The 57,671-nt window shown below is 57.0% G+C and carries 54 protein-coding genes and 1 other annotated feature (2 of these 55 running past the window's edge); of the genes, 43 read left to right on the forward strand and 11 right to left on the reverse strand.

The features are described from left to right. The 3 genes from mqnC to thrS all read left to right on the forward strand — a co-directional run. A protein-coding gene (gene mqnC, locus RGB73_RS09210; RefSeq protein ID WP_310771175.1) for a cyclic dehypoxanthinyl futalosine synthase crosses the window boundary here: on the forward strand, positions 1 to 813 show its 3' portion. Its footprint begins 294 nt before the window's first position; only the last 813 of its 1,107 coding nucleotides appear in the window; its start codon lies beyond the left edge, outside the window; its stop codon occupies positions 811 to 813. Positions 814 to 977: 164 nt separating this feature from the next. Then, positions 978 to 1,898, forward strand: coding sequence for a putative sporulation protein YtxC (gene ytxC, locus RGB73_RS09215; protein WP_310771176.1), 921 nt, complete (start codon positions 978 to 980; stop codon positions 1,896 to 1,898). Positions 1,899 to 1,923: 25 nt separating this feature from the next. Continuing rightward, positions 1,924 to 2,165: a binding site (T-box leader), on the forward strand. A gap of 66 nt (positions 2,166 to 2,231) precedes the next feature. After that, on the forward strand, positions 2,232 to 4,145 hold the full coding sequence (thrS, locus tag RGB73_RS09220; RefSeq protein WP_310771178.1) for a threonine--tRNA ligase: 1,914 nt from the start codon (positions 2,232 to 2,234) through the stop codon (positions 4,143 to 4,145). 92 nt (positions 4,146 to 4,237) lie between these two features. On the opposite strand, the gene RGB73_RS09225 is transcribed toward thrS, so the two are convergent. Then, the gene (locus RGB73_RS09225; RefSeq protein WP_310771179.1) at positions 4,238 to 5,149 is read right to left on the reverse strand and encodes a DMT family transporter; all 912 of its coding nucleotides are present in this window, start codon (positions 5,147 to 5,149) and stop codon (positions 4,238 to 4,240) included. A gap of 130 nt (positions 5,150 to 5,279) precedes the next feature. On the opposite strand from RGB73_RS09225, the gene RGB73_RS09230 reads away from it, so the two are divergent. Then, positions 5,280 to 6,167, forward strand: a complete 888-nt coding sequence (locus tag RGB73_RS09230; RefSeq protein ID WP_310771181.1) for a LysR family transcriptional regulator — start codon at positions 5,280 to 5,282, stop codon at positions 6,165 to 6,167. 68 nt (positions 6,168 to 6,235) lie between these two features. On the opposite strand, the gene RGB73_RS09235 is transcribed toward RGB73_RS09230, so the two are convergent. Genes RGB73_RS09235 through RGB73_RS09255 form a run of 5 tightly spaced genes read right to left on the reverse strand, consistent with a single transcriptional unit; the run spans position 6,236 to position 10,565 of the window. Next, positions 6,236 to 7,270 carry a ThiF family adenylyltransferase gene (locus RGB73_RS09235; protein ID WP_310771183.1) on the reverse strand — a complete coding sequence of 345 codons (1,035 nt, stop codon included), beginning with the start codon at positions 7,268 to 7,270 and terminating at the stop codon, positions 6,236 to 6,238. A 21-nt stretch (positions 7,271 to 7,291) separates the two neighbouring features. Then, the gene (locus RGB73_RS09240) at positions 7,292 to 8,032 is read right to left on the reverse strand and encodes an ATP-binding cassette domain-containing protein (RefSeq protein ID WP_310771185.1); all 741 of its coding nucleotides are present in this window, start codon (positions 8,030 to 8,032) and stop codon (positions 7,292 to 7,294) included. A gap of 3 nt (positions 8,033 to 8,035) precedes the next feature. Then, the gene (locus RGB73_RS09245; RefSeq protein ID WP_310771186.1) at positions 8,036 to 8,698 is read right to left on the reverse strand and encodes an ABC transporter permease; all 663 of its coding nucleotides are present in this window, start codon (positions 8,696 to 8,698) and stop codon (positions 8,036 to 8,038) included. A gap of 12 nt (positions 8,699 to 8,710) precedes the next feature. Further along, positions 8,711 to 9,610 (reverse strand): ABC transporter substrate-binding protein, encoded by a 900-nt coding sequence (locus RGB73_RS09250; protein ID WP_310771188.1) that lies wholly within the window; start codon positions 9,608 to 9,610, stop codon positions 8,711 to 8,713. Positions 9,611 to 9,638: 28 nt separating this feature from the next. After that, entirely contained in the window at positions 9,639 to 10,565 is a 927-nt protein-coding gene (locus RGB73_RS09255; protein WP_310771189.1) for a substrate-binding domain-containing protein, read from the reverse strand. Positions 10,566 to 10,803: 238 nt separating this feature from the next. Between RGB73_RS09255 and RGB73_RS09260 the strand changes: the two genes are divergently transcribed. Next, positions 10,804 to 12,612, forward strand: a complete 1,809-nt coding sequence (locus tag RGB73_RS09260) for an aldehyde ferredoxin oxidoreductase family protein (RefSeq protein ID WP_310771191.1) — start codon at positions 10,804 to 10,806, stop codon at positions 12,610 to 12,612. Positions 12,613 to 12,728: 116 nt separating this feature from the next. Here the strand turns inward: RGB73_RS09260 and RGB73_RS09265 are convergent, their stop codons facing one another. Then, positions 12,729 to 13,001: a MoaD-like domain-containing protein gene (locus RGB73_RS09265; RefSeq protein ID WP_310771192.1), complete on the reverse strand. Its 273-nt coding sequence runs from the start codon at positions 12,999 to 13,001 to the stop codon at positions 12,729 to 12,731. 3 nt (positions 13,002 to 13,004) lie between these two features. Next, complete coding sequence (locus RGB73_RS09270) at positions 13,005 to 13,280, reverse strand: ubiquitin-like small modifier protein 1 (RefSeq protein ID WP_310771194.1); 276 nt, start codon at positions 13,278 to 13,280, stop codon at positions 13,005 to 13,007. Between the two features lie 78 nt (positions 13,281 to 13,358). On the opposite strand from RGB73_RS09270, the gene RGB73_RS09275 reads away from it, so the two are divergent. From RGB73_RS09275 to RGB73_RS09305, 7 genes are all read left to right on the forward strand, one after another. Beyond that, positions 13,359 to 14,591, forward strand: a complete 1,233-nt coding sequence (locus tag RGB73_RS09275; protein ID WP_310771196.1) for a molybdopterin molybdotransferase MoeA — start codon at positions 13,359 to 13,361, stop codon at positions 14,589 to 14,591. Positions 14,592 to 14,645: 54 nt separating this feature from the next. Further along, on the forward strand, positions 14,646 to 16,562 hold the full coding sequence (locus tag RGB73_RS09280; protein ID WP_310771198.1) for a molybdopterin biosynthesis protein: 1,917 nt from the start codon (positions 14,646 to 14,648) through the stop codon (positions 16,560 to 16,562). A 47-nt stretch (positions 16,563 to 16,609) separates the two neighbouring features. Next, entirely contained in the window at positions 16,610 to 17,629 is a 1,020-nt protein-coding gene (moaA, locus tag RGB73_RS09285; RefSeq protein WP_310771200.1) for a GTP 3',8-cyclase MoaA, read from the forward strand. A gap of 266 nt (positions 17,630 to 17,895) precedes the next feature. Then, positions 17,896 to 18,399: a translation initiation factor IF-3 gene (gene infC / locus RGB73_RS09290; RefSeq protein WP_310771202.1), complete on the forward strand. Its 504-nt coding sequence runs from the start codon at positions 17,896 to 17,898 to the stop codon at positions 18,397 to 18,399. A 30-nt stretch (positions 18,400 to 18,429) separates the two neighbouring features. Then, positions 18,430 to 18,627, forward strand: coding sequence for a 50S ribosomal protein L35 (gene rpmI, locus RGB73_RS09295; RefSeq protein ID WP_310771203.1), 198 nt, complete (start codon positions 18,430 to 18,432; stop codon positions 18,625 to 18,627). A 91-nt stretch (positions 18,628 to 18,718) separates the two neighbouring features. Continuing rightward, positions 18,719 to 19,078: a 50S ribosomal protein L20 gene (rplT, locus tag RGB73_RS09300; RefSeq protein WP_310771205.1), complete on the forward strand. Its 360-nt coding sequence runs from the start codon at positions 18,719 to 18,721 to the stop codon at positions 19,076 to 19,078. A 175-nt stretch (positions 19,079 to 19,253) separates the two neighbouring features. Then, entirely contained in the window at positions 19,254 to 20,660 is a 1,407-nt protein-coding gene (locus tag RGB73_RS09305) for an MFS transporter (protein WP_310771207.1), read from the forward strand. Positions 20,661 to 20,718: 58 nt separating this feature from the next. On the opposite strand, the gene RGB73_RS09310 is transcribed toward RGB73_RS09305, so the two are convergent. Further along, the gene (locus RGB73_RS09310; protein ID WP_310771209.1) at positions 20,719 to 21,405 is read right to left on the reverse strand and encodes a helix-turn-helix transcriptional regulator; all 687 of its coding nucleotides are present in this window, start codon (positions 21,403 to 21,405) and stop codon (positions 20,719 to 20,721) included. A gap of 271 nt (positions 21,406 to 21,676) precedes the next feature. On the opposite strand from RGB73_RS09310, the gene RGB73_RS09315 reads away from it, so the two are divergent. The 25 genes from RGB73_RS09315 (at position 21,677) to leuB (ending at position 48,868) form a co-directional block, all read left to right on the forward strand. Beyond that, the gene (locus RGB73_RS09315) at positions 21,677 to 22,612 is read left to right on the forward strand and encodes an alpha/beta hydrolase (RefSeq protein WP_310771211.1); all 936 of its coding nucleotides are present in this window, start codon (positions 21,677 to 21,679) and stop codon (positions 22,610 to 22,612) included. Between the two features lie 45 nt (positions 22,613 to 22,657). After that, complete coding sequence (locus RGB73_RS09320) at positions 22,658 to 23,911, forward strand: LLM class flavin-dependent oxidoreductase (protein WP_310771213.1); 1,254 nt, start codon at positions 22,658 to 22,660, stop codon at positions 23,909 to 23,911. 43 nt (positions 23,912 to 23,954) lie between these two features. Then, positions 23,955 to 24,767, forward strand: a complete 813-nt coding sequence (locus tag RGB73_RS09325; protein ID WP_310771215.1) for an alpha/beta fold hydrolase — start codon at positions 23,955 to 23,957, stop codon at positions 24,765 to 24,767. 38 nt (positions 24,768 to 24,805) lie between these two features. Then, positions 24,806 to 25,693: a R2-like ligand-binding oxidase gene (locus RGB73_RS09330; RefSeq protein ID WP_310771217.1), complete on the forward strand. Its 888-nt coding sequence runs from the start codon at positions 24,806 to 24,808 to the stop codon at positions 25,691 to 25,693. 119 nt (positions 25,694 to 25,812) lie between these two features. Beyond that, a complete protein-coding gene (locus RGB73_RS09335; RefSeq protein ID WP_310771219.1) occupies positions 25,813 to 27,579 on the forward strand; it encodes a sigma-54 interaction domain-containing protein in 1,767 nt (588 codons plus the stop codon). A gap of 298 nt (positions 27,580 to 27,877) precedes the next feature. Continuing rightward, complete coding sequence (locus tag RGB73_RS09340; protein ID WP_310771221.1) at positions 27,878 to 28,729, forward strand: MBL fold metallo-hydrolase; 852 nt, start codon at positions 27,878 to 27,880, stop codon at positions 28,727 to 28,729. Between the two features lie 21 nt (positions 28,730 to 28,750). After that, on the forward strand, positions 28,751 to 29,509 hold the full coding sequence (locus tag RGB73_RS09345; RefSeq protein ID WP_310771223.1) for a beta-ketoacyl-ACP reductase: 759 nt from the start codon (positions 28,751 to 28,753) through the stop codon (positions 29,507 to 29,509). Between the two features lie 53 nt (positions 29,510 to 29,562). Beyond that, complete coding sequence (locus RGB73_RS09350) at positions 29,563 to 30,732, forward strand: acyl-CoA dehydrogenase family protein (protein WP_310771225.1); 1,170 nt, start codon at positions 29,563 to 29,565, stop codon at positions 30,730 to 30,732. A 40-nt stretch (positions 30,733 to 30,772) separates the two neighbouring features. Beyond that, positions 30,773 to 31,201: a MaoC family dehydratase N-terminal domain-containing protein gene (locus tag RGB73_RS09355; RefSeq protein ID WP_310771227.1), complete on the forward strand. Its 429-nt coding sequence runs from the start codon at positions 30,773 to 30,775 to the stop codon at positions 31,199 to 31,201. 15 nt (positions 31,202 to 31,216) lie between these two features. Beyond that, positions 31,217 to 31,633 carry a MaoC/PaaZ C-terminal domain-containing protein gene (locus RGB73_RS09360; protein WP_310771229.1) on the forward strand — a complete coding sequence of 139 codons (417 nt, stop codon included), beginning with the start codon at positions 31,217 to 31,219 and terminating at the stop codon, positions 31,631 to 31,633. A gap of 42 nt (positions 31,634 to 31,675) precedes the next feature. After that, a complete protein-coding gene (locus tag RGB73_RS09365) occupies positions 31,676 to 32,869 on the forward strand; it encodes an MFS transporter (protein ID WP_310771231.1) in 1,194 nt (397 codons plus the stop codon). Positions 32,870 to 32,897: 28 nt separating this feature from the next. Next, positions 32,898 to 34,223 (forward strand): MFS transporter, encoded by a 1,326-nt coding sequence (locus tag RGB73_RS09370; protein WP_310771233.1) that lies wholly within the window; start codon positions 32,898 to 32,900, stop codon positions 34,221 to 34,223. A 48-nt stretch (positions 34,224 to 34,271) separates the two neighbouring features. Further along, a complete protein-coding gene (locus RGB73_RS09375) occupies positions 34,272 to 35,036 on the forward strand; it encodes an electron transfer flavoprotein subunit beta/FixA family protein (protein WP_310771235.1) in 765 nt (254 codons plus the stop codon). Between the two features lie 18 nt (positions 35,037 to 35,054). Continuing rightward, a complete protein-coding gene (locus RGB73_RS09380) occupies positions 35,055 to 36,026 on the forward strand; it encodes an electron transfer flavoprotein subunit alpha/FixB family protein (protein ID WP_310771237.1) in 972 nt (323 codons plus the stop codon). Positions 36,027 to 36,037: 11 nt separating this feature from the next. Next, entirely contained in the window at positions 36,038 to 37,066 is a 1,029-nt protein-coding gene (locus RGB73_RS09385; protein ID WP_310771239.1) for an MBL fold metallo-hydrolase, read from the forward strand. Further along, positions 37,063 to 38,670, forward strand: a complete 1,608-nt coding sequence (locus tag RGB73_RS09390; protein WP_310771241.1) for a long-chain-fatty-acid--CoA ligase — start codon at positions 37,063 to 37,065, stop codon at positions 38,668 to 38,670. The genes RGB73_RS09385 and RGB73_RS09390 overlap by 4 nt, the downstream gene beginning before the upstream one ends. After that, positions 38,667 to 39,830, forward strand: a complete 1,164-nt coding sequence (locus RGB73_RS09395; protein WP_310771243.1) for a thiolase family protein — start codon at positions 38,667 to 38,669, stop codon at positions 39,828 to 39,830. The genes RGB73_RS09390 and RGB73_RS09395 overlap by 4 nt, the downstream gene beginning before the upstream one ends. A gap of 201 nt (positions 39,831 to 40,031) precedes the next feature. Further along, positions 40,032 to 40,244 carry a hypothetical protein gene (locus RGB73_RS09400; protein ID WP_310771245.1) on the forward strand — a complete coding sequence of 71 codons (213 nt, stop codon included), beginning with the start codon at positions 40,032 to 40,034 and terminating at the stop codon, positions 40,242 to 40,244. 126 nt (positions 40,245 to 40,370) lie between these two features. Further along, positions 40,371 to 41,072 (forward strand): phosphoadenylyl-sulfate reductase, encoded by a 702-nt coding sequence (locus tag RGB73_RS09405; protein ID WP_310771247.1) that lies wholly within the window; start codon positions 40,371 to 40,373, stop codon positions 41,070 to 41,072. Between the two features lie 20 nt (positions 41,073 to 41,092). Next, positions 41,093 to 42,193, forward strand: coding sequence for a sulfate adenylyltransferase (sat, locus tag RGB73_RS09410; protein ID WP_310771249.1), 1,101 nt, complete (start codon positions 41,093 to 41,095; stop codon positions 42,191 to 42,193). Between the two features lie 582 nt (positions 42,194 to 42,775). After that, complete coding sequence (ilvB, locus tag RGB73_RS09415) at positions 42,776 to 44,512, forward strand: biosynthetic-type acetolactate synthase large subunit (RefSeq protein WP_310771250.1); 1,737 nt, start codon at positions 42,776 to 42,778, stop codon at positions 44,510 to 44,512. A gap of 1 nt (position 44,513) precedes the next feature. Further along, on the forward strand, positions 44,514 to 45,020 hold the full coding sequence (gene ilvN / locus RGB73_RS09420; protein WP_310771252.1) for an acetolactate synthase small subunit: 507 nt from the start codon (positions 44,514 to 44,516) through the stop codon (positions 45,018 to 45,020). 55 nt (positions 45,021 to 45,075) lie between these two features. After that, complete coding sequence (gene ilvC, locus RGB73_RS09425; protein WP_310771254.1) at positions 45,076 to 46,098, forward strand: ketol-acid reductoisomerase; 1,023 nt, start codon at positions 45,076 to 45,078, stop codon at positions 46,096 to 46,098. A 56-nt stretch (positions 46,099 to 46,154) separates the two neighbouring features. Next, positions 46,155 to 47,690, forward strand: a complete 1,536-nt coding sequence (locus RGB73_RS09430; protein WP_310771256.1) for a 2-isopropylmalate synthase — start codon at positions 46,155 to 46,157, stop codon at positions 47,688 to 47,690. An 83-nt stretch (positions 47,691 to 47,773) separates the two neighbouring features. Next, positions 47,774 to 48,868, forward strand: a complete 1,095-nt coding sequence (gene leuB, locus RGB73_RS09435; RefSeq protein ID WP_310771258.1) for a 3-isopropylmalate dehydrogenase — start codon at positions 47,774 to 47,776, stop codon at positions 48,866 to 48,868. Positions 48,869 to 48,932: 64 nt separating this feature from the next. Here leuB and RGB73_RS09440 read toward each other — a convergent pair whose 3' ends face one another. Together RGB73_RS09440 and RGB73_RS09445 are read right to left on the reverse strand one after the other, a co-directional pair. Further along, positions 48,933 to 50,279, reverse strand: coding sequence for a TrkH family potassium uptake protein (locus RGB73_RS09440; RefSeq protein WP_310771260.1), 1,347 nt, complete (start codon positions 50,277 to 50,279; stop codon positions 48,933 to 48,935). A gap of 86 nt (positions 50,280 to 50,365) precedes the next feature. Continuing rightward, positions 50,366 to 51,808: an aminotransferase-like domain-containing protein gene (locus RGB73_RS09445; protein WP_310771262.1), complete on the reverse strand. Its 1,443-nt coding sequence runs from the start codon at positions 51,806 to 51,808 to the stop codon at positions 50,366 to 50,368. Positions 51,809 to 51,970: 162 nt separating this feature from the next. On the opposite strand from RGB73_RS09445, the gene RGB73_RS09450 reads away from it, so the two are divergent. The 6 genes from RGB73_RS09450 to RGB73_RS09475 form a co-directional block, all read left to right on the forward strand. Beyond that, positions 51,971 to 52,477, forward strand: coding sequence for a MogA/MoaB family molybdenum cofactor biosynthesis protein (locus RGB73_RS09450; protein WP_310771264.1), 507 nt, complete (start codon positions 51,971 to 51,973; stop codon positions 52,475 to 52,477). A gap of 199 nt (positions 52,478 to 52,676) precedes the next feature. After that, the gene (locus RGB73_RS09455) at positions 52,677 to 54,455 is read left to right on the forward strand and encodes a B12-binding domain-containing radical SAM protein (RefSeq protein WP_310771265.1); all 1,779 of its coding nucleotides are present in this window, start codon (positions 52,677 to 52,679) and stop codon (positions 54,453 to 54,455) included. Positions 54,456 to 54,694: 239 nt separating this feature from the next. Then, positions 54,695 to 55,312, forward strand: coding sequence for a DedA family protein (locus RGB73_RS09460; protein ID WP_310771267.1), 618 nt, complete (start codon positions 54,695 to 54,697; stop codon positions 55,310 to 55,312). Between the two features lie 4 nt (positions 55,313 to 55,316). Then, the gene (locus tag RGB73_RS09465; protein ID WP_310771269.1) at positions 55,317 to 55,679 is read left to right on the forward strand and encodes a DUF1294 domain-containing protein; all 363 of its coding nucleotides are present in this window, start codon (positions 55,317 to 55,319) and stop codon (positions 55,677 to 55,679) included. 160 nt (positions 55,680 to 55,839) lie between these two features. After that, the gene (locus RGB73_RS09470) at positions 55,840 to 57,375 is read left to right on the forward strand and encodes a spore germination protein (protein WP_310774201.1); all 1,536 of its coding nucleotides are present in this window, start codon (positions 55,840 to 55,842) and stop codon (positions 57,373 to 57,375) included. After that, positions 57,372 to 57,671, forward strand: partial view of a GerAB/ArcD/ProY family transporter gene (locus RGB73_RS09475; RefSeq protein WP_310771270.1) — the 5' portion only. Its footprint extends 861 nt past the window's final position; only the first 300 of its 1,161 coding nucleotides appear in the window; the start codon lies at positions 57,372 to 57,374; the stop codon falls past the right edge of the window. Before RGB73_RS09470 ends, RGB73_RS09475 begins: the two co-directional genes overlap by 4 nt.

Consider the following 57,671-nt stretch of genomic DNA (forward strand, 5'->3'; position numbering starts at 1 on the left):
GTGGGCGGGACGGAAATCTTGATGCAGGGCGGCACCAATCCCGATTTGCCGCTCGAGTATTACACGGATCTGCTGCGTGCCATCAAAGAGCGCTTTCCGAACATCACCATGCACTCCCTGTCCGTGGCAGAGGTCATGAAAATTGCCGAGATTTCGAAGATGTCGGTAGAAGATGTACTGCGTGAACTGAAGGCAGCCGGACTGGACTCGCTGCCGGGAGCCGGAGGAGAAATTTTGGACGACCGCACCCGTCGCAAGATTTCCCGGTTGAAGGGCTCGTGGAAAGATTGGATCGATACCCAAAAAGCAGCCCACCGCGCCGGATTGCCAGGTACCGCGACGATGGTTATCGGTTTTGGCGAGGAAATGGAGGAGCGCGTTCTTTCCCTGCTGCGCATCCGCGAAGCACAGGATGAGACGCACGGCTTCAAGGCATTCATCGTCTGGACGTTCCAGCCTGACAACACCAACATGAAGGCGGTCAACAACACGCCTGAGGAGTATCTGAAGACGCTGGCGATCAGCCGTCTGATGCTCGACAACGTGGAAAACTTCCAATCCTCCTGGGTGACGATGGGCCCAGAATACGGCCAGCTGTCCCTGTCTTACGGGGCGAACGACTTCGGTCAGACGATGATGGAAGAAAACGTCGTATCGGCCGCTGCATGTACGTACAAGGTCAATACGAACCAAATCCTTGAGCTGATCCGCGGGGCCGGCAAAATCCCTGCGCAGCGCAACACCCAGTACGACATCCTGCGCGTCTTCAAGGACGGCGAGATGGCGGAGAAAGATTTCGTCATGCAGAACTAACCAGCTAAAGAGCAGGATGCCAGCACGCTTCTCGATCGTGATTTCCTCGGAGATCCCGATAGACGAGCGTGCTTTCTTATCTTCCTTTGTTTCCAACCGTTTAAAAGTATATCGCTCCCCCGTGGACATATACTGTAACTACAATTGCGGTTGGGGGGATGGTTATGCAGACGTTCCGCGTATTGCTGGAGAATGTCCCTGCGCATTGTGGCACGTATCGCGCCATCTTGCAAGAGATGACGGAACGGGTCAACACTGCACCGGTGCGCATTACATACAAGGAGCAGGAACAGGACGAATACCGCCTGTTCCACTTTCAGAGCTGGTGCGAAGAGGAATACGATGCGCAGACCATTGATTGGGCCAGAGCCTTTGTCGCATTGACCTTGGCCGAATGGATCATGCAGGTCAAGGAACCGGAGATCGTAGAGGAGATGGCGGCTGATTTGCTTGAGGCCGAGCAGCTGGAAGAAGAATGGGCCGACATCCTCCCGTATGTGACGAGAAGCTGCCAGGAGCATGAACCCGATGGCAGGGAGCTGTTTGCGGCGACGACCCGCAAGGCAAACGTATACCGCAAAGCTTTCACGTTTTTGGAGCAGGAGCGGACGATCAACGTTCTCGGATTTGTCCGTTTTCGTTTGCAGGATCACTGGAATGAGCTGTTCGAGCTCGTCGAGTCGGGAATTGACGATTATCTGGAAGACAAGCAATACCAGGAATTTGTCGAGCTGCTGCGATACTTCATCGCGGTTCAGGAAACCAAGCAGGAAGTAGTGCACGTCGTTCCTAGTGTGGACAAACCTTTCCATCTCTATGACAAAAAAGGGGAGCGGCTTTGGCTCGACCAGCTGGATGTCGTACTCAGCATGGACGAACAAAAATGCCGGGACGAGGATTATTTGATCAGCGCGCTGGTGACGCTCGCACCGGAGACGATCGTGCTGCATCTTGCGTCAGACAGGCCTGGGCTGATTCAGACGATCCGCAGCATTTTCGAAAGCAGGCTGAGCACCTGCCAGTCTTGTCCTCTCTGTTTGACAAGCAGACGTCTACTTGACGTGCACAATCCCACTAAACTATAATAGCATCAACAACTTCACATCACGGATAAATACGATGAGAAGGACATGGACGATATGAAGGTCGCTTCAGAGAGGCGGGACTTGGCTGGAAGCCCGCTGCGAACCCATATGGATCTACCCCCTTTGAGTAGCAGCCGGGAACGAAGGCGACGCCTTCCAGTATCGGTGCGCCGGTGTAAAACCGTTATTGTTCCATGAGGAGTCTGTTTCGGCTATGCCGACAGGCTTGAAGTAGGGTGGTACCGCGAGATGACACTCGTCCCTTTTTGGGATGGGTGTTTTTTTATTTTCTTTTACCAATCTCAATTTCAAAACAGGAAGGAAGAACCAATCGTGGCACAAATCAATGTGACTTTCCCGGATGGAGCAGTACGGCAGTACGAGGCCGGGATTACTATCGAAGACATTGCCGGTTCCATTAGCGCCAGCTTGAAGAAGAAAGCCGTTGCCGGCAAGAAAGACGGCAAGGTAGTGGATCTGTACACCCCTCTGCACGAGGATGCGGCGATCGAGATCGTGACCCTGGATTCCCAGGACGGTGTGGAAGTGTATCGCCACAGCACCGCGCACTTGCTCGCTCAAGCGGTGAAACGCCTCTACGGCAAGGAAGTCAAATTCGGGATCGGTCCTGTGATCGAAGACGGCTTCTACTACGACATGGATATCCCGGTGTCCCTGACTCCGGAAGACCTCGGCAAAATCGAGGCGGAAATGGAAAAAATCGTGAAGGAAGACTTGCCGATTCGCCGCAAAGTGGTCAGCCGCGAGGAAGCGACGAAAATTTTCCAAGAAATCGATGATCATCTGAAGCTGGAGCTGATCCGCGACCTTCCGGAGGACGCAACCATCACGCTGTACGAGCAAGGCGAATTTTTCGACCTTTGCCGCGGACCGCATCTGCCGTCGACTGGCTACATCAAAGCGTTCAAGCTGATGAACGTAGCGGGCGCCTACTGGCGCGGCAAATCGGATAACCAGGTGCTGCAGCGCGTCTACGGCACAGCCTGGCCGAAAAAAGCCGAGCTGGAAGAATACTTGCACTTCCTCGAAGAAGCGAAAAAACGCGACCACCGCAAGCTGGGCAAAGAGCTGGGGCTGTTCATGTTCTCTGAAGAAGCTCCGGGAATGCCGTTCTATTTGCCAAAAGGCTTTACGGTCCGCAACGAGCTGGAGCAATTCTCCCGCCGCCTGCAGCAGCTGGCGCAATACACCGAGGTGCGTACGCCGTTCCTCATGAACGAACGCCTCTGGCATCAATCCGGCCACTGGGATCACTACCATGAGAACATGTACTTCTCCGAGGTGGACAATGCGACTTACGCATTGAAGCCGATGAACTGTCCGGGCCACATGCTTATTTACAAAAACGAGATGCATTCCTACCGCGACCTGCCGATCCGCTACTCCGAATTCGGGCAGGTGCACCGTCACGAATATTCCGGTGCGCTGAACGGGATGCTGCGTGTGCGCACCTTCTGCCAGGACGATGCCCACGTCTTCGTCCGTCCTGACCAGATCGAGAGCGAAATCAAGGGCATGATTCAACTGATCGATACGATCTATAAAGTGTTCGGCTTCGAGTACAGCGTGGCTCTGTCCACTCGTCCGGAAGATTCGATGGGCTCCGATGAGCTGTGGGAAATCGCGGAGAGCTCCCTGAAAAAAGTGCTGGAGGAATCCGGCATGCCTTACGATATCAAGGAAGGGGACGGCGCATTCTACGGTCCGAAGATCGACTTCCAGATCACAGACGCGCTGAAGCGCCGCCACCAATGCGGTACCATCCAGCTGGACTTCCAAATGCCGGAGAAATTCGACCTGACCTACGTGGGCCAGGACAACGAGAAGCATCGCCCTGTCGTACTGCACCGTGCCATGTACGGTTCCATGGAGCGATTCATCGGCATCCTGATCGAGCACTATGCTGGGGCTTTCCCGGTGTGGCTGACTCCGATCCAGGCTCGCATCATGAATATCAGCGAGGTACACGTTCCGTACGCGGAAGAAGTCAAGGCGAAGCTGCAGCAAGCAGGCATCCGCGTCGAGCTGGATGCGCGCAACGAGAAAATCGGCTATAAAATCCGCGAAGCACAAGTGGATAAAATCCCATACATGCTGGTCATCGGGGAGAAAGAAATGGCTGATGGCACCCTGTCTGTGCGCAGACGCGGTGTAGGCGACGAAGGTGCGATGAGCGTAGATGCGTTCATCGAAAAAATTCGCGCGGAAATCAACGAAATGAAATAACGCCGTCCGGCGCAAACAAAAAAGGGCAGCCCCTTCCCACGGAGGGCTGCCCTTTTTATTGCCTTAGCATCTTGTTCATTGCACCGCCTCGTTTACTTCGCCGATTCCAGAGTACGGAAACCTCCCTCTTTGGCGGCCGTCAAGGCGTTTTTTACCGGCCGGTTCACCAGATATATTCCCAGACAGATGCACAGCATGCCTGCCAGTGTGTACCAGTGCAAGGTCTCGCCGAGCAAGCCCCAGCCTGACAAGGCGCCGAACATCGGAATGAGGAACAGAAAGGCGTTGGCTTTCGCCGGATCGGCGTTTCGCAGCACGTAATACCAGGTGATGAACTGGAAGATCGAGCTCATGAGAATCATCCAGCCGATGATGAACACTTCCCGGAAGAGCTGGGAGGGATCCCAGACGAAGAACGGCTGTTCAAAAAACGGGCTGGCGATCAGGAGAAGGATCCCGCCGAAGAGCATCTGATAAGCGGCGAGGACGTACGAATCGTACGCTTTGCCCCAGCGTGCTGTCAAAAGAGTAGCCAAGCCCCAGGCCATACCTGCTCCGAGGGCGTACCAGAATCCCACTTGCCAATCAAGCTGAAACCCTTGGGACATCGCTACGCCTGCAAAACCGATGGCGACACCGACCCATTGCAAGGCGTGATAACGGGTTCGGAGCACAAGGGCGCTGAAGACGATAAACCAGATCGGATTCGTCGAGGAAAGGATCGAGGAGCTCCCGGATGTGATTGTCTTCATGCTGATGTAGATGCCCGTCATCACCAAGGCGGATTGGAACAGGCCGATCGTCGCTACCTTCAGCCAGGAAACGGCGCTGCGCGGGTGAGGGCGTTTCAGGATGAAGGGAAGCATGAGGAGACCGGCCCCGATGAAGCGAATTGCCAACAAAATAAAGGGAGAGCCGAACGACAGAGCCATTTTGCCGATCGGAAAATTCAGGCCTGCCACCAGCATCGTCGATACCGTCATCATCAAAAGTCGAGGATTCATTTCGTCATCTCCTTGGTTGCGTCTTGGGATAGTCACAGTGTAGTTCAGACCTTCCATCACGCAAAATAATCAGTTAAGATGGTAGGTATCAACCAGGATGATGGCAAGAGCGGGAAAGGAGATGAGTGCGATGGAGAGCGGGGATTTGAAAATTTTCCAGGCGGTGGCGCAGGAGGGGAGCATCACGAAAGCGGCGGCAAGGCTCGGATATGTGCAGTCGAACGTGACCGCGCGGATTCAGCAATTGGAGACGGAATTGAATGCGCCGCTGTTTTATCGTTCCAACAAAGGGGTCATTCTCACGTCAGCCGGTCAAAATCTGCTGAAGTACGCGGACCAGATCCTCCATCTGCTGGAGGAAGCCCGTTTGTCCACCCAGGACGACGGGGAGGAAGTCGGGGGACAGCTGCGTATCGGTTCTCTGGAGACGACCGCCGCCGTCCATTTGCCGGGGATCATGCTGGATTACCACAAGCGGTATCCGGGAGTAAAGCTCTCGCTGGTCACTGGGCATACGTCGGAGCTGATCCAAGACATTCTCGACTACAAGCTGGATGGAGCATTTGTAAGCGGGCAGTGGGACCATCCCGATCTGGAGACGCTCTGTGCCTTCAAGGAAGAGCTTGTCCTGATTTCGGAGCCGACGGATGCGGATTTGCAAGAGGTGCTGAGAAAGCCCTTGCTTTTCTTTGGCAAGGGCTGCTTTCACCGGGACCGGCTGGAACAATGGCTGCGCGAAGAGAATGTCGGCCCGCTGAACATCATGGTATTCGGGACGCTGGAGGCGATCATGGGGGGCGTATCGGCAGGGCTGGGGGTCTCCTTGCTCACGCGGTCTGCCGTGCGCAGCTGGGAGCAAGCCGGGAAGGTGCAAAGCTATCGCATCCCCGAGCGGTACCGAAATTCCATCGTCAGCTTCGTCTTCCGCCGCGATTTGCTCAGGACGAGCGCCTTTCACCGGTTTTTGTGCCATGTGCAGAGAATCGCAGAGACTGTGGCAGGTGGAGAGTCTGCCTGAAGGTATGTCGACGAATGCCTGGGCGGCCGTGAAGTTCGTGAAGCACGCTGACCTGGCGAACGGGCTGTTCAGTGACCGACGTACTTCGCATACAAGCTGCGCGCAACCGTCAGGTCATCTGTGCCTTGTATCAGCATGCGCCCGTCCTGGAAAAATACGAGCGTATGTCCCTCTATATGAAAGCGGAGCAAAAAGCGGTTGTGCTCCACAGGGCCGAGCGGTTCAAACCTTCTGGCCAGGGAAGGTAAGTCGATGGGGCTGTGTCGAGCGGGCCGAATCTGAACCGTGTCCCGGCCGCAGAGTACGGCGAATTCCTCCGAGTGGACCATCGGCGTATCCAGATAGTCCAATTGCTTTCGCACGCAGGCCAGACAGTCCGGATTGCGTCCATCCGAGATGGAAAGCTGGTCGTGGTCGTTTTGCCAAATGTCGATCTGCTCCAGGTAAGGATTCAGCTCGCTGGCGGCCCCGACCAGCAGCTTGAGCGCTTCCGCAGCCTGATACGAAGCGACGATCGAAACGAGCGGACCGAGGACGCCTACCGTATCGCACGTCTCTCCCCTTCCGGCAGGGGCGTGGGGAAACAGGCAGCGGAAGCAGGGAGTGACGCCTGGGAGGATGACGGCGAACATGCCGCGAGAACGGACAGCCCCCCCGTATATCCACGGAATGTCATGGCGAATGGCGACGTCATTGATCAAGTAGCGTACCTGAAAGTTGTCAGTGCCGTCCAGAATGAGGTCGACATCAGCGAGAAGAGACTCGGCGTTGCCTGCGTGCAGGTCGGCGATGATGCCTTCGACGTTCACGCCGGAGTTGATCCGCCGCAGCTTGCGGGCCGCGGCGACTGCCTTTGGCAAATGCTCTTGTGCGTCATTTTCGTCATACAGCATCTGCCTTTGCAGGTTGCTTTCCTCTACAAAATCGCGGTCGATCATCCGGACGTGTCCGACGCCGGCCCGAACCAGATGATCGGCTATCACCGTTCCCAAGGCCCCCATCCCGACGATGGCGGCCTTTTTTTTCGCCAGTTGTTCCTGGCCGCTCACACCGATGGGTGCAAACAGCATTTGCCGGGAGTAGCGGGTGTTGTTTAGATCCATAGGCCAGCTCCTTTCCATCCTTCAGCATATCATCCGACCGGATACGAAATCCCGGAGCTCGCTCGTGGCTGGGCGTTGAAAAAATGCATCTGTTCCCGCCCATTCCGCGATTCGCCCCTTGTATAAAAAGAGGCACTCTTGGGCCAGTCTCTTTGCCTGGGGAAGGTTGTGCGTGATCATCAGGATGGTCGTCCCCTTTTGGCGGTGGACGGTCTGGATCACCCGCTCGAAAATGGAAATATTGTACGGATCGAGGCTGGCGGTCGGTTCATCCAGCAGCAGCAGCTCCGGTTCGCAGACCAGTGTCCGAGCCAGGGCGATCCGCTGCGCTTCGCCTCCGGACAGCGTTTGGGCACGCTGTGCGCTGAGGTGGGAGAGCTCTACCAGTTCCAAGGTTTCCATCACGAGCCGGCGTATGCTCTCTTTGTCCACTTTTCGATACTTCAGACCCAGTGCGACATTTTCGAATACGGTCGTCTGGAACATGGAAGGCTTTTGGGCGACAAAGCCCATTTTTCGTTGGATCGGCACGCCTTTTCGATAGGAGAGGGACGAAAGGTCCGCCTCGCTTCCAAACAGGTGCATGCTCCCCCGTGACGGTTTCACGAGCAGGTTTACCACCCGCAGCAGCGTGCTTTTCCCCGCTCCGCTTGGCCCCACAATACCGTAGAAACGTCCTTGTTCGAACCGGGCCCGTTCCACCAGCAGCACTTGCCGTCCTTCGTACGCGACCTCGAGATCGCACAGTTCCAATCGGTTCATGTTTCACCTCCGCCCGGTTTTCATTTGATTCAGCACGCCCGCGATCAAAAAGCTGTTGAACAAAAAGCTGATGGCCAGCAGGATGAGCCCCAGCTGCAAGCCGGCGGTAAAGTTCCCGGTCCTCGTCTCCAGGATGATCGCCGTCGTCATGACACGGGTATGGTGCTCGATGTTCCCCCCGACGAGCATGACTGCTCCCACTTCGGAGATGGCTCTGCCAAATGCGGCTGCGACACCCGACCATATCCCTCCCCGAGCCTCCTTGACAATTGTAATCATCAGCTGATAGGGACTGGCGCCGAGGCTTTTGGCCGTTTCCCAGTAAGTGCGCTCTTTTCCGTGTACGGCAGACATCGTCAAACCGGCAAGGATCGGGGTGACAAGCGCCACCTGGGCGATGATCATGGCCTCGGCACTGAATAGGAGGTCGAGCGAGCCGAGCGGACCGTAGCGGGAGAGGAGCAGGTACACCACCACGCCCACCAGGACTGGCGGAAGTCCCATACAGGTGTAGATGAGCGCTACGATCAGCCGTTTTCCGGGGAAGGTGTACAGCCCGAGGCAAGCACCCAAGGGGATGCCGATCACCATGCCGATCAGAACCGAAGAAGTCGTGACCTGGAGGGAGAGCCAAATGACCTCCCAGACGTCCTGGGTAAGCATCATGGAAAACGGCTCCTAGCGCTTCTTCGCGTCGGGAACGAACAAGCCTTTCCCGTACTCTTTTTCGCCGAACTGCCCGATCAGCTTTTGGCCTTCTGCCCCAGTGAAAAACTCGATCAGCTTCATTCCTTCCTCTTGCTTCGTCGAGGATTTGACCTGGATGATCCCGTACGGATTCAAAAGAGACTTGTCGCCTTGCATCACGATATCCAGATGGAGCTTGCGGGACAGGAAGGTCGCCTCGTCGGTCAATGTATACGCCCCTTTTTCGTCGGTCATTTGCAGTGTCTCTCCCATGCCTTGTCCGGAGGAGAGATACCAGGACTTGTCCGGCGTGATGCCCGCTTCTTTCCATATTCCTTTTTCTTTTTTGTCCGTGCCGGAATCGTCTCCGCGGGAAATGAACACAGCCTTTTTCCCGGCGATTCTTTCAAAGGCCTCCTTGGCGGTCTTCGCCTGCTTGACGCCGGCGGGATCGTCCGAGGGACCAACGATGTAAAACTGGTTGTACATCACGTCATAAGCATTGATCCCAAATCCTTTCGCGACGAATTCATCCTCCGATTTGCGCGCGTGTACCAGCAGGACGTCGGCATTGCCGTCTTCCCCCAGCTTGATGGCTTGTCCGGTACCGACTGCGACGACCTTTACCTTGATCCCGGACTCTTTCTCGAAAATCGGGAGCAGGTAGTCAAGCAAGCCGGAATCCTGGGTGCTTGTCGTAGTCGCCAGGACGATTTCCTTGGCTTCTTTTGTCGCGGGCCCCGGAGCGGGTGCGGGGGCAGGAGCAGCCGAAGAGGAAGCCGCCGGAGCAGACGAGGTGGAAGACTGCGGCGCCTGCGAGGAACAGGCGGAGATCAGCAAGAGAAGAGACAACAGGAGAAATGCCGTGAAAAAACGCAATTGCTTCATCATTTCCACTCCCATGTTCAAGGTAAAATCGTCAAACCATTCTGTCTATTACTTTGCCCGTGGAAGATACGTTGTAGCCGCCTTGGGCGACCACCGCCTGCTTAAACGCGGGATCGCGGAGCACGTCTAGCAGCTGCAAAAAACGCTCCTGCCGGGCAAAGCGGGCCGGGATCACGAGATCGTAGCGCTCCTCCTGGATCGGGAAAAAATCAAGGCCAAGTCCGCGCGCCACGCTCTCAATCCCCAGCGCCGCATCAGCTGTACCTTGCAGGACGGCTGCAGCAGTCGCGTAGTGGGTGGTCAGCTCTACCTCGTATCCGGGAATCGCCTCCGGAGAAACCTCCATTTGCCGCATCGTGAAGTCCAGGAGCACCCTCGTGCCGGAGCCCCGCTGCCTGTTCACAATCCGATGCCGTCCGCTCAAAAACTCGTCCCAGCTGGTGATCATCCGCGGATTGCCTTTGGGTACGACGAAGCCTTGCCAGCGGCTGACGAGATTGACTACCGAGACTCCATCAGTCGGCAGCAGGCAGCGGATGTAAGGAAGGTTGTACTCCCCCGTCATGTTGTCCAAAAGATGCGTGCCTGCGAGCTCGACACGGCCTTTGTACAGTTCGATGAGCCCGTCCAGACTGCCGCAAAATGCCGGCAGCAGGGTAATTCCTCGTTCCGACAGCTTGCGGGCGAGCAGATCGATGGTGAGGTCGTGGCTGCCTGCAAAGATAATCTCGAAGGGCTGCGCTTGCCCGCGATGGGGAGGCGCGGACGCATGTAGAAGCGGATCCTCGCGAGACTTGCTTTTATACATGAAGGCATGGAGATCCGAGCGCAAGATACGGAGGGTCCGTCCGATTTTCGAGGCAGGCAAATCTCCGCGTTTGATCAATTCGTACACGGTATACCGGGTGAGCTTTAACTCCACGGCAACCTCGTCCGGGGTCAGGTAATCGCTTTCCAATGTGTCACCCCCTTTTTTAGTTTGGTTGAATTGGTTCTAGTTTGGTTTTGTTTGTTTGACAAGTTCTGGTCTATAAATAACATACGTTACCAACGGCGGCCTAGGCAAGAAAATAATCGAAAAATTGATAATATTGCTGTTTTTCCGTGGTATCCAGGAAGGATTGCCCATATAATAGTCGAAAGAGTACGTATATTTTGATGTTCAATTCAAATGAAGAATCAGGAGGGAACAAACGATGAAGCTGGGAGGATTCAAAAATCGGGAAATGCTGGTTGACCTCTCCGCAGGCACAGTGAGCTACCGTGAAATCAACGAGGAGCTGGCCCGGAAATACATCGGCGGCCGCGGCCTGGGAGTAAAGTACGTGTACGATAATGGCCCGCTGGTGGAGCCGTTTTCGGAAGACAACATCCTTTGCCTGATGACGGGGCCGGTCACGGGTTCCCGCTCGTCCATGAGCGGACGTTTGTGCATGGTCACGAAATCCCCGTTGACAGGCACTGTCACGGACTCGCACATGGGAGGATGGTCGGCTGCCCGACTGAAATGGGCCGGCATCGACAACGTGATCTTCAAAGGCGCTAGCGACAAGCCCGTCTACCTGTTCATCGAGAACGGACAGGGTGAACTGCGGGATGCCAGCGATCTTTGGGGAAAAGGCACGCGGGCCACAGTGGCTGCGATGCAACAGCGCTACGGGAAAGATGACCTGAGTGTCGTCTGCATCGGACAAGCGGGAGAAAATCTGGTGAGGTTCGCAGGCTTCATCAACGAGAACGACCGCGCAGCGGGACGCGGCGGCACTGGAGCGGTAGCCGGGTACAAAAAGCTGAAGGCTATCGTCATCAAGGCCGGACAAAAAGGCAACATGCCGCAGCCGGCGCAGGATGAGGAGTACAAAAAGGCAAACCAGAAAGCCCTTAAGGCTATCATGGAGGGCGGTCTGACCGCACCGAAGAAAGGCGGCCTCTCTGTTTACGGTACCAACGTCCTGACCAGCATTATCAATGAGGTCGGAGCGCTGCCCACGATGAACTCCAAGTACACGCACTGGGACGGTGCCGAAGGGCATAGCGGCGAGACAGTCAATGCCACGCTGCTGGTAGCCGACAACACGTGCCACGCCTGTCCGGTCGCGTGCAAAAAGGAAGTCGAAGTGAAAGACGGCAAGTACAAGACGAGGGTAGAGAGCTTCGAATACGAGTCGGGCTGGGCGCTCGGGGCAAACTGCGGCGTCAGCGACGCTGCGCCGATTTCCTTCCTGATCAATCTGTGCAACGAGCACGGCATGGACACGATCGAACTGGGGAACACGCTGTCCTGCATGATGGAGGCATTTGAGCGGGGACTGACGGAGGAAAAAATCGACTGGGGCGACGCCGACAGGATGATCGAGCTGACCGAAATGCTGGTCTTCCGCAAAGGTATTGGAAACATTCTCGCCGAAGGAACAGCTCGTGCGGCAAAGGCTTTCGGGGATGAAAACCTGGCTATGTGCGTGAAGGGCCAAGCGATACCGGCCTACGATCCGCGCGGCATTCAGGGAATCGGGCTTGGCTATGCGACCAGCAATCGCGGTGCTTGTCACCTCCGCGGCTATACGGTAGCGAGCGAGATCGCGGGAATTCCGATGCCGACCGACCGTCTGGTACCGGAAGGGAAAGGCGAGCTGCTCAAGGTGTTCCAGGATCTGCTGGCGTTTTCGGACTCCATGAACATCTGCAAGTTCTCCTCCTTCTCGGAGAATGCAGAGCATTACGCCGAGCAGTACTCCACGATGACGGGTGCCACCGTGACAGCAGACGACGTCATGAAAATCGGCGAGCGCATTTACAACCTGGAGCGCCATTTCAACAATCTCGCCGGCTTCGACAAGCGCGAGGACGACCATTTGCCCAAGCGATTCACGGAGGAGCCGGCAAGCGGAAACAGCGCGGGACATGTCAGCCGGATGGACGTCATGCTGGATGAGTACTATCAAGTGAGGGGCTGGGTCGACGGCGTCGTTCCGCAGGAAAAGCTCAAGGAACTGAACATCGTATAAATTCGGACGGGGAAGCGGCAAAAAGGCGGAAAAGTGCTTTCCGCCTTTTTGTACAGCCAAGAATGAACAAGCTTCGTAACCGGTATACGGACAACATAGGGAGACGTGTGCCAGTCCTATCCGCCCACGCGCAAAACTTTGAGCCGAAACCGCTCCATGAGTCGGGTGAAGCTCGCTTCATCGGCAGCCGTAAAATGGATGAACACGGCGGTGACGCGAAAGCGGGAGGTGATAGTGACCGTCTCCTCCCGCAAAATCTCCGCCTGCCAGCCGTCGCCCGTCACGAAGATCGGCAGCGTATCCGACTTTGCCGTCCCTCCGCACTCGATCAGGTAGGACAGCAAATGGGAGAGGGGAATGCCGCGCAGCTCCAAGGTTTGCTCGATCATCCCCTACCCTCCTGCCACCGGCGGGAACAGCGCAAACTGGTCGTCCTCCTGCACCCTGGTCTCGAGGCCATTCGCGTGAATGACATTGCGACCGTTGATGAAAACGTGCACGAACGGTTTGAATGTTCGCTCCGGTGTAAAGATTTCTTCTTCCAAAGCAGGATACATCTGTATTAACGATTCGAGAATATCGATGACCCGATCGCCGCTTTCCATGGGCACTTCAACCGTTTTGGCCTGGCAGATTTCTCGAAAGTTGGCGAAGACCTTTACCTTCATATTTGAAAATTCTCCTTTTTCTCTCTATTATAATGGATTTAACGACCAAGCAAACGTCGTGGATAAACGGAGGCTGTCATGAAATTCTTTCATGTGAAAACGGTAACGGAAACATTGGATGTCATCGCACGCGAATTTGAACCGATTCGTCCGCCTGTGGAGCTGTCATTGCCGAATGCGCTCGATTTGGTGCTGGCTGAGGACGTCGTCTCGGATGAACAGGTCCCGCACTTCGCCCGGTCGACCGTTGACGGATACGCGGTGCGTGCCCGGGATACATTCGGCGCCTCCGACTCGTTGCCCGCCTTTCTCGATGTCACCGGTAAGATCGAAATGGGCAAGGAGGCTTCGTCGTATTTGAAGGAAGGACAGGCTCAGTCGATTCCGACGGGCGGCATGCTGCCGGATGGCGCAGACAGCGTCGTGATGATCGAGCACGTCGAGGAAGTGGATGACCTGATCAACGTCTATCGGCAAGTCGCACCGGGTGAAAACGTGATCCGGGCAGGAGACGATGTACAGACAGGGGAGCTCGTCATCGAGGCTGGCAAGCGGCTTCGTCCCCAGGACTTGGGCGTGCTTTCCGCGATCGGCAAGACAAAGGTTCGCGTGTACCCGTCCCCGATCGTCGCAATCCTGTCTACCGGAGATGAAATCGTGCCGGCGGATCGAAAGGTTTTGGCTCCCGGAGAAATCCGCGACATCAACAGCATCACCATAGCGGCCGCAGCGAGACAATGCGGCGCGGAAGTAATAGACGGAGGCATCGTCCCGGATGACTACCCCCTGTTCGTCCAAAGGGCAAAAGAACTGTATGACCGTGCGGACCTGCTGCTCCTGTCCGGCGGCAGCTCGGTCGGAACGCGCGATTATACGGAACAGGTCATGCAGTCGCTCGGAGAGCCGGGGGTGCTGGTTCACGGCGTTTCGATCAAGCCCGGCAAGCCGACGATCATCGCCAAGGCTGGGGGAAAGCCCGTCATGGGGCTGCCTGGCCATCCCGCTTCCGCAATGATCATCTTCCACTTGTTTGTCGCTCCCCTGATCCGAAGGCTTCAGGGGGAGAGTCCGTCGCCGTACGATCGGCGGCTGCCGGCGCGCATTTCGCGCAATGTTGCATCGGCAGTGGGACGCTCGGACTACATTCGTGTTAAGCTGGAGGAGCGAGAGGACGGCTTGTGGGCTACTCCTGTCTTCGGCAAATCCGGATTGATCTCGACTTTGGTCAAAAGTGACGGCATGGTGGAAATATCCGCAAACAAGGAAGGGATTCTGGAAGGCGAAGTCGTCCAGGTGCATCTTTTTCGCTAAAAGCCCACACGAGCCTGAAAAATAGAACGACGAAGCTATGGCAGGAGGAGTACGATGCGCAAAATCTACTTGGAAGACACGCCGCTGGCGGAAGCGCAGCAGAGAATTGCGAGCCGGATCCGTTTCGAGCCGACGGTGGAAATCATCCCGACACGCGAGGCGCTGGGGAGGGTGACAGCCCGGCCCGTTTACGCCAAAGTGTCCATGCCGAACTTCCACGCTTCCGCCATGGACGGGATCGCAGTCAAAGCGGAAAAAACGTACGGTGCCGATGAGCAGCATCCGGTGCGTCTGCGACGGCAGGCAGACTTCGTGGAGGTCGATACGGGAGACCCGATCCCCGAAGGCTTCGATGCGGTCATCATGATCGAACACGTCCATCAGATTGACGAGGAGACCGTCGAAATCCTGGAAGCGGTAGCTCCCTGGCAGCATATACGGCCGATTGGCGAAGACGTGGTGGTCGGCGAGGTAATTGTGCCGGATCGGCACCGTTTGCGTCCGGTTGATCTGGGGGCGTTGCTCGCGGGAGGAAACGTCACGGTGCCGGTTCTGAGGAAGCCGCGTGTAGCCATCATTCCGACGGGCAGCGAGCTGATCGAGCCGACCGAAACGGTGGCGGAGGGGGAAATCATCGAGTTCAACGGAGCGGTGTTCGCTGCCTATCTGCAGGAATGGGGTGCGGAGCCTCTCTGTCATCGCATTGTGAAGGACGATTACGAGCTGATCAAAAGTGCCGTAAAAACAGCCATTCGGGATGCGGATATGGTACTCTTGAATGCAGGATCATCTGCAGGACGAGAGGACTTCACCGTCCATGTAGTGGAAGAACTGGGAGAAGTGCTGACGCACGGTGTCGCGACTCGTCCGGGCAAGCCGGTGGTCGTCGGTATCGTCGATGAAAAGCCGGTGATCGGACTGCCCGGGTATCCCGTGTCGGCGTATCTGAATCTGGAGTGGTTCGCCCGCTTTCTCGTCTCCCATTACTACGGTCTTTTGGAGCCGCAGAGACAGCGGATCAAGGCGACAGTCGGCCGACGCATCGTCTCGGTCATGGGGGCCGAAGACTTTATCCGCGTCACCATAGGCTGCATCGACGGGCAGTTTATCGCCAATCCGCTCACTCGCTCAGCTGGTGTGACGATGTCGATGGTGCGGGCGGATGGCCTCTTGCGCATCCCGCCTGGCGATCTCGGCTACGAGCAGGGGGAAGTCGTGGAGGTGGAGCTGTACCGCCCGTTGGAGCAGATCCAAAACACGATCGTCTCCACTGGCAGCCACGACCTCTCCATGGATGTGCTGCATACGCTGCTCAGGAAGGCAAATCCGGGACGGTTCCTCGTCTCATCCCACGTCGGCAGCATGGGCGGCATTTTGGCGATCCAGAAACGGGAGGCCCATATCGCAGGCGTCCACCTGTTTGACGAAGAGAGAGGCACATACAATCAGACCTATGTGGAAAAGTATTTGCGGGATCACGAAGTCGTATTGGTCCAGCTCGTATACCGGCAGCAAGGATGGGCAGTGAAAAAGGGCAATCCGCTTGGAATCACGTCCGTCCACGATTTGGCCAAAGATGGCGTCACCTACATCAATCGCCAGCGGGGGGCGGGGACGAGGCTTCTCTTCGACTACCTGCTCAAACAGGAGGCGGTGGACAGGGAGAGCATCTATGGCTATTCACGAGAGGCAGTGTCCCATCTGAGCGTGGCTGCCGCAGTCGCCGGGGGAACGGCTGACGCCGGACTCTGCATTTATTCGGCGGCTGCGGCGATGGATCTGGACTTTGTTCCGGTAGCGGAAGAGCGGTACGACTTGCTGATGAGCGCTTCGTTTTACCGCAGCCAGGAAGGACAAGAGCTGCTCGCCTGCATCCGCTCCGCCGAGTTCGCAGCCGAGATGGAGGCCCTGGGCGGTTACAGCTGTCGCGACAGTGGCAAAATCGTATTTTCTTCTATGACTCATGCCTGATAAATATACGGATGACAGGACCACCGGGAAAAGGAGAGTGACCACCAGTGACTGAGCAAGTACTTGATACACGAAAACGCCCTCTCCGAGATCTGCGTATTTCCGTGACAGACCGCTGCAATTTTCGCTGCCAGTACTGCATGCCCGCCGAAATATTCGGACCGGATTTTGAATTTTTGCCGCAGCACAAGCTGTTGTCTTTTGAAGAAATCACCCGCCTGACGGAAATATTCACCTCTCTGGGGGTAGGGAAGATCCGGATTACGGGCGGCGAGCCGTTGATGCGGAAAGATTTGCCTGCATTAATCCGAATGATCAGACAAGTGGAAGGCGTCAGCGACATCGCCATGACGACGAACGGCTCGCTTTTATCCCGCCACGCCAAGGCGCTTAAGGAGGCAGGCCTGGATCGGGTGACGGTCAGCCTCGACAGCCTCGACGAAGAGCGCTTCGGGCGAATGAACGGCAGAGGGTACCGCGTGACAGATGTCCTGAGCGGGATCGAGGCGGCAGTGGAGGCGGGACTGTCCGTCAAGATCAACATGGTCGTCCAGCGCGGTGTCAACGATCAGGACATTTTGCCGATGGCCCGCTTTTTCCGGGAGCAGAAGCACACCCTGCGCTTCATCGAATTCATGGATGTGGGCAACAGCAACGGCTGGAAGCTGGATCAGGTCGTCCCCTCCAGCGAGATTGTGCGGATGATCCACGAGGAGATGCCGCTTGAGGCGATCGATCCGAATTACTACGGAGAAGTGGCCTCGCGCTACCGGTATGTCGGCACCGAGCAGGAAATCGGGCTGATTTCTTCGGTGACCCAGGCGTTCTGCTCCACCTGCACGCGCGCACGGCTGTCCGCGGAAGGCAAGCTGTACAACTGCCTGTTCGCTTCGACGGGAAGCGACCTGAGAGCGCCGCTGCGGGAAGGGCAGAGCGACGCCGAGATCCGGGAGCTGATCCGCAAGATCTGGGAGCAGCGCGACGATCGGTATTCCGAGATTCGTTTGAATGATACGCCAGGCCTCGCGGGCCGCGCCAAAGTGGAAATGTCCCACATCGGAGGCTAGGGATGCAGGGAAAGTCCTTGACAAAGGGAGATTCGCCCTGTATTATAAAGAGCGTGTATAAACACTTCATACTTCGAGAACAAGCAGAGGCGCCCAGCTTCTCACCTGGGTCGACGTCATTTTCGACTGTTGACAGGTAACTCTTACGCAAAGATCCTTCGATCTGATGAATTTGCTAGGTGAGATATGTGCGGGCGCAGAATGCGTTCGCACATTTTTGTTCCTTCTCGAAATTGACGGGGGTGGCAAGTATTAGCAAGGATCAAATGTTAATTAACGAAGCGATCCGTGCCCGTGAAGTCCGTTTGATCGGTGCTGACGGGAGCCAATTGGGAGTCGTGCCCTTTAGGGAAGCATTGCGCATTGCCCAAGAAGCCGAGCTGGATCTGGTGAACGTTGCTCCTACAGCCAAACCGCCTGTATGCCGCATCATGGACTACGGTAAGTTCAAGTACGAGCAGGCGAAGAAGGAAAAGGAAGCACGCAAGAACCAAAAGATCATCGAGCTGAAAGAAGTGCGTTTCTCTTCCAACATCGAGGAACACGATTTTCAAACGAAGCTTCGCAACGTCCGCAAGTTTCTGGAGGATCATCACAAGGTGAAGTGTACGATCCGTTTCCGTGGACGTGAAATCACCCACTCCGAAATCGGACTTGCTGTTATGGAACGTGTTGCTGCCCAGTGCGAAGATCTCGCTACGCCTGAGCGTAAGCCGAAGATCGAAGGGCGCAGCATGATCATGATTCTGGCTCCGAAAGCGGAAAAGTAAGATAGTAGTTTAGACAGGAGGATTTTTCAGATGCCTAAAATGAAAACCAACAGGGCTGCTGCGAAACGTTTCAAAAAGACTGGGAGCGGCCAATTGAAGCGTGACCGTGCTTTTGGTAGCCACTTGTTCGCCAACAAATCCACAAAAGCGAAACGCCACCTGCGTAAAGCTGCAATGGTATCCAAAGGCGACCAAAAACGCATGGAGCAAATGCTCACTTACCTGTAAGTTTTGCTTGATTACACACCATATCGCAGCATGAGCTCCCTAAGCGCCTGAAAGATGGCCGCCATGCTGGAAAGACCAGGAGGAGTTTAGTATGCCAAGAGTAAAAGGTGGCATTGTATCACGCCGTCGTCATAAGAAAATCCTGAAGCTGGCGAAAGGTTACTTCGGTTCCAAACATCGCCTGTTTAAATCCGCTAATGCGCAGGTAATGAAATCCCTGCTGTACGCATACCGCGATCGTCGCCAAAAGAAACGCGACTTCCGCAAACTGTGGATCACTCGTATCAACGCGCAAGCTCGCCTGAACGGCCTGTCCTACAGCCGTCTCATGCACGGCCTGAAAGTAGCTGGCATCGAAGTAAACCGCAAAATGCTGGCTGACCTGGCTGTAAACGACAAAGCAGCGTTCAACGACCTGGCTGCTGTCGCAAAAGGCAAACTGAACGCGTAAGAATGCCTTTTATGAAAAGCCGATCTTTCCGCTGGAGAGATCGGCTTTTTTCTGTGCAATCAAGACAAAAGGAGCCCCCTGTTTTAGAGGAATACTTTTCTCCCCCATACGGAATTATAATGATGAAAGATTCAGTAAATTCAAAAAATAAACCGGTAAAGGAGGATTGGTTCGGATGGGAAGGGCGAAGTGGATGTTTTTCATTCGGGAGCTGGATGCTTATCCGACGGGCAGGAAGCGCATTTTTTTGCTGTTTGTGGTGATCCTCGCCAACTTCGTCGCCAACTATGAGGGCCAGATCGCCCCGGTCCTGTCTTTGATTTTAAAAGACATCGGCCTTTCGAATCCGGAATATGGACTCATCGTCTCTCTGTCCGTGCTGGCTTCGGCTTTTGGGGCTCTGCTTGGAGGACCGCTGTCTGACCGGTACGGACGCACATTGATTCTCGTTCCCGGTCTGTTATTGACAGTCGTCTGCGTGTTCGGCATGGCTTTCGTGCATTCATTCGGTTCCTTGCTGTTTATGAGGGTGGTGCTCAATTTCATCGAAGGAGGATTCATCGGCGCGACAGCGGGCCTGGTCCGGGACTTTTCTCCGCGGATGGGCAGAGCCATGTCCTTCGGCTTTTGGAGCTACGGCACAGCGGGCTCCAATTTTTTCGCCGCTTTTGTCGCAGGATATACGCTCCCTTATTTCGGCACGTGGCAGTCGCAGTTTTACATTGCCGGCTTCCTCAGTCTCGTCGTCGCCTTGTTCGTCATGTTCACGATCCACGATTTGTCGCCTCGCTTGCGGGAACAGGTGATCCACAGCAGCCAGACCGCACAGCTGGTCAACGAAGGGGAAAGCCGTGCACAGGAAATCCCGAGGGCTGGGGCAGACGATCATTCCTTGCCCAAGAGCTCTAAGGCCGATTCACCGAAGCCGGAAATGACGCCCATGGAAACGCTGCGGATGGCGATGAGGCACGGACACATCTGGGCCCTGGCTGTGGGGTGTACGCTGTTTTTGATGCTCTATCTGACGCTCGCTGCATACGGCCCGTTGATCCTCGTGCAGGCATTTGGGTACACGCCGGCAAAAGCCGCGTTCCTGTCTCAATTTTTCTGGCTGTTCAGTTTGGTGACCCTTATTGTAAGCGGTTACATTTCGGATAGACTCCAGCTGCGCAAATTGATCTCGCTGATCGGCGTGTTGGGGATGATCGCCGTAATGAGCGTGTGGATTGGCTCGGTGCACCAACCGGTCTCCGAAGGGAAGATGATCTTGCTCATTTCGCTGATGGGCGGCTTCCTGGGCTTTGCCTACAGCCCATGGATGGCACTCTATTCGGAAAACCTCGAGGACCTGCACGGCGGAATCCAGGCGTCGGGATGGGCGATCTGGAGCTTTGTCCTTCGCATCTATTCGATCCTGTCCGCTGTTCCGCTGAACTTGATTGCGGTCCGCTACGGCTGGGATCTGTGGCTGTGGATCACGATGATCGGGGCTATCCTGTACATTCCGCTGCTCTGTATGGGCAAGGGCCCCTGGTTCAGGCGGCCGGTTTCCAAAGCGGCCGCGACTGCGGTCGATTCGTAAGGACCTGGGCAGAAGAAGAACGACCGGCCATCCGCAGCGGGATGCCGGTTGTTTTTGCCTAGTGAATGATTTTGCGACGGAGGGCTTCTGCTACCCCTTGCGTCCGATTTTGCGCCCCGATTTTTTTCAGCGCAGATTTGACGTAATCTTGTACGGTAAATTCGCTGATGCCAATGTGGTCGGCCATTTCCTTGATGCTCTCTCCCCACGACATCCGCTGCAAAATCTCGATTTCCCGCTTGGTCAGCTTGACGGGTGGAGGGAGGAGAGACTCCGTGGCAAGGGCTTTTCCCACCTGCTCTCCGTACAGGCTGAGTGCCTGAATCAGGCTGCTGCTGATCCCTTCACGGCCTTTTGGATGGCCGGAAATGCCCGCGTAGCCGATGACGCTTCCCCCATGCAGGATGGGAACGACGAGTGCGTAGGTGACGCCCTGCACGTACTTTTCGGGTATTTGTCTGATGAGCTCCGAGTCGAGCAGAACCGCTCGCTTCTCCCGGATGGCGGAATAGATCGGGGGCATGTTGCGGATATCCTCGCGCTGATCGCGGATGGGGCGGAGACCCTGGGCATTTGCCCCGAGCAAGCCTTCTCCCATCTGGCTGAGCATCGAGTAGTTGTACAGAACCGCCCCCATAAACGGAAACAGGTCGATGAAGCCGCGAACGGCGAGCGCCAGCTTTTCTTCATGGCGAGGCGCCATTTCGATACGCTGGATATACTCTCGCAAAGCTGGACTGACCATTGGAGTGACATCCTCCCTCCATGTAGGGTCGTACACACCTGTTTTTTGGGGATATATCCGGTTTATGACTGGACGTATAATGAATATTGTAGCGCTTTCATTTTAGCAAAAGGCTTATCCGTGCGTAAAGGAACTATATTCGGAATAATTCGACAATAACAACAAGGCTTTGGTCGCATTCCCTTCAAGTACGAGGCTTCGGGCGCCACTGCCCGCCAGAGAAAAACGAAACGAAAGTTGGCGCCATTTCTACCATAAAGGAGGAAATGAGATGGCACTGGATCCACAGGCAAAGGCGTTTCTAGACATGGGCGCAGAGGCAGGCGAACCGCCCATGTCCACGTTGACCCCGGAACAAAACCGGGAACGGACGGCCGGGATGAAAGCTTTGTCCGGACCGCCGAAGGCTTTGGCCAAAACCGAGAGCCGGATGATCCCGGTGGAGGGAGGAGAGATCGAGCTTCGCATCTACACTCCGGAAGGCGTCGGTCCATTCCCGCTCTTCGTCTACTTCCACGGAGGGGGCTGGGTGATCGGCGATGTGGAAACCGTCGATACCGTCTGCCGCAACATCGCCCACGAAGCGGATAGCGTCGTCGCCTCCGTCAATTACCGTCTGGCTCCGGAACACAAATTTCCCGTTCCGGTGGAGGACTGTTACGCGGCCGTAGAGTGGGTGGCACGAAACGCCGCAGAGCTGAACGGTGACCCGTCCCGTCTCGCGGTAGGAGGCGACAGCGCAGGCGGGAATCTGGCTGCAGTCGTCTCTCAGCTGGCCAAACAGCGGAGCGGTCCCGCGATCTCCTTTCAAGTGCTCGTCTATCCCGTCACCCAAATCGGCTGCGACACGGAGTCCTACAGGGAAAACGGCGAGGGTTACTTCCTCACGAAGGACAGCATGAACTGGTTTTTCCGGCATTACCTGAATGCCGAGGAGGAGAAGACGGACGTCAGAGCCTCCCCCCTGCTCTCCGAAGACCTCAGCGGATTGCCTCCCGCTCTGGTGATTACGGCCGAGTACGATCCGCTGCGCGACGAAGGAGAAATGTATGCAGAGCGGCTGCGTCAAGCGGGAGTGCCGGTCGAGCTGACCCGTTACGACGGGATGATTCACGGTTTCTTCTGGATGGCGGGGATCATGGACAAAGGCGCACAGGCCATCACCCAGGTGGCGAGCCGGCTGCGGTCGGTATTTCCGCGGCTGTAATCCGCGAAGCAAAGTCCGGATCAAGGGAATAGGGGGGACCTGTGGATGAAGTTTATCGCCTTTCATTTGATGCCGTATCGGGACTTGCCGGCGGATTTTGAAGTGAAGTACCCGAGCGTCTGGGTCACGCCGCCCAAGACGCTGTTCGACCCGAAAAAGGGACACCGCATGTACCACGACTATTTGGATGAACTGGAATTTGCCGTGGATCTCGGCTTCGACGCAGTCGGGGTAAACGAGCATCACAGCAATGCGTACGGTCTGATGCCGTCGCCCAATCTGATGGGCTCCATCCTCTCCCGAAAGGTTCGCCACAGCGAAAACACGAGCCTGATCGTCCTCGGCAACAGCCTGGCTTCCTACAATCCGCCCATTCGAGTGGCAGAGGAGATGGCCATGCTCGATGTCCTCTCGGGCGGCAAGTTTATCGCAGGCTTCCCGGTCGGGACCTCGATGGACCAGAACTACGCCTATGGCATCAATCCGGCCGAACTGCGGGAGCGCTACTACGAGGCGCACGACCTGATCATGAAGACGTGGAAAAGCGATGAAATTTTGACCTACAACGGCAAGTACAACCAGTATCGGTATATCAATCCGTGGCCGCGCCCTGCGCAGCGCCCGCACCCGCCCGTCTGGATTCCCGGCGGCGGCAGCGTCGAGACGTACGACTTTTCCATCAGCCACAACTACTCGTTCTCCTATTTGAGCTATTTCGGACACAAGTACGCGAAAAAGGTGATGGGACCGTTCTGGGAGCGCAACGACGAGCTAGGTGCGGACCGCAACCCGTACAAGGCGGGGTATTGCCAGATCGTTTGCGTCTCCGAGACCGATGAGCGGGCGCAAATCGACTACGAGGAGCACGTGCGTTACTTCTTCAACAAGTGCCTGCATGTGGACAGACGCGTGGCGGAAGCGCCGGGCTACCGCACGGTGAAAAGCCTTAGGGCTGGCCTGACCTCGCAGTTCGACGGCACGCAAAAGAGTGCGGGCCAGATGCTGAGGGAAGGGATGGGCTGGCAAGACCTGATCGATCACGGGTTTATCGTCGCGGGCTCTCCTGCCACCGTTCGCGACATCATGCAGGAGAGCCTGCGGGATCTGCGGGTGGGCAACGTCGTCTGCCTGCTGCACATCGGTTCGATGCCGCACTGGCTCGTCCAAAAGAACATGCAGCTTTTCGCCCAGGAAGTAAAGCCGCACCTGAGCTCCCTTTTCAGCGAGTGGGACCACTCCCCGTACTGGCCCAAGGGCTATGCCCAGGAGCCGTTGGAGGAGCCTGCCGTACAGACCTAGTCGCGTGATTTGCTCGCCAAATGCGCAAGGGGGGGGAAAATGAGTGGCAGAGCCAAGAGAGCAGTTGATTCAGGCCAATGAACAGGTCAGCTTCGCCGTAAAAATCGCAGGACAAGGGGAACCGGTTGTCTACTTGCACGGTGCCGGCGGCCTTGTATGGGATCCGTTTCTCGCGGAATTATCCGACCGCTATCAGGTGTATGCGCCGCATCTCCCGGGTACCGGCCAGTCTTCCGGACTGGAGAGCATCCGCGACCTGTGGGATTTGATTCTCTGTTACTACGACTTGTTTGATGCCTTGGGATTGGAGTCGGCGACCGTGATTGGGCATTCGCTGGGGGGCATGATCGCTCTGGAGCTGGCTGCCACTGACCAGAGCCGGGTGAAAAAAATCGTCGCACTCGCACCCGCGGGACTGTTCCGGGAAGAGGAGCCCGTTCCGGACATGTTCGCCATGCTGCCGCACGAGCTCGCAGCGATGATGGTGGCGGACCCGGCTTCGCCCGTGGCAGAGCGGCTCCGGTACATGCCGACCCAGACAGAGGAGCGCATCGAAATGACGATTCACCAGATGCAAAACATGCAGGCTGCGGCCAAGTTCCTTTGGCCGATTCCGGACAAAGGGCTGAAGCGCCGGCTGCACCGGATCAAAGCGCCGACGCTGCTGATCTGGGGCAAGCAGGATCGCTTCATGCCCGTCTCGTACGCAGGCGAATTTCAGCGGCGGATCACCGGCTCCGAGCTGGAGCTGATCGATCAGGCGGCACACCTGGTTCCACTGGAGCAGACGGAACAGGTCGTAGCAGCGATCGCCCGATTTTTGTCCGTTCAGGCCAGGGTGGATGCGAGAGGATAGCGGGCACACACCATATAACCGATGGGAGGATTCGATCGATGAGACAGGAGTTTGGTTCGACCAGCCAGCGCGGGCTGAACACGGAGCTTTTGCCCTATCAGCTGTATCAGAAGGCGAAGCGGTACGGCATCTGGAACCCCCAGGATATCGACTTCTCGCAGGATCGTGAAGATTACGCACGCATGACGCCAGAGCAAAAGGACGAGACACTGCGGCGGATCGCGGGCTTCCTGGGGGGAGAGGAAGCAGTCACGCTGGATTTGTTGCCGCTGATCATGGTCATCGCCCAGGAAGGCCGCCTCGAGGAAGAGATGTTCCTGACGACATTCCTGTTCGAAGAGGCGAAGCACATGGAGTTTTTCCGACTCGTATTGGACACGATCGGGGAAAAGGGCGACTTGAACCAGTACCACGGGGATGTGTACAAGCGGATCTTTCACGATATTCTTCCCGCAGCTTTGGGGCGCCTGTTGACGGACAAATCGCCGGAAGCGGTAGCGGAGGCCTCGACCGTGTACAACATGTTTGTGGAAGGCGTGCTGGCGGAGACCGGGTACTACGCCTTTTACGAAGGCTTGAACAAAGCCGGCGTCATGCCGGGCCTGATGAAGGGGGTGGGCTACCTCAAGACCGACGAGTCCCGCCACATCAGCTACGGGACCTTCCTGCTGCAAAGGCTGATCTGCGAGCATCCGCACATCTACGATGTCGTGGCGGCGAAAATGGCGGAGCTGGCCCCGCTTGCCAGCCAGCTTTACTCCGGAGTGGATCCGGCCAGGCAGGCGAGCGCATTCGGCGTAAGGGTCGACGATCTCCAGCAGTTCGCCAAAAAGCAATTGGCTGTGCGCATGGAAGTGCTGGCCCGCGCGAAAGGCCAGACGATCGAGGAGCTGTATAAGCAGTCGAAGGCAGCGGTAGACGTCTGATCCGCTGAAACCGCAAGACCATTTTTTCGGAGCCTGTTCAAGGCTCCTTTCCCGTTCGCTGTCGATGAAGCCGACTTGCGGCCGTGACACTTGGCGAGAAGGTGAAGGAGGGAGCGTAGATGATGCAAGTCCGAGATTGGTTGGAAGCGATTCCGTTTCCCATAGCGATGACCGAGGGCGATTTGACAATCGTGGGTAAAAACGAGCGGTTCCGAGAGCTTGCGGTCATGAAGGAACAGGAGGAAAGAGTAAGGGCGGGGGCGGGGATCGCGCTGCCGGAGGTGTTTGCCTCCTGGGAGGAATGGGGGCCGGGCATGATCCTGGCCGGGGACGGTACCCATTCGTATTTGCTTGCGAGGCAGCCGGCGCCTGCGAATTCGTTAGCGCAAGGTCACACGATGTGGGTCGTCCTGGACGGCCAGGGCGCCAGCAGCCTCAAGCAGCAGGCGCGAGAGCTGTCGCGGGAGCTGGACGCCGTCATGGAGAGTTCGGAAGACGTGATCTACATTACCAGCCCGGACGGCATGACGCTCCGGACCAACAAGGCGATCAAGCGGTTTACCGGCTTGCCGAAGGAGGCGTTTATCGGCAAGAACGTACGGGATCTGATGGCCGCAGGAATCTTGCGGGAAATGCTCACCTTTCGGGTCGTCGAGCTGGGGAAGCCTGTCAGGACGGCTCCGCGTGTGGACGACGTCAACCAGAACACCTTGAAAACGGCGATCCCGGTGTTTGACGAGCGAGGACAGATTGAAAAGGTGGTCACCTACGTGCGGGACTTGTCCAAGCAAAACCGGCTGCATCAGGATCTCATACGGGCACTGGAGGAGAACCACGAGTACAAGAAAGAGCTGGAAAAGCTGAAGACGAAAAGCCGCAAAGACCCCGATGTGATCGTGGAGAGCAAGCAAATGGCGGAAATTTACGACATGGCAGACCGCATCTCGAATGTGGATGCCACCGTCCTGATTTTGGGAGAGACCGGCGTCGGAAAAGACGTGCTGGCTCGGTACATCTACCAGTCGAGCCAGCGCAGGGAGCGAGGGGAGTTCGTCAAGATCAACTGTGGAGCAATCCCCCACGACCTCTTGGAATCGGAGCTGTTCGGCTACGAGCCGGGCGCGTTCACGGGGGCCAGCCGTACGGGCAAGCGCGGCATCTTCGAGCAGGCGGACAAAGGCGTGCTGTTCCTCGACGAGGTGGGTGAGCTCCCCATGGCGCTGCAAGTCAAGCTGCTGCGGGTTTTGCAGGAAAAGCAGATCCAGCGCATCGGCGCCACGCGGTCCAAGGAAGTGGATGTCCGCCTGATCGCGGCGACCAACCGGGATTTGAAGCAGATGGTCAGGGAAGGTACGTTTCGGGAGGACTTGTACTACCGCTTGAACGTCATCCCCATCGTCATCCCTGCTTTGCGCGAGCGCAAGCCGGACATTTTGCCGCTCGTCCGTTTTTTCCTGCAAAAGCTGAACCATAAATACCAGCTGTCCAAGCAGTTCGGCTCCTGCATGCAGGAGTTCTTCTACCGCCATCATTGGGCCGGGAATGTGCGGGAGCTGTCCAATCTGGTGGAACGACTGATCTTGACGGTGCCATCGAAGGTCATCACGCTCAAGGACTTGCCGGATGAGTATCAGGAGCAGGAAAAGAAGACGATCAGCTTTTCCCGTCTGATCCCGCTCAAGGAAGCGGCCGAGATCGCCGAAAAGGAATTGCTCGCGCTCGCTGTGCAGCAGTTCCGAAGCACGTACAAGCTGGCGGAAGAGCTCGGGACCAGCCAGGCGACAATCGTCCGGAAGCTCAAGAAGTACAACCTGACGACCTCCCATTTCATCGAGCCGCTGGAAATGCCGCATGGGGCTGCGTCTGCCAGGGGGATACAAAAATGAATTGCAAACTCACAAATGAATCACGTCAGAGACGGATTCGTGATGCAAAAATGAATCACGATTCGCGACAGGGGCCCAGCTCCTGTTTTTTTCTGCCTGTTTGGAGATTGGCATGCCGCTTGCAATAGTTTGAATATTGAAAACAAATCAACCAGCCAGTTCGAAAGGGAACCAGGCCGGCGGGGATCGCGATGGGAGGGGGTGAATCGGTACGAGAGTCATTCCGATCAAACTGACCACGAATTTTGCAAAAGGAAATGTAAACGCATTCATTTTGCTTGAAGAGCCTGTGACCTTGGTGGATACCGGGACGCATTGGCCGGCATCCGTTCAGGAGCTGCGGGCAGGCCTCGACGCTGTGGGCCTCACTTTTGGGGATGTGGAGCAAATCGTCGTCACTCACATGCACACCGACCATTACGGAGGGGTTCAGGCGATTCTTCAGGAAACGGAAGCGGCCGTCTTCGTGCACAGTCAGGCGAAACGGGCATTGACGGACGGACAGGAGGAATTCGCCCGGACGGAAAGCTTCATGCAATCATTTATCAGGGAGTGCGGTGCGGCCCACATCTTGAACCGCGAGCGGAAGTACCACCCGGAAGAGTGGCGGGACGTGCGTTATCTGGAAGACGGCGACACGATCGCAGCGGGGGGCAGGGATTGGAGCATTCTGCATACGCCGGGCCATAGCCAGTCGGACATCTGCCTGTGGGATCAGGCGTCGGGCGATGCGATCGTCGGGGATTTTCTCCTGCAGGAGATCTCCTCCAACGCCTTTATCGTTCCGCCGGAGCCGCCGAGCGGAGAGCGGCCCAAGCCGCTTTTGCAGATGAGAGAGTCGTTTTCGCGGGTATACGATATGCCGTTTGCGACGGTATATCCGGGACATGGCGAGCCGTTTGCTGGCCATCAGGGGCTCATTGACCGGCGGCGGGAGGAGCAGGCGGCGCGATGCGAAAAAATCCTGTCTTTGCTGGCGGAGCAGCCGCGGACGGTCCTGAAAATATGCAGGGAGCTGTTCCCCTGGCTGAAAGAAAACGCCTTGTTCCTCGGATTGTCGGAGGTGCAAGGGCATCTGGACTTGCTCGTGGAGCAGGGACGTGCAGCGGGAGAGCCACACGAAGGCATTCTGTGGTATTACGCAGTGTAAAACGAGGGAGGTAGGCAGCGAATGAGTCGATTGCAAGGGAAAGTAGCCATCGTCACCGGTGCGGGACGCGGGATTGGGGCCGCGACAGCCAAGCGGCTGGCGCAGGATGGCGCCAAGGTAGGCGTGCTGGATCTGAAAGAGGAAGCGTGTCTGGAGGTCGTGGAGCAGATCCAGGCGGCTGGCGGAGAAGCAGTCGCGGTCGGATGCAACGTGGCAGTCGCCGAGGAAGTGGAGCAGGCGGTCGAAAAAGTGGTAGGCCACTTCGGGAGACTCGACATTCTGGTGAACAATGCCGGTGTCTTGCGCGACAATCTGCTGTTCAAAATGTCCGAGGACGACTGGGATACCGTGATGAACGTCCATTTGAAAGGCAGCTTTTTGGCGAGCAGAGCGGCGCAAAAGCACATGGTGAAGCAAGGCTACGGAAAGATCGTCAATACGAGCAGCACGTCCGCCCTCGGCAATCGCGGTCAGGCCAACTACTCGGCGGCAAAGGCAGGGCTGCAAGGCTTTACGAAAACGCTCGCCATCGAGCTGGGCCCGTTCAACATCAACGTGAACGCAGTCGCCCCCGGCTTTATCGCGACAGACATGACCCGTGCGACTGCCGAGAGAATCGGCATCGATTTTGAGGAAAACAAGAAGCTGGCTTCCGAACGGATCCCGCTCCGAAGGGTAGGCCAGCCGGAGGATGTGGCGAATGTGGTCGCTTTCCTCGTCAGCGACGACGCGAGCTACGTATCCGGACAGGTCATTTACGTAAACGGCGGGAGCCGCTAGGCGACAGAGCCAGACAATCCAACCAACCAAATTACCGTTAGGGGGATGCAAACATGGACTTCACGTTGAGCGACGAACAAAAAATGGTACAAAAAACCGTGCGTGACTTCGTCCAGCGCGAGCTGATGCCGCTGGAGCAGCAGGTGCTCCGCAACGAGCGCGAAGGCAGGGAAGGAATCACCAAGGAAGAGATCCGGCAAATCCGCCAAAAAGCGAAAGAAGCAGGCTTCTGGGGAATCAATACGCCCGAGGAATACGGCGGTGCCAACCTGGGGCCGGTCATGACGGCACTCATTACGATGGAGCTGGGCCGCACTTTCGTTCCGTTCAGCTTCGGAGGTTCGGCCGACAACATTCTGTACTACTGCAACGAAGAGCAAAAGAAGCGCTACCTCATCCCTACCATTGAGGGAGAGCGCCGTTCCTGCTTTGCCCTGACCGAGCCAGGAGCCGGCTCCGACGCTGCGAACATCAAGATGTCGGCAGTGAAAGACGGCAACGAATGGATCCTGAACGGCGAAAAAGTATTCATCACCAACGGCAACGAGGCCGATTTCGCGATGGTGTTCGCCGTGACGGACAAGGAAAAAGGAGCGCGCGGCGGCGTGACCTGCTTCCTCGTCGACCGCGACATGGGCTGGAGATCGGAGCCGATCCATACGATGGGCGAGTGGGGACCGGCCTCCCTGGTCTTTGACAATGTGCGAGTGCCGGAGGAAAACATCCTGGGCGAACTCGGCAAAGGCTTTGAGCTGGGGATGAAGTGGATCGGCCAAGGCCGCTGGGTCATTCCGGCACGTGCCGTGGGCGCAGCGGAGCGGCTTTTGCAGATGGGGATCGACTACGCCAATACGCGACATACGTTCGGCAAGCCGATCGCAGAGCGTCAGGCGATCCAATGGATGATCGCAGATTCTGCGGTCGAGATCGAAGCGACCCGCTGGATCGTGCTGCGCGCAGCCTGGATGGCGGAAAACGGACTGGACGCCCGCCATCAGTCTTCCATCGCCAAGCTGTACGGCTCCAACATGGCCGACCGCGTCGTCGACCGCGTCCTGCAAATCCACGGAGGCATGGGCTACACGAAGGAGCTGCCAATCGAGCGCTGGTACCGCGAAATTCGCTTGTGGCGCATCTTTGAGGGCACCGATGAAATCCAGCGCTACATCATTTCGCGCAACCTGCTGAAAGGCAACGTCAAAGTAGGCGAGCTGCTGGCGTGACGGCGGACGGCAATTTCGATACGACAAGGAGGGGTAAGGCATGCTGATCGATCCGAAAGTTGTAGGCAGTACCAGCGAAGCGACGCTGGTCGAGGTGGAAAAGGGAGCGATCCGGGCATTCGCCCATGCCATCGGGGACGACAATCCGCTGTGTACGGACGAAGGTTTTGCCCGTGCCCATGGTTACGCCAGCCTCGTGGCGCCACCCACGTTTCCTACCACGTTTCGCATTCCGAATCCAAACGTGCGCTTTGAACTGAGCCGCGTGCTGCACGGCGGGCAAGAGTACAGATATACGCGGCCGATCGTCGCGGGCGATGTGCTGCGCTGTGTCAGCCGCGTGGCGGACGTATACGAGAGAGAGGGCAAGCAGGGCGGAAAGATGACCTTTCTCGTGACGGAAGTCCGAGGGGAAGACTTGGACGGCCAGCTGGTTTTTACCGGAAAAAGCACGGTCATTTTGCGGTGAGAGGAGGGATCCCCCATGCAACAGGTACGGATGGACTGGTCGGGTATCGAGGTCGGGCAGGAGCTGGAACCGCTCGTAAAGCCTGCGATTAGCAAGGTGCAGCTGCTCAAGTACGCAGGTGCCTCAGGAGATTTCAACCTGATTCACACGGATGTAGAGACGGCGCGGGAGGTTGGGCTGCCCGGAACGATTGCGCACGGGATGCTGAGTATGGGCTTTTTGGGTCAGTACGCCGGCATGCTGGCGGGAACGACGGCGTTCGTCAGCGAGCTCAAGGTTCGCTTCGCCGGAATGGTCTTCCCCGGCGATGTGCTGACCTGCAGGGCAAAGGTGACTGGCAAAGAGGGCGGCAAAATCGTGCTTTCGCTCGCCGTAGAGCGCGAGCCGGGCAAGGCGTTGACCAGCGGGGAAGCCACATTGACTTTGCGTTAGAGAGAAGCAGAAAAACGCGCTTCGGGGATAGGAGTGGACGCGATGCCGACGACTGTGCTGTTTCTGATGTCCACGATGTTTATTGCCAATATCGGATTCGGGATTATCCTGCCGACACTCCCGTTCTTGTCCAGGCATGTAGGGGCCAGCACATTTGAGCTGGGCCTGGCTCTGTCTGCCTTCGCGATTGCCCAGCTGCTGTTCAGTTCGTTTTGGGGGGCGTTGTCCGATCGGGTGGGAAAACGGCCGGTCCTGATCCTGGGCATTGTCGGATACGGAGTGACCTCGGCGCTCGTCGGGCTGTCGCCCCACGTGTGGGTACTGCTCCTGCTGCGGTTTCTGTCGGGGGCGCTTTGCTCCGCCGTAATGCCGTCGTCGCTGAGTCTGGCAGCCGCGGCGTCCAAACCGGAAATGAGGCCGCGCGTCATGGCGTACATGGGATCTGTCAACGGGATTGGCTTTATCGTCGGTCCGCCGCTGGGCGCTTTTTTGAGTGTGTTCGGGCTGCAGGTGCCGTTTGCGGCTGTCGGGTTCTTGTCGGTGCTAAACGGCATTGTCGCTTTTTGGCTGCTGCCGGCAGAGGCTCCTGCGGCAAAGGCAGGCGGAGGGGCGCGGCTTTCTCCATGGGCCTTCCTGCAAGTGGGAAACCATTTGTCTGCGATGTTCAACCGCACGATTGCGCCGTTTCTGGGAGGAACGCTTGCTTTCACCACGGCGGATGCGACGATCACGTCCACCCTGTCCTTTTTTCTGACGGATACATTGCATTCCACACAGGCGATGGCGGGTTGGGCGTTCATGGTCAACGGCGGAGTGGGTGCCATGATCCAGATGGCGATGTTCTCGATGATGTATCAGAAGTGGGGAGAGAGGGCGACGATCGTCACGGGTTTTCTGTTCGGTTCGCTCGGCTATTTGACGCTCGGGCTGTCCACCAATGTGGGCTGGGTATTCGTGGCGATTACGCTCTTGGCCTTTTGTCGGGGTTTTGCATTTCCGGCAATGACCTCTGCGATCTCTCTTCGGACGACGGTTCATTCGCAGGGAAGCAGTTTTGGATCTCAGATGACCTTCAACAGTTTGGGAAGAACGATTGGTCCGTTGATAGCCGGCTGGTTGTTTGCCTATCACGAGCGTTTTCCGTATTTCTTTGCCTGCGCTTTGCTCCTTTTGGCCGTACTTATGATCCGGGTGGGCGTCAAAGAAAAGCTGTCTGCAAGAGCGGAGCAGGCGTGAGGAAGGATGATTTGAAGGAGGAGAGATCATGTCGAGAGGTGGAGCTTTTCTTTCCCGTAGGCTAGATACGTATCCGACGGGAGGTTTTCGGATTTGGCTGTTGTTCATTGCCATCCTGGCGAACTTTATTGCCTCTTATGAATCGCAGATTGCTCCCGTGCTTCCGCTCTTGCTGAACGATCTCCACATGGATTTGCATCAATACGGCATCTTGTCCGCCATTTGTATCCTCGCGGCGGCATTGTCCTCCCTGGTTTTCGGCCCGTTGGCGGACCGTCACGGCCGCGTCCTGTTCCTCGTCCCGAGCCTGTTTTTGACGGCAGTCTGCGTCTACGGCATGGCTTTCGTGGAGACGATCTCCCAGCTGTTTGTGCTTCGCGTGGTCTTATCCTTCGTTGATGGCGTCGCATTCGGTTTGACGGCAGGACTCGTCCGCGACTTTTCACCGCGGATGGGACGTGCGCTGGCATACGGCTTCTGGACGTTTGGTCCGGTGGGCTCCAACTTTTTCGCCGCCGCGATCGCGGGCTGGACTCTCCCGATCTACGGCCACTGGCAATCCCAGTTTTACATCGCCGGTACCGTCGCCCTCGTATCCTCACTCGTCATCCTGTTCACCATTCGCGACCTTTCTCCGCGGCTGCGGGCCCAAATCATTCACTCGAAGGAGACGATGAAAGAGATCAACAAGAAGGCAGCGCTTGATGAGAAGAAGGAAGAAGGCTCCCTGATGCTGCAGGTTTTGAAGGTCCCCCACCTGTGGCTGTCGAGCATCGGCATTTCGCTCTTTTTGCTCACCTATTTTACGATGGCCAGCTTCGGGCCCAAAATCCTGGTCGACTCCTTTGGATTTGAAGCGCATCAGGCTGCGGGCATTTCCAAGTACTTCTGGTTCCTGAACCTGCTCACGCTGCTTGTAGCCGGCTGGGTATCAGACCGGCTGCAGCTGCGCAAGATCGTCTCGCTTACGGGAGCTGTACTCTTTGCCGTTTACATGATTTACTTCGTCAGCCTGTTCGGCACCGACGTCAGCGAAGGGGCCATGATCGTCTACGTCTCGATCCTGGGCGGCCTCATGGGTGTGACGTACGGACCGTGGAATGCGCTGTTCTCGGAGAATGTCGAGGACGTGAAAGCATCGCTGCAGTCGTCCGCATGGGGATTGCACGGCGCGATCATACGCGTGGTGCCGGTCATCATGAACCTCGTTCTGCCTTCCGTCGTCGCCTCGGGCGGGTGGAGCACATGGGTCGCCGTCGCGGTGGCGGTCGGAGTCATCATCTACATTCCGCTGCTCTTTATGACAAAAGGTCCATGGCTGTCCAAGAAGCAGGCGGAAGCCGTGGCGCAGTAGCCTTGGCCTTGCAAATCGGGCACGTTTTTGGAGAGGAGAGAAACCGTCATGAACATCTTCGTCTTGTTGAAGCAGACGTTTGACACGGAAGAAAAAATCGTGATACAAAGCGGCCTCATCCAGGAGGACGGCGTGAAATTCATCATCAATCCGTACGACGAGTACGCCATCGAGGAAGCCATCCGCATCAAGGAGCAGCACGGCGGCGAAGTGACAGTGGTCACGGTTGGCCCACAGCGGGCGGAGGAAGCCCTCCGGACGGCTTTGGCGATGGGAGCGGACCGCGCGATCTTGATTCATCAGGCCGACGCGGCGGACGAACACGTGACAGCCAGTCTGATTGCGGCAAGCATCAAGGATCGTCCTTTCGACCTGATTTTGGGCGGCAACATGGCTGTCGATTCCGGTGCGGGCCAGGTGGCAATTCGGGTGGCCGAACTGCTGGGAATTCCTCATGTCTCGACGATCACCAAGCTGAGCATCGACGAGGGTGCAGCCACCCTGGAACGCGATGTGGAAGGCGATCTGGAGACGGTCCAAGTCGGTCTTCCCTTTCTCGCGACAGCACAGCAAGGGCTGAACGAACCGCGATACCCTTCGCTGCCGGGGATCATGAAAGCGAAGAAAAAGCCTGTGGAGCATATCGAGGCCGCCGATCTGGTGCTGGAAGCAGGTACTCAGACAGCGAAAACAGCCGTGATTGAGCAGTATTTGCCAGCGAAGAAACAGGCTGGCCGGGTCCTCAGCGGGGACATTTCCGCCCAGGCAATCGAGCTGGTCACGCTGCTGCGCACCGAAGCCAAAGTGCTATAGAGACAGGAGGAGTGGAAGATGGGAAAACGGATTCTCGTATTGGCGGAAGAAAAAGACGGAAAATTAAGAAATGTTTCTTTGGAAGCGCTTACGTTGGCGAAGCAGCTCTCCGATGGCGGGGAGGTGCAGGCCGTCCTGTTTTCGGAGCAAGCCGCTGCCTTTCAAGCACAAATCGGGCAGCACGGAGCGGGCCTCCTCTTTCAGATCGCGGGGGAGGCGTGGAAGTCATATACGCCTGACGCGTACGCGGGGGCGCTGGTCCAGCTGATCGAGCAGGTGCAACCGGACGTGATCCTGGCGGGCCATACGGCAATCGGAAAAGACGTTGCACCGCGGGTGGCTGCCCGCCTGCAGATCGGGCTCATCTCGGACTGCACCGGCGTGGATGTTCAGGGCGGGGAGCTCGTCTTCACTCGTCCGATTTACGCAGGGAAGGCATTCCAGAAAAAAGTGTTTCGAGAGGGCACCGTTTTTGCCACGCTACGGGCCAACAACTTTGCGGTCGCGGAAGGCGGAGGTGCGGCCAAAATCGTACCGTTCGAGCCTACTGTTCCCGATTTGCGGACCATCGTGCGGGAAGTCGTACGGAAAACGGCAGGCACAGTGGATTTGAGCGAAGCCAAAATCATCATCTCCGGCGGACGCGGCGTCAAGAGTGCGGAGGGCTTTCGGCCGCTTGAGGAGCTGGCAGCCGTGCTCGGGGGAGCAGTCGGCGCCTCCAGGGGAGCGTGCGATGCGGGCTATTGCGATTACAGCTTGCAGATCGGCCAGACAGGCAAGGTAGTGACGCCCGACCTGTACATCGCCTGCGGGATATCCGGTGCGATCCAGCACCTGGCCGGGATGTCGAACGCCAAAGTCATCGTCGCGATCAACAAAGACCCCGAAGCACCGATCTTCCAGGTGGCTGATTATGGCATCGTCGGCGATTTGTTCGAAGTCGTGCCGCTTTTGACCGAAGAGTGCAGGAAAGCGCTGCAGATGACGTGAGGGAAGAAGCGATGAGCCATCTGCAGATCGGTCCGATAGAAATTTTCATAGGGGAGAAGCAAAGCCGAACGCCGTATTCGACGTCCCTGCTGATCAAGGGAAAGGAAGAGGATGCGCTGATCGATTGCGGGGCTGGGCGCCCCGTATTCGATCACCTGAAAAAGGAGCATCGGATCCGCGACATTTACCTGACGCATTACCATCTCGACCACATTTGGGGTCTGTACCTGTTTCCCGAAGCCAGAGCGTGGATCAACGGCTGTGACGTCCGCAAGTTCTCCGATCTGGATGAGATCGCCAGGGCAAACGGCTACTACGCCATCTTCGGTGAGCAGAAGGCCAAACAGATGATCCGCGAAGAGAGGCAGCCCCGGTCCGGAGAGGAAGCCGTCAGGGAAAAGATCGCATGGTCGAGCATCCTCGGCGTACAAAAGTCCGTGTATCCGTACGACCGGCCGTTCGAGCTGGCGGGTGTGAAGGCGGTCATGCTGCACGCGCCCGGTCACTGCGAAGGGTTCTGCTGTCCGTATTTTCCGGAGCACGGCGTCCTGCACGTCGGCGATTTCGATTTGACCTCGTTTGGCCCGTGGTACAACAATGCGGACAGCGACGTCGACGACATGATCGAGTCGGCAAAACGGACCTTGCTCGTCGACGCAGATACGTACGTCACGTCCCATCAAAAGGGGGTCGTGGGCCGGGCGGATTACAAGCGGATGCTGGAGACGTACATGGCGATTGTCGACAGACGGGAAGAAAAAGTGCGGAAGGCTGTACGCAGTGGATTGCCGCCAGAGGATCTCATTTTTCAGGAAGTGTTTTACCTGCACAAAAATGTGCGCGAGACACCGCGCCTGCTGACCTTTGAGAAAATGGGCGTAGCCAAACATCTGCGACGGCTGCTCAAGCATGGCGAACCGATTCACGACTATTACCAGTCGTTCCTGTCGGTACACGGCATGCACGGCGAGTACGTGGACTATTTTTGGCAGCAGCCGCCAAGCGATCACAAAAATGACACAAGGGAGGGAGTCAAGTGAAAAGACCTTGGCATCGTTGGTATTTGGAAGGGGTCTTCCCGGAAGTCGAGATTCCGTGCATTTCGCTGTACCAGCTCCTGGAGCGCTCCGCACAGGATTACCCGCAGCGGCCGGCCGTCATCGACGGCGACCGGGAATGGACCTATGCCCAGCTGCAGACCGATGTGGAGCGCCTGGCTGCCGCCCTTTACAGCCGCGGTGCGCGCAAAGGCGACCGCATTGCCATCATGCTGCCCAACAGCGCGGAGTACATCCTGGCGTACTATGCGGTCCATCGCCTGGGCGGGATCGTCGTTCAGGTGAATCCGATGTATCAGCCGTCGGAGCTGGACTATCTGCTTCAGGATTCGGAGGCCGAGTGGTTCATCGCCTATCGCGAACAGGCAGCCAAACTGGAGCAGATCGGGTACGCGGGAAAGCTCTTCACCATCTGGGCTGATCCGGAATCGTTCGAGGAAGACAGCTTGTACCGACTGATCAGCGAGCGGCACAACAGCATGCCACCGCTGGAGGTAGACCCGCGGGAAGACATCGCCGTCCTGCAGTACACAGGGGGAACGACGGGACGGTCCAAAGGCGTCATGCTCACTCACCACAACCTGGTGGCGACGGTCTACCAAGGCTTTACCTTCGGCGGCGGAGTGAGGCGGGTGGAGGAGCGAATCTTGGGAATGCCTCCGCTGTTTCACGTCTACGGCATGAGCCGGATGAACGGAACGATCTTCAACGCCCAAGCGTACATTTGCCTCCCGCGCTTTGATGTGGATACGGTCCTGAAGCTGATTCGCAAGCACCGCCCCACCGGTTTTCCCGCCGTGCCGACGGTGTACATCGCGCTCTTGAACCATCCTGACCTGCAGCCGGGCGATCTCGATTGCATCAAGACCTGCGGCAGCGGCTCCGCCCCGCTTCCGGTCGAGGTCATGCAGGAGTTCGAGCGCAAGACAGGGGTGCCGATCATCGAAGGCTACGGCTTGTCCGAGACTTCACCCGGCACGCACGTCAATCCGTCCACGAGGCGAAAGCCGGGCAGCATCGGGATCCCCTTGCCCAATACCGACAGCAAGATCGTGGACATGGAGACCGGCATGCGGGAGCTGCCGCCAGGCGAACCGGGTGAACTGATCATCAAAGGCCCGCAGGTGATGAAAGGCTACTGGAAAAAGCCGGAGGAGACGGCGGCTGTCCTGAGAGACGGCTGGTTTTACACGGGGGATCTGGCCACAATGGACGAGGATGGGTACTTCTACATCGTCGGGAGGAAAAAGGACCTGATCATCGCGGGCGGGTACAATGTCTATCCGATCGAAGTCGAGGAGGTCATCTACCAGCATCCGGCGGTGGCAGAGGCGGTCGTCTACGGCGTGCCTGACTCCTACCGCGGAGAGACGGTGAAGGCGGCGATCGTCACGCGTCAAAACACGCAGGTGGCGGCGGAGGAGATCATCGCCTGGTGCAATGAGCGGCTCGCCCGGTACAAGGTGCCGCGCATCGTCGAGTTTCGCGCGGAGCTGCCCAAGACGACCGTCGGGAAAATACTCCGTCGGACACTGCTGGAGGAAGAGCAGCAGCGAAAGCTCGCTAAAGGGGGAGAAGTCGGATGAAGGAAGCGGTTCTGGTTTCTGCAGTGCGCACTCCGATCGCAAAGGTCAGGGGAGCGCTGAAGGACATGCAGCCGTCCGAATACGGAGCGTTGGTGATCCAGGAGGCACTCAGGCGTGCAGACGTGCAAGGGGAGGAAGTGGAAGACGTCATTTTCGGCAACTGTCTCCACGGTGGCGGCAACATTGCGCGGCTGTCCGCGCTAAAGGCGGGTCTGCCCGTCACGGTCCCGGGACTGACGATTGACCGTCAGTGCGGCTCCGGGATCAACAGCGTAGCGCTGGCAGCGGAAGCGATCATGGCAGGCAGCGCCCGCATCCTGGTCGCAGGCGGGACGGAAAGCATGACGCGCATTCCGTTTTTGATGGAGGCGTCCAGCCAGGCGTACGACCGCACTCCGCCCAAGTTCGTCCGGCGCGAGCTCTCTCCGCCGGACATCGGGAATCCGCCGATGGGCATCACGGCGGAAAACCTCGCGGAGCGCTACGGGATCAGCCGCGAGGAGCAGGACGAATTTTCCTACCAAAGCCAGCAAAAGATGAAGATGGCGATGGAGGCGGGGCTGTTTTCCGAGCAGATCGTTCCGGTGAACGTCCCGGGGAAAAAGGGCGAGTCTTTCATGTTTGACACCGATGAACATCCCAGACCGGACTCGACGCTGGCGGCCCTGGCAAAGCTGCAGCCGGCGTTCAAGCAAGGCGGGACCGTGACGGCAGGCAACTCTTCCGGCGTGAATGACGGGGCGGGGGCACTCGTCTTGATGGAGGGCCGCGAAGCGGAAAAGCGTGGGCTGGAACCGTTGGCTCGCGTGACAGCCTGGGCGGTTGCCGGCTGCGATCCGAACATCATGGGCATCGGGCCCGTGCCTGCCACGCAAAAGCTGCTCGCGAAGACGGGGCTGCGCCTGGACGACATGGATCTGATCGAGATCAACGAAGCGTTTGCGGCCCAAGTGATCGCATGCGATCGCGAGCTGCACTTTGATCCCGAGCGCGTGAACGTGACGGGCGGGGCCATCGCCCACGGCCATCCGATTGCGGCAACTGGCTCCATGCTGGTGACGAAACTCGCCTATGAGCTCAAGCGCAGGGGAGGAAGCCGCGGATTGGTTACGGCATGCATCGGCGGGGGCCAAGGAATCGCGCTGATCATTGAACGATAACATAGTGCAGGCACTCGGGAGCTTTCCCGGGTGCCGTTTCTTTTTTCTCCAGGCTCCCGTCTCCATTTGGACAAGGGCTTAAGAGCATCTCCTTCTTCAGATGGAAAGCAAAAACCATCGAACGTCGGTGTCAGGAAAGTACCCTGACGCCATACACTAAAAGCGTTGCAGGAAAACAATGGATAGAGGGAGAGAGACGAGATGAACAAACAAAAATGGATGACACTGGGCGCTGCCGCCGTAGTCTGTGCCGCATGGCTGGCGCCAGGTGCGTTTGCGAAAGAAAGCGATGAATCTTACGTGGCGCCTTCCAGCGTAATGGGGATTGCGTACGAGCAGAAAGAGACGCCATTGCCGAATTGCGGCCCTGCCGGCATCTTTCTGATCCCGGAAAACGAAAACAGCAAGAAGTGACAAAAAAGCGCGCTGTCCGGGCCGAAACAGGTCCGGCAGCGCTATTCTTTTCACGGGACGAAGCGCCACTTGCCTATTTTATACATATGATGTTGGGTGAATCAAAGCAAGAAGGGAGATTGGCTGATGAGTGAACGCCATAGGATGGCGGATGAGGAGTTGGAAGTGTGGGCATACCGGCTGGAGGCCAAGGCGCCGATGGACGTCCTGGTGACGGCCGTGGAAAATTACGCGGGCGGCCTCGTACTCGCATCGAGCTTTGGTGCGGAAGACGTCGTGCTGATCGACATGCTGCACAAGCTGGCGCCTACCATCCCCGTCTTTTATTTGGATACGAACAAACACTTCCCCGAGACGTACGATACCCGTGATCGGCTTGCGGAGCGGTACGGGACGTCGTTTATCCAGGTTCTGCCGGAGTTGACGCTGGAAGAGCAAGCCCAAAAGCATGGCGACAAGCTGTGGGAGCGCGACCCCAACCTCTGCTGCCAGCTGAGAAAAGTGAAGCCGCTGGAAAAGGTGCTTTCCGGCTACCAGGCGTGGATCACCGGCATTCGCCGGGAGCAGTCCCCGACCCGCGCCAACGCCAAAAAAGTGGAATGGGACGACAAGTTCGGACTGGTGAAGTTCAATCCGCTGGCAGATTGGACCCAGGCGCAGGTGTGGGAGTATATACATGCGTATGGTGTCCCCTACAACCCATTGCACGACCGCAATTACCCCAGCATCGGCTGCAGTGTTTGCACACGTGCGGTGCTCCCCGGCCAGGATCCGCGCTCTGGACGATGGGCCGGGCATGAGAAAACGGAATGCGGACTGCATAAATGATGCATGGGGAGGCAAAGGAAATGGCTTTCGAAATGATGCCAGCAAGATGCATCCAGATAGACAAGTGGACTTTATCCGATATCGATTGTCTGGCGATCGGCGCCTTTTCACCGTTGAACGGCTTCCTGTCCGAAGCCGACTATGTGTCGGTGGTGGAGACGATGCGCCTTGCGAATGGCGCCGTTTGGCCGCTGCCTGTCACTCTCGCTGTGGACGGGAGGAGCAGCGGAGACATCGGCCCGGGAGACCGTGTCCTGCTGCGTGGCGAAGATGGTCTCAACTACGCGATCTTGCACGTGGAAAGCCGTTACCGTCCGGACAAAGAGCGGGAGGCACAGCTGGTTTTCCGCACGACAGACATGGCGCACCCTGGTGTGAAAAAGCTGTTTGAAAAGGGCGATCTGTACCTGGGCGGGAGGATCGAAGTGCTTCGCCGGCCGGCACCCGGGCAGTTTGCCGAATACTACCTCACCCCCGCGCAAACGAAAGAGATATTTCAGAAGAACAACTGGAAGACGATCGTCGGCTTTCAAACGCGAAATCCCGTGCACCGCGCCCACGAGTACATCCAGAAGGCAGCGCTCGAGATCGTCGACGGGCTGTTTCTGAATCCGCTTATGGGAGAAACCAAGTCAGACGACGTGCCTGCGGAGGTACGGATGAAAAGCTACCTGACTCTTCTCGCGAATTATTACCCGGCCGGGCGCGTTCTGCTAGCGGCATTTCCGGCAGCCATGCGCTACGCCGGTCCCCGGGAAGCGGTGTTCCATGCGCTGGTCCGCAAAAACTACGGCTGCACCCACTTCATCGTGGGCCGGGACCATGCCGGAGTCGGCAACTATTACGGGACCTATGACGCACAGCACATCTTTTCCGAGTTTGAGCCGGGAGAGCTGGGCATCTCGCTGCTCTTTTTCGAGCACAGCTTTTACTGCACCGCCTGCGAAGGGATGGCGACGACGAAGACGTGCCCGCACGATACGAGCCGTCACGTGACGCTGTCGGGGACAAAAGTGAGGGAAATGCTGAAAAACGGCATGACGCCGCCGCCGCAATTCAGCCGTCCCGAAGTGGCGCAGGTGCTGATCGAGGGACTGCGCGAAAGAGAGCTGCAAGGTTGATAGGGAGATATGAGAACGGTGCGACCGTTCTTTTTTCTTGGTTTTTTGAGGGACAAAACCGGTTGTCCGTGTATGCGCTTTCACCCAAATCTGTTGCTCCGAAGCCGTTTTCTGCTGAGCATTCGTTCGGACGAAAGTCGAAAAATTTGTGGTTCTTTTCGTTGACACCCCCTAGGTGCCTAGCTATAATCAGACGTAACACTTTATTTTCTGACAACAACAATATTGAAAATATTGTTATAATAGCAGGCTATGACGAGGATGGTGCGCGTCCACTCTTTTACAGAGAGCCCGGAAGGCTGAGAACCGGGCAAAGAGCACTCGCATTGCTCGCCTCCGAGCCGTTTTGCTGAAACCTGCCAGCAGCTAGTAGGCAAAACCGTCTGACACCCGTTAGCGTGTTACAGTCCGTTGTGACTGGCTGAGATCGGCCGACCGTGAGGCGCCGATGAAGTTGGGTGGTACCGCGAACCCTTTCGCCCCAAAAGACATGGAAATAGAACCGTGTCGGGGCGAAAGGGTTTTTCTATTTTGTTATAGGTATTTTCAATACCTGTTGGAAAGTGGGAGGAGGAGAGGAACATGAGTGTTGAAATGGCCGAATTGCAGAAAAAGAACAGTATTCCGCCGATTCAATTCGGCGAAGAGGTGTCAGGGGCAGAAACATTGCTCCGGTGTTTGATCCTCGAGCAAGTAGAATACATTTTCGGCTATCCAGGCGGGGCAGTGCTCCCGATCTACGACTCGCTTTACGGGAGCTATTTCAAGCACATCTTGACCCGCCACGAGCAGGGAGCGATCCACGCAGCTGACGGATACGCCCGCGCAACAGGCAAACCGGGAGTATGCATCGCCACATCCGGTCCCGGAGCGACCAACCTGGTAACAGGAATCGCGACGGCGCAGATGGACTCCGTACCGCTGGTGTGCATCACGGGGAACGTGGCCCAGTCGCTGATCGGAACCGATGCGTTCCAGGAAGCGAATATCACGGGAATCACGGTGCCGATCACGAAGCACAGCTATTTTGTCCGGGATGTACGCGATCTGCCGCGCATCGTGAAAGAAGCGTTCCACATTGCGACGACCGGCCGTCCGGGCCCCGTGCTGATCGACATCCCGAAGGACGTGGCCAACGCCATCGCACCGTTCTATTATCCGGAGAAAGTGGAAATCCGCGGCTACCGCGCTTCCGTGGTGCCGAGCGATGAAGAGGTACACGATTTTGTCGAGGCGGTCAAGTCGGCGAAGCGTCCGGTGATCATGGCGGGCGGCGGCATCATCGCTGCCAGTGCGGATCAGGAGCTGCGGGCTTTCGCAGAAAAGACGAGAATCCCGGTCATCAATACCTTTATGGGACTCGGCGGCTTCCCGGGGGTTCACGAGCTGTCGCTCGGCATGCCGGGAATGCACGGCAACTTTACGGCCAACCAGGCATTGCTTAACGCAGATTGCGTTATCGGTTTGGGTGTGCGCTTCGACGACCGCATCACGATGGGCCGGACCAAGGAATTCGCTCCGAATGCCCGCATCGTGCACGTCGACATCGATCCTGCCGAGCTGGGCAAGAACGTTGCGACGGCGGTAACGGTCACAGGCGATGTCAAGAGCACGCTGGAAAAGGCGATCCCGCTGGTGACGGCTTGCGATTCCGAAGCATGGATCAAGCAGCTGAAGGATTGGCAGCAGAAGCAGCCGTACAAGTACAAGACGGAAGGAGACATCCTGAAGCCGCAGGCGGTAATCGAAATGCTGTACCGCACCACTGAAGGGGAAGCGATCGTCACGACGGACGTAGGACAGCACCAGATGTGGACCGCGCAGTACTACAAGTTCAAAAACGCCCGTTCCTTCATCTCCTCCGGCGGACTTGGCACGATGGGCTTCGGCTTCCCGTCCGCGATCGGCGCGCAAATCGCTCACCCGGATCGCACGGTAATCGCGGTCGTAGGAGACGGCGGCTTCCAGATGACCAATCAGGAGCTGGCGATTGTCTCCCAGTACAACATCCCGGTCAAGGTTGCCATCATCAACAACCAGTGCCTGGGCATGGTTCGCCAGTGGCAAGAGCTGTTCTACGACAACCGGTACAGCCAGATCGACCTGACCTGCAGCCCGGACTTCGTCAAGCTGGCAGAAGCATACGGCGTGAAAGGCATGCGGGCGACCACTCCGCAGGAAGCGGAAGCGGTGTGGGCAGAGGCGCTCGCGCACAACGGTCCGGTCGTGATCGACTTCCGTGTCGCGCAGGGTGAAAACGTCTATCCGATGGTAGCGGCCGGAGACACACTAGATCAGATGGAATTGGGGGACGCTTAAGATGCAGCGACATACCATTGCCGTACTCGTCAACGATCACCCCGGAGTGCTGACAAGGGTCGCCACCTTGTTTGGGCAGCGCGGCTTCAACATCGACAGCATTACCGTCGGGGGAACAGAGGAAGCGGGCCTGTCCCGGATGATCATTACGACCGGGGGGGATGACCGCCAGATCGACCAGCTGATGAAACAGCTGCACAAGCTGATCGATGTCATCTCCGTTACGAATCTCAGCGCCAATCCATACGTGTCTCGCGAGCTTGCCCTGATCAAGGTCAGCGCAACCCCCAGCCAGTTGGCTGAGCTGAACGGAATTGTCGAACCGTTCCGCGCCGCGATCGTCGATGTGGGTCCCGGCTCGTTGATCGTACAGGTCACAGGGGACACGGAAAAAATCGATGCACTGCTCGTCCTGCTGCAAAGCTACGGTGTTCTCGAACTGACGAGAACGGGGTCCGTAGCGATGGCCCGCAGTATAGTTCCAGCAACAGCCGCCGCAACGGTTTAAATTGCAAAATTCAGAATAAAAATTCGATCTAAAAAATTTTAGGGAGGCTATACACATGGTAAAAATGTATTATGAAGCAGACGTAAAACAAGAGGCACTGCGCGGCAAGACGATCGCAATCATCGGTTACGGCAGCCAGGGACACGCGCAAGCGCAAAACCTGCGCGACAGCGGTTATAAAGTAGTCGTAGGTCTTCGCCCAGGGAAGTCTTGGGATGTTGCGGTAAAAGACGGTTTCGAAGTGCTGACGGTAGCGGAAGCAACCAAGCGCGCCGACGTGGTCCAAATCCTGATGCCAGACGAGCGCCAGGCGCAAGTGTACCGCGACGAGGTAGCTCCAAACCTGAAATCCGGCGCAGCGCTCTGCTTCTCCCACGGCTTCAACATCCACTACGCGCAAATCGTTCCGCCGGCTGACGTAGACGTCATCATGTCCGCGCCGAAAAGCCCGGGTCACCTCGTTCGCCGCGTGTACCAAGAAGGCTTCGGCGTACCTGGCCTGATCGCTGTCCACCAAGATGCGACCGGCAACGCAAAAGACATCGCGCTGGCTTACTCCAGCGGTATCGGCTGCACGAAAGCAGGCGTGATCGAAACGACTTTCCGCGAAGAAACCGAAACAGACCTGTTCGGCGAGCAAGCTGTTCTCTGCGGTGGCGCAAGCGAGCTGGTAAAAGCGGGCTTCGATACATTGGTTGAAGCCGGATACGCTCCTGAGATCGCCTACTTCGAGTGCCTGCACGAACTGAAGCTGATCGTTGACCTGATGTACGAAGGTGGTCTGGCTCGCATGCGCTACTCCATCTCCGACACGGCCGAGTACGGCGACTACAGCACAGGCCGCCGCATCATCACCGAAGAGACTCGCAAAGAAATGAAAAAAGTGCTGGCAGAGATCCAAGATGGTACGTTCGCTCGCAACTGGATCCTGGAAAACCAAGCGAACCGTCCTGGCTTCACTTCCCGCCGCCGCCTGGAAGCAGAACACGGCATCGAAGTAGTGGGGAAAGAGCTGCGCGGCATGATGTCCTGGCTGAACAAAGAAACGAAAAAAGAAGAAGCGAAAGTCGGCCAGTAATCGGTCGATTCACAGACTATATATAATGTAGGAAAAAATGTGGAGGTGAAAAGTTCATGCGGACCATTGAGATTTTTGATACAACTTTGCGTGACGGGGAGCAGTCTCCGGGCGTCAACATCAGCACGAACGAGAAGGTGGAGATCGCCCTTCAACTGGAAAAGTTGGGCGTTACGAGGATCGAGGCAGGCTTCGCCGCTGCCTCTCCTGGTGACCAAAAGTCCGTGGCCGAAGTGGCGAAGCGTGTGAAAAACGCTACCATCGTCAGCCTGGCGCGCGCCGTCAAGGACGACATGGATAAGGCGTACGAAGCGCTCCGCAACGCGCAAAACGCATCCCTCCACGTCTTTCTTGCAACGTCCCCGATTCATCGTCAGTTCAAGCTGAACATGAGCAAGGAGCAAGTGCTGGCGCGTGCCGTGGAAGCTGTCACCTATGCGAAAAAGTACTTCACGGAAGTGCAGTTTTCCGCAGAGGACGCGGCGCGTACGGAAATCGACTTTTTGGCGCAGGTGGTCGAAGCCGTCATCAAGGCCGGAGCGACTACCGTCAATATTCCGGATACGGTCGGTTATATGACCCCGATTCAGTACGGGCAAATCTTCAGTGACCTCAGACGCTTGGTGCCGGCGTGCGAAAACATTCGACTCAGCTGCCATTGTCACGACGACCTGGGGATGGCCGTTGCCAACAGCTTGGCCGCCGTGGAAGCGGGAGCGACACAAGTCGAAGGCACCATCAATGGAATCGGTGAGCGCGCAGGCAACGCCGCTCTGGAAGAAGTGGCACTTGCCCTGGAGACTCGCAAGGACTACTATCAAGCGACAACCAAGCTCCAGCTGAAGGAAATCGCTCGTACCAGCCAATTGGTGAGCCGTCTGACGGGAATGATCGTTCCAGGGAACAAGGCGGTTGTGGGCGCAAATGCATTCGCTCACGAATCCGGCATTCACCAGGATGGCGTGCTGAAGGAAGTCACCACGTACGAAATCATTCGTCCGGAATCAGTCGGCTTCAAGTCGAACAAACTGGTGCTCGGCAAGCACTCCGGCCGTCATGCGTTCAAAGAGAAGCTGATCGAGCTGGGCTACCACCTTGAGCAAGAAGAAGTGAATGCGGCGTTTGCAGCCTTCAAAGTGCTGTGCGACAAAAAGAAGGAAATCAGCGACGACGACATTCTCGCCTTGGTCGACACCAAGATGGTACGCGGACAGGAAGCCTTCCGCCTCGAGTCGGTGCAGCTCGCCTACGGAAACATTTCGGTGCCGACAGCCAGCGTTCGCTTGCTGCGCGCCGACGGCACCTCCAGCGAGGAAGCGGCTTGCGGCAACGGTTCGGTTGATTCGATCTACAAGGCGATCGACCGCGCTACAGGGGAAGAAGTGACCCTCGTCGACTACAAGATCATCTCCGTCACACACGGGAAAGACGCATTGGGCGAAGTGTTCGTGCGACTGCAGCAAGGTGATCTCACGGTGACGGGACGCGGTGTGAGCACCGACGTGCTGGAAGCGAGTGCGATCGCGTACGTGCGTGCGATCAACAAAATCCTGGAGCGCAGAGGCGAGTCCGTACCCGTCGGCGTGAATTAGAGGATCCCTTGCCCCATTGGGTAGGATGAAGGAAACCGGTAGAGAACGTACAACCATTACAGAACAGAAAAGCGGGAGAGACGATGAAAAAAGATTATCGCATTGCCGTTCTTCCTGGCGACGGTATTGGACCGGAGATCATGCAGGAAGCGGTCAAAGTCCTCACTCTCGTCGGAGAGCGGGAAGGAGTCACCTTTACGTGCGAAGAAGGTCGAATTGGCGGCATCGCGATCGACACGGACGGCACACCTTTGCCAGAGGAAACAGTGACGCTGGCGAAACAGGCAGATGCGGTGCTCTTGGGTGCCGTAGGCGGTCCGAAGTGGGATCAGAATCCGGGTCATTTGCGCCCGGAGACAGGACTCCTCGGAATCCGCAAAGCGCTCGGGCTGTTTGCCAACATCCGCCCGGCTACCATGCACAGCTCCCTCGTCGAAGCGTCGTCGCTCAAGCCGGAAGTCGTATCGGGCGTAGACCTGATCGTGGTCCGCGAGCTGACGGGCGGCATCTACTTCGGGGAGAAAAAACGCTACGACGGGCCAAACGGCGAAGTAGCGGAAGACCAGTGCATCTACACGGAAGCGGAGATCGAACGGATCATCCGCGTGGGCTTTGACATCGCCCGAAAACGCAAAAAACGCCTCGTCTCCGTCGACAAGGCCAACGTACTGGAAAGCTCTCGCCTGTGGCGCAAAGTCGCGGAACGAGTAGCCGCAGACTATCCGGATGTCGAGCTGTCCCATCAGTTGGTCGACTCATGCGCGATGCAGCTGGTCCGTGCTCCCAAGCAGTTCGACGTCATCGTCACGGAGAATATGTTTGGCGATATCCTCAGCGACCAGGCAGCGATGCTGACAGGTTCCATCGGGATGCTCTCATCTGCGAGCCTGGCGGAAGGCAGCTTCGGGCTGTACGAGCCGGTGCACGGCTCTGCGCCTGACATCGCCGGCAAAGGCATCGCCAATCCGCTTGCGACCATCCTTTCCGTAGCGATGATGCTGCGACTGTCGCTCGGTATGGACGAAGCGGCTGACGCAGTGGAAAACGCCGTGTGGGCCGTCCTGGAGGCTGGCCATCGCACAGGTGACATCGCTGCCGATCGGAGCAAAGCGATCGGTACCGTGGAGATGGGTCAGCTGGTGCGTGACGAACTCTCCAAAACCTTGGTGCAAAAATAAGCGAACAACCCCTGCCTCACTCCTTCGGGACGTGGGACAGGGGTTGTCTTGCTAGAGAGCGTCTTTACCCGATCGTGATTTTGCCTTTCGGGAAACGGATGTACTCCTTTTGCTTACGCTGGGCCAGGGCGAAGGCGATCGTCAGAGGACCGACCCTGCCGGCGAACATCGTCAGCACGATCAAAAACTTGCCGACGTGCGACAGCTCAGGTGTCAGGCCCATGGACAACCCGGTCGTGGCAAAGGCGGAAGTCACCTCGAACAGCACCATCAGAAAGGGCGCATTCGGCTCTGTAATCGCGAGAGCCATGGTGATGCCGATGACGATGAACAGCCCGATCAACGTCACCGTCAATGATTTATAGATGATGTGCGGGAGGATGCGCTGACGGAAAAAGATCACGTCTTCCTTCCCTTTGATTTGCGCCAGGACGGCACCGATCAGCGTGGCGAACGTCGTCGTCTTGATCCCGCCGCCCGTGGAGCCTGGAGAGGCCCCGATGAACATCAACAGTATGATCAGGAACAAGGAAGACTGATGCATGTCGCCGATACTCAACGTGTTGGAGCCGGCCGTCCTGGCTGTCACCGACTGATAGAGTGAACCCAGTACCTTGCCGAGCATCGAAAGCGGCTGCAGCGTCTTGGGATTGGCGTACTCCAGTGCGAAGATCAGCATGGTCCCGACGAGGATCAGCAAAGCCGTGGTAGCCAGGACCACCTTGGTGTGCAGGGAGAGCCGGTGGGTGTGGCGGTAGTCGTACACCTCGCTCACGACCATGAAGCCGATTCCCCCCACCACGATGAGCGCACAGACGACGAGCGTGACGACGGGATCCTCGACGTAGGCGGTCAAGCTTTTGAAGTCGCCCATCAGGTCAAATCCGGCATTGTTGAAGTTGGAGATGGCGTGAAAGAAACCGAAATAAATCGCTTGGCCCAAAGGAAAGTCGAAGGCGAACCGGATGGACAAAAGAATCCCGCCGATCAGCTCGGTCAAGGCGGTGAAGATGAGAATCATCTTGGCCAGCCGGACGATTCCTTCGATGGAGATCTGGTTCAACGATTCCTGCAAGATGAGACGCTCGCGCAAGGAAATCTTTTTGCGCATGATCAAGGCAAAAAAAGTAGCGAAGGTCATGAAGCCAAGTCCGCCGATCTGGATGAGAGACAAGATGACAATTTGGCCGAACACGGTAAAGGTAGAGCCTGTATCCACCACGACCAGTCCGGTGACACATGTGGCCGAGGTGGCGGTGAACAAGGCATCCAGCCAAGGAAGGCCTGCTCCATTCACGGTAGCCGAGGGAAGCGTCAGCAAGATCGTGCCGAGCAGAATGATGCAGGCGAAGCCGAGAACCAAGATTTTGGGGGGATCGAGATGAAGCCTTTCGACAATTTTCCGAATCATTTTTGCGTTTACCTCGACTTTTTGAAATGGATATCATAGGCCCGGTCCAAAGATCCCGAGTCCGGCATTGAATCCCTTGGTTCGAACTAGCGCAAGAGGGCGGCTCCGAGACGATGCAGCCAATGCTTAAGCTCCCGCTCTTCCAGTGGCGTCAGCGGAAAGCGAACGGCCGGCCGGCGTACCGTATCGACGGGTTCGTCCGCGACACGGAACGAGTGACCGGGAGTCAGCTCCAAGCCTTCTTCCAGGAGTATCGCGACGACTCTGTTTTCGCTTTCGGTCGCGCTCGCCGAAGGGTTCCCCCACTGGATCCAGGTATTCAGCCCGCCTGTGATGGGATACATCTGCGCATGGGCGGGAAGGGCTCGATTCTTCTCCTGCCACAAGAGCTGAAACCGCGATTGAAACAAGGCGCGCCTGTCAGCCAAATACACTTCGGAGAACCACGGGTCGTCCAGCAGGCGCACTGCTGCTTCCACGACGAGCAGAGACGGCTCGGCCCCGGTCATGGAAACGATCTGTCGGAAACGTTCCAGCTCACTCTCATCCAGCTCGGAAGGAAGCATCAACACGCCGAGCTGCAAATCCCTCGCAAGCGTTTTGGACAAGGAATGCAAGTAATAGACTTGCACGGCGCTTTTGGCGTCGATCGCCATCTGGTACAGAGGTGAGCTGGGGCTTGTAAACCACAGATCGCCGTAATGGTCGTTTTCCACCAGCTGCACGTTTTTATGCGCGGCCCATTCAAGCAGCTCCTCTTTCCGTCGGTGGGAGTAGCTGATGCCGGTAGGAAACTGATAGTGAGGGCTGACCAGCAGCCAGTTGGCAGGGTAGCGCTCCTGCTCCGCTTCCAGTGCCTCGATGGAGATTCCCTCGTCGTCCATCCGGATGGGCCGAACGGTGATGCCGCATTGGCTCAGCAGGCGCAGGAAAACGGGATAGCTGTATTCCTCGACATACACCACATCCAGCGGATTCATCACTCGCTGAGCGAGAAAAGCAAAGCCGCTGGTGCTGCGGTTGAAGGCCAGCACGCGGGCCGGGTCGTGAGGCAGGCCACGGCGGCTCAAGTGATCGGCAAACACCTTCGCGGCGTGGGCGCGTCTTTCTTTCTTTTGCACGGAAGGAGCATCCAGGACGGCAAAGCTGTCGTAAAGAGCTCCGCGCAATCGCTTGACCAGCTCTTCGCCAGGGCGGGGCGAAGAGTCAGCCAGCGAAGCGATGGGAATATCGGTAAGCGGCAGCCGGTTCTCCAGACGTGCTTCCTTGGCGCGCTGAGTCAGGTAGTAGCCTTTGCCGTGAACAGCCTCCAGCCAGCCTTCTGCTGCCAAATGATCGTAAGCCTTCTTGACCGTTTCCAGCGAGCAGCCGCTGACGGTCTTCATATCGCGCAGGGAAATGAGCTGCTGTCCGTCCACGAGAAAGGCGCCGCGCAAGATCGCGGTCTGCAATTGCTCCGCCAACTGTACATAAATCGGGGTATGGGCTTGCTTGTGAAAGTGAAACGAGAAAAAAGGGCGGGTTGCCATCTGGCTGCGCCTCCTTGTCTGTCAAAAATACCAGTCAATGAGCATTATATAGGAAAGAAGTGTCGGTAGGGTATAGGGCGATGAGAAAAACTCCCGATGCGGTTCATCCGCGTGGTAAGATGGAAGCAGCGAATGAACAGGGATGGGAGCTGAAGAAGGTCCATGAGCACACAGGAGCATAAGGCATTGTCGCCCAAGCAGGTGACGTGCATGGTGATCACCGTCTCCGATACGAGAACGGAGGAGACGGATAAAAGCGGACAACTGATGAAGCAATTGCTCGAGGAGGCCGGACATGCCGTTGCGCTGTACCGGATCGTCCGGGACGAGCCTGCACAGGTCGTCGCGGCCATCGAAAGCGGCATCGCACATGACCAGGTCCAGGTGATCCTCCTGAACGGCGGGACGGGGATCTCCCCGCGCGACAATACGTTTGAAGCCGTATCGGGCCTTCTGGACAAGGAAATGCCAGGATTTGGCGAGCTGTTCCGGATGCTGAGCTATACGGAAGATATCGGTTCCGCAGCGATGCTGAGCAGGGCTATTGCCGGGACGCGGCGAGGGAAAATGATCTTCTCCACCCCTGGTTCCACCGGAGCCGTCCGGCTGGCCATGAACAAGCTGATCGTGCCTGAGCTGGGGCACGTCGTGCGCGAACTGAATCGATGAAGGAGTGAAAGTGGGTGACATCGCCTGGAGCGAATGTTGCCCCTTTTTTTGTGGGGAGAAGCAGCCGCACCAAGAGCGGCTGATTTGCCGTATTCCGTCTGCTTGTGGTACTGTTACGAAAGGAATAAGACTGGCACCCTCCAGAAATCCAAAGAGGGGCTTGCCGGTGCCGAATTGTGCAAGGAGAGTAGACCGTACCATGAATATATTGTTATCCACCCTAAACGCGAAGTTTATCCATTCGTCTTTGGCCCTGCGCTATTTGCGCAGCTATACCCAATCCGCTTTTCCGTCGCTTCAGCTCGTCGAATATACGATCAATGACGTCACGTTGAATATCGTAGCCGACATTTACAAACGCGAGCCGGATGTCGTTGCCTTTTCCTGTTACATCTGGAACATTCGGGAGACGCTCGACGTGATTCGCAACCTGAAAAAAGTGTGTCCGGATGTCCCCGTCATCTTGGGCGGGCCAGAAGTGACGTACGACGCCGACTACTGGATGAAGAAGCATCCCGAGATCGACGTCATCGTCATTGGTGAAGGAGAGCAGACCTTTCTGGAGCTGCTGGAGGCATACCGGCAAGCCTTCCAAAACGGACAGCCGCCGCTCCTTCGCGACGTAGCGGGGATCGCGTATCGCGAAGGCGAACGTGTGCGTTTTTCGATGCCGAGGGGGCAGATCGAGGAGATGGATTCCATCCCATCCCCGTACGTGGACCATCTGGATGAGCTGAACAACCGGGTCGTGTACTTCGAGGCGTCCAGAGGCTGCCCATTCAAATGCCAATACTGTCTGTCGTCGATCGAAGACGGAGTCCGCTACTTTAGCTTGGAGAGAGTAAGGGAAGACTTGCTTCGGCTGATCAATCACGGGGTCAAGACGATCAAATTTGTTGATCGAACATTTAACATCAATAAAAAATATGCGTTGGAGATCTTTCAATTTTTGATCGACAATCACAACGGCACGGTTTTTCAGTTTGAAATTACCGCGGATATCCTGCGGGCTGACGTCCTCGACTTCCTGATCGAAAACGCCCCGCCGGGGATCTTCCGATTCGAGATCGGCGTGCAGTCCACCAACGATGAAACGAACCGCCTGGTGCAGCGCATCCAACGCTTCGACCGGCTGTCGCAAACCGTCACGAAGATCAAAAACTCGGGCAAGATCGATCAGCATCTCGACTTGATCGCCGGCCTGCCGGAAGAGGACTACCAATCGTTCCGCAAGACGTTCAATGACGTATTCGCTCTGCGGCCCGAAGAGCTCCAGCTCGGCTTCCTGAAGATGCTGCGGGGGACCGGGGTGCGGGCCCGTGCGGCAGATCACGGATACGTCTACATGGATGAAGCCCCGTACGAGATTCTTGGCAACAACGTGCTGTCTTTTGGCGACATGCAGAAGATCAAGCGCGTCGAAGATGTACTGGAAAAGTATTGGAACGCCCATCGGATGGATCATACACTGGAGTGGATGCTGGAGAAGGTATTTTCCTCCCCGTTTGACTTCTTTCAGTCGTTTGGCGACTATTGGGAAAAACAAGGGTGGAGCCGCATCGGCCATCAGCTGGAGGATTTGTTCACCCGCCTGCGAAGCTTTTTGCAGACTGTGCATATCGAGCGTCCGGAGCATATCCTCAGCCTGATGAAATTCGACTTCCTGCACAACCAGAAGCATCGCCCCCGCAAGCTCTGGTGGGACGATGTCATGGACAAACAGGAAATGCAGGACGCGTATGCCGCCGTATTTGAGCAGCGGGAGCAGCTGCGTGAAGATTTCGCTCGCCACGCGTCGCTGGAGAAGGATTACTACAAGCACACGCTTGCAGCAAAAGTGTCGTTTGACATCGCGACCTGGCTGAAAACGGGAGAAGTCATCGAAGGGGATTTTACGCTGGTCGTGTACTATCCGTACAAGGAAGGCGAGCAGAATGCCTTTACCATCGTCCGTCCAGCGTCGATCGCCAGCGCTTGAGTAAAGGGCTGCGCACCAGGAATGTTTTGTCCCGAAAGCGATAGGCTGGTCATAAAGGAGTAGGCAAGGCGAGGACAAAATATCTTCGCTTGATAAAACGGAGCCATCTATTGCAAAATAGACAAGTACCTTTTTGCATGTTCGTGCGTATTAATAGAAGTTGCGATGAAGCGTGAAAAACCCGTCGCGTGCAATCCTAGAAACAGCCGCAGGTGTGGCGAGGATAGGGGATTTTGCTCATGGAAATCAACATGCTGATATCGATCATAGAGCAATACGGTTACCTGGCCATTTTCTTCATGCTCTGGCTGGGGATCGTAGGATTGCCGATTCCCGACGAGCTGGTCGTCGCGACGGGAGGCTTTTTGGTCTCCATCGGCCTGCTAAACCCGGTGTATTCCTTTTTGGCCGGGTATCTGGGGGTGGCATCCGGGCTCACGATCGGATTTTTGCTTGGAAAATATTTTGGCAAGCCCATCCTGCATTGGCTGTCAAGGAGCGAAAAGATGCGCCATGCGGTCGAACGGTCGACAGAACTGTTGAGGAAGCACGGGACGTCGGCGCTCTGCATCAGTTATCTGTTTCCCGTCGTCCGCCACGTCGTTCCGTACCTGGTCGCCATGGGAGGGATGACCTACCGTCGCTACGCCTTGCTTTCTTATCCGATCGGCTTGGTGTGGACAATCGCGTTTTACCTGCTCGGCTACGTCTTTGGCAACCACGTCGAGACGATCGTCGGGATCATCCGGGAATACGGCTTTTACACCTTGCTGACGCTGGTAGTCTTGCTCGTCATCGGATTGATTGTACGCAAATACGTGCTGGCCAATCGGGCTTACCGAGCCAAAGGAGAGTAGTCTTATGTACCATCGACAATTGGCTAAGCACCGACGGAGCCGTAATCTGACACTTGCCGCCGGCTGGGTGCTGATCATTGCGGGCTGCGCCACCCCGTTTTTGTGGCTGCTCCTCCTCGGGGGGCTGCTTGTGAACTCCTATGCCTATTATTTGATGGCTGCGGACAAGCGGCTGGCCAAACGGCACGGCTTTCGTGTGCCGGAGGCGAGCCTGCTGACCGTCGCCGCACTTGGCGGAGGAATCGGAGCTTTGGCAGGAATGCTGGGCTTTCGCCATAAGACGAAGCACGCCTCCTTTCTCATCCTGGTTCCTGTTTTCTGTATCTTGCAAGTGTTTCTGCTGTTGCAAGGAATCGGGCGGATGTAATACGAAATCGCCTTGAGGATCGGCCAAACGGATTCGACGAAAAGTCGGGTCCGTTTTTTTGTGCGTACGTAAAATGGCGAGAAACTGGGTTTTCATTTCCTTTCTTGGGCACACTATCCGTACTGCTTTATCAATGACCGAGCATAAGGAGGGATTGCGCCTGAGCCAGTTTTGGAAAGCGTGGCAAAAACGGAAGGAAGCCCTTCAATCGAGTACGCTCCAGCAGCATGCGGCGAAAAGCATGGAGAGCGTCACCGACACACAGCTGACGGACAATGTGCACGAGAACGTTTCCTTGATCCAATACCAGCTTGGGAAATGCGATGATCTGGTCGTCCGCCGCTTTCGCAACAAAGAAGAGCAGGAATGCGTCATCGTGTTTCTGGACGGAATGGTCGATCGCAACGTCATCAGCGATTTCATCATCCAATATACGACGTCCCCTGACAAAACGTATGATGGCCCGGCGACGAACGAGCTGGAATCGACGGATCGGCTCAAGCAGGTGATCCGAAACATCTTGTCGGGCAGTGCGGTTTTGATGGTCGAAGGAAAAAAGCAGGCGTTCCTCAACAATACGCGGGGATGGGACCGTCGGTCGGTGGAGGAGCCGCAAACAGAATCGGTCGTGCGCGGCCCTCGCGACGGATTTTGCGAAACACTGTGCGTCAATTCGGCGCTCATCCGTTTCCGGCTCAAGGATCCGAATCTCAGAGTCCGGCATATGGTTGTCGGGCAGCGCACCCAAACCGATATTTACGTCATGTACATCGAGGGTCTTGCCCACCCGCCGCTGGTCCAGGAAATCCTCAGCCGGATCGAGAAAATCAACGTAGACTCGATACTCGAGAGCGGCTACATCGAGCAAATGATACAGGACCGCAGATGGTCGCCTTTTCCGCAGATCCAGAATACCGAGCGTCCCGACAAGGTCGTCGCCAACCTGCTGGAAGGAAAGGTGGCGATTCTGGTAGACGGGACGCCGTTCGGACTGATCGCGCCGGCCGTCTTTTCCCAGTTCTATCAAAGCCCCGAGGATTATTACGAGCGGTTCTACATTGCGGCCCTGATCCGGTTCATCCGGTTGATCAGTATCCTTATCGCGCTGATGCTGCCGTCTCTCTACATTGCCTTCAGCTCGTTTCACCCGGAGATGATCCCATCCAGGCTCGTCATTGCCATGGCTGCCGGACGGTCGACGGTTCCGTTTCCTTCTCTGGTCGAAGCGTTGTTCATGGAGCTGGCGATCGAAATTTTGCGGGAGGCGAGCGTTCGACTGCCTGGCCCGATCGGACCGACCATCGGGATCGTAGGAGCCTTGGTAGTAGGGGAAGCCGCCGTTTCGGCAGGTCTCGTCAGTCCGGTCATGGTCATCATCGTAGCCGTCACGACCATCGGTTCGTTCGCTTCGCCGAGCTATAGCGCAGCGATTGCCATTCGGATGCTGCGGTTCCCGGTGATGCTGATGGCGGGGATGTTCGGGCTATACGGCATCATGCTGTTTCTGATCGTCATGATGGTGCATCTGTCATCGCTCAAGTCGTTCGGCGTTCCGTACATGTCTCCGATTAGCCCGCTCAATTTGCTGGGGATGCGGGACCTTCTGGTACGCTTCCCGCACCATTTGATGAAGACCCGTCCCAGCATGTTTCACGTGCAAGACAAAGTCCGGATGCGAGAGGAGGAGAAATCGTGAGCAAACAGGATGGAGGTCGCGAGGTCCGTACGTTTTCGATGTGGCAGCAGACATCCTTGATTACGAGCACCCTGATCGGGGTAGGCGTGCTGACCTTGCCTCGGACGACTTCCTCCAAGCTGTATGAGGCAGGGTGGATCGCACCGATGGTAGGCGGTGTCCTGGTATTGTTCTCGGTTTGGATGATCGCAAAGCTCAGCCAGAGTTTTCCGGGCCAGACGTTTATCGAGTACAGCAAGATCGTATGGGGATCCGCCAAAAATCCGCGAGTCGGAAAGTGGCTGAGTTTGCCTTGG

It is taken from the genome of Brevibacillus brevis (assembly GCF_031583145.1).
GTDB classification, from domain to species: domain Bacteria; phylum Bacillota; class Bacilli; order Brevibacillales; family Brevibacillaceae; genus Brevibacillus; species Brevibacillus brevis_E.

Bases quoted from the DNA above. Each gene is read 5' to 3' on its own strand.
- ytxC (WP_310771176.1), top strand. From the start codon at position 978: ATGCAGACGTTCCGCGTATTGCTGGAGAATGTCCCTGCGCATTGTGGC.
- RGB73_RS09225 (WP_310771179.1), bottom strand. From the start codon at position 5,149: ATGAATCCTCGACTTTTGATGATGACGGTATCGACGATGCTGGTGGCA.
- RGB73_RS09230 (WP_310771181.1), top strand. From the start codon at position 5,280: ATGGAGAGCGGGGATTTGAAAATTTTCCAGGCGGTGGCGCAGGAGGGG.
- RGB73_RS09235 (WP_310771183.1), bottom strand. From the start codon at position 7,270: ATGGATCTAAACAACACCCGCTACTCCCGGCAAATGCTGTTTGCACCC.
- RGB73_RS09240 (WP_310771185.1), bottom strand. From the start codon at position 8,032: ATGAACCGATTGGAACTGTGCGATCTCGAGGTCGCGTACGAAGGACGG.
- RGB73_RS09245 (WP_310771186.1), bottom strand. From the start codon at position 8,698: ATGATGCTTACCCAGGACGTCTGGGAGGTCATTTGGCTCTCCCTCCAG.
- RGB73_RS09250 (WP_310771188.1), bottom strand. From the start codon at position 9,610: ATGATGAAGCAATTGCGTTTTTTCACGGCATTTCTCCTGTTGTCTCTT.
- RGB73_RS09260 (WP_310771191.1), top strand. From the start codon at position 10,804: ATGAAGCTGGGAGGATTCAAAAATCGGGAAATGCTGGTTGACCTCTCC.
- RGB73_RS09265 (WP_310771192.1), bottom strand. From the start codon at position 13,001: ATGATCGAGCAAACCTTGGAGCTGCGCGGCATTCCCCTCTCCCATTTG.
- RGB73_RS09270 (WP_310771194.1), bottom strand. From the start codon at position 13,280: ATGAAGGTAAAGGTCTTCGCCAACTTTCGAGAAATCTGCCAGGCCAAA.
- RGB73_RS09275 (WP_310771196.1), top strand. From the start codon at position 13,359: ATGAAATTCTTTCATGTGAAAACGGTAACGGAAACATTGGATGTCATC.
- RGB73_RS09280 (WP_310771198.1), top strand. From the start codon at position 14,646: ATGCGCAAAATCTACTTGGAAGACACGCCGCTGGCGGAAGCGCAGCAG.
- infC (WP_310771202.1), top strand. From the start codon at position 17,896: ATGTTAATTAACGAAGCGATCCGTGCCCGTGAAGTCCGTTTGATCGGT.
- rpmI (WP_310771203.1), top strand. From the start codon at position 18,430: ATGCCTAAAATGAAAACCAACAGGGCTGCTGCGAAACGTTTCAAAAAG.
- rplT (WP_310771205.1), top strand. From the start codon at position 18,719: ATGCCAAGAGTAAAAGGTGGCATTGTATCACGCCGTCGTCATAAGAAA.
- RGB73_RS09305 (WP_310771207.1), top strand. From the start codon at position 19,254: ATGGGAAGGGCGAAGTGGATGTTTTTCATTCGGGAGCTGGATGCTTAT.
- RGB73_RS09310 (WP_310771209.1), bottom strand. From the start codon at position 21,405: ATGGTCAGTCCAGCTTTGCGAGAGTATATCCAGCGTATCGAAATGGCG.
- RGB73_RS09315 (WP_310771211.1), top strand. From the start codon at position 21,677: ATGGCACTGGATCCACAGGCAAAGGCGTTTCTAGACATGGGCGCAGAG.
- RGB73_RS09320 (WP_310771213.1), top strand. From the start codon at position 22,658: ATGAAGTTTATCGCCTTTCATTTGATGCCGTATCGGGACTTGCCGGCG.
- RGB73_RS09330 (WP_310771217.1), top strand. From the start codon at position 24,806: ATGAGACAGGAGTTTGGTTCGACCAGCCAGCGCGGGCTGAACACGGAG.
- RGB73_RS09335 (WP_310771219.1), top strand. From the start codon at position 25,813: ATGATGCAAGTCCGAGATTGGTTGGAAGCGATTCCGTTTCCCATAGCG.
- RGB73_RS09345 (WP_310771223.1), top strand. From the start codon at position 28,751: ATGAGTCGATTGCAAGGGAAAGTAGCCATCGTCACCGGTGCGGGACGC.
- RGB73_RS09350 (WP_310771225.1), top strand. From the start codon at position 29,563: ATGGACTTCACGTTGAGCGACGAACAAAAAATGGTACAAAAAACCGTG.
- RGB73_RS09355 (WP_310771227.1), top strand. From the start codon at position 30,773: ATGCTGATCGATCCGAAAGTTGTAGGCAGTACCAGCGAAGCGACGCTG.
- RGB73_RS09360 (WP_310771229.1), top strand. From the start codon at position 31,217: ATGCAACAGGTACGGATGGACTGGTCGGGTATCGAGGTCGGGCAGGAG.
- RGB73_RS09365 (WP_310771231.1), top strand. From the start codon at position 31,676: ATGCCGACGACTGTGCTGTTTCTGATGTCCACGATGTTTATTGCCAAT.
- RGB73_RS09370 (WP_310771233.1), top strand. From the start codon at position 32,898: ATGTCGAGAGGTGGAGCTTTTCTTTCCCGTAGGCTAGATACGTATCCG.
- RGB73_RS09375 (WP_310771235.1), top strand. From the start codon at position 34,272: ATGAACATCTTCGTCTTGTTGAAGCAGACGTTTGACACGGAAGAAAAA.
- RGB73_RS09380 (WP_310771237.1), top strand. From the start codon at position 35,055: ATGGGAAAACGGATTCTCGTATTGGCGGAAGAAAAAGACGGAAAATTA.
- RGB73_RS09385 (WP_310771239.1), top strand. From the start codon at position 36,038: ATGAGCCATCTGCAGATCGGTCCGATAGAAATTTTCATAGGGGAGAAG.
- RGB73_RS09395 (WP_310771243.1), top strand. From the start codon at position 38,667: ATGAAGGAAGCGGTTCTGGTTTCTGCAGTGCGCACTCCGATCGCAAAG.
- RGB73_RS09400 (WP_310771245.1), top strand. From the start codon at position 40,032: ATGAACAAACAAAAATGGATGACACTGGGCGCTGCCGCCGTAGTCTGT.
- RGB73_RS09405 (WP_310771247.1), top strand. From the start codon at position 40,371: ATGAGTGAACGCCATAGGATGGCGGATGAGGAGTTGGAAGTGTGGGCA.
- sat (WP_310771249.1), top strand. From the start codon at position 41,093: ATGGCTTTCGAAATGATGCCAGCAAGATGCATCCAGATAGACAAGTGG.
- ilvB (WP_310771250.1), top strand. From the start codon at position 42,776: ATGAGTGTTGAAATGGCCGAATTGCAGAAAAAGAACAGTATTCCGCCG.
- ilvN (WP_310771252.1), top strand. From the start codon at position 44,514: ATGCAGCGACATACCATTGCCGTACTCGTCAACGATCACCCCGGAGTG.
- ilvC (WP_310771254.1), top strand. From the start codon at position 45,076: ATGGTAAAAATGTATTATGAAGCAGACGTAAAACAAGAGGCACTGCGC.
- RGB73_RS09430 (WP_310771256.1), top strand. From the start codon at position 46,155: ATGCGGACCATTGAGATTTTTGATACAACTTTGCGTGACGGGGAGCAG.
- leuB (WP_310771258.1), top strand. From the start codon at position 47,774: ATGAAAAAAGATTATCGCATTGCCGTTCTTCCTGGCGACGGTATTGGA.
- RGB73_RS09440 (WP_310771260.1), bottom strand. From the start codon at position 50,279: ATGATTCGGAAAATTGTCGAAAGGCTTCATCTCGATCCCCCCAAAATC.
- RGB73_RS09445 (WP_310771262.1), bottom strand. From the start codon at position 51,808: ATGGCAACCCGCCCTTTTTTCTCGTTTCACTTTCACAAGCAAGCCCAT.
- RGB73_RS09450 (WP_310771264.1), top strand. From the start codon at position 51,971: ATGAGCACACAGGAGCATAAGGCATTGTCGCCCAAGCAGGTGACGTGC.
- RGB73_RS09455 (WP_310771265.1), top strand. From the start codon at position 52,677: ATGAATATATTGTTATCCACCCTAAACGCGAAGTTTATCCATTCGTCT.
- RGB73_RS09460 (WP_310771267.1), top strand. From the start codon at position 54,695: ATGGAAATCAACATGCTGATATCGATCATAGAGCAATACGGTTACCTG.
- RGB73_RS09465 (WP_310771269.1), top strand. From the start codon at position 55,317: ATGTACCATCGACAATTGGCTAAGCACCGACGGAGCCGTAATCTGACA.